At 31.8% G+C, this 57,671-nt stretch carries 53 protein-coding genes (2 of these 53 running past the window's edge); 38 read left to right on the top strand and 15 right to left on the bottom strand.

From position 1 onward, the window contains the following. On the top strand, nucleotides 1–1,985 hold the 3' portion of the coding sequence (gene ppk1 / locus NBRC110019_RS02025; protein WP_281751825.1) for a polyphosphate kinase 1. 37 nt of this gene lie to the left of the window's left edge; only the last 1,985 of its 2,022 coding nucleotides appear in the window; its start codon lies beyond the left edge, outside the window; its stop codon occupies nucleotides 1,983–1,985. Between the two features lie 2 nt (nucleotides 1,986–1,987). Here ppk1 and NBRC110019_RS02020 read toward each other — a convergent pair whose 3' ends face one another. Together NBRC110019_RS02020 and NBRC110019_RS02015 are read right to left on the bottom strand one after the other, a co-directional pair. Further along, nucleotides 1,988–2,335, bottom strand: a complete 348-nt coding sequence (locus NBRC110019_RS02020) for a DUF4870 domain-containing protein (protein ID WP_281751823.1) — start codon at nucleotides 2,333–2,335, stop codon at nucleotides 1,988–1,990. An 89-nt stretch (nucleotides 2,336–2,424) separates the two neighbouring features. Next, on the bottom strand, nucleotides 2,425–3,327 hold the full coding sequence (locus tag NBRC110019_RS02015) for a mechanosensitive ion channel family protein (RefSeq protein ID WP_281751821.1): 903 nt from the start codon (nucleotides 3,325–3,327) through the stop codon (nucleotides 2,425–2,427). A gap of 451 nt (nucleotides 3,328–3,778) precedes the next feature. Between NBRC110019_RS02015 and mnmE the strand changes: the two genes are divergently transcribed. From mnmE to NBRC110019_RS01965, 10 genes are all read left to right on the top strand, one after another. Next, the gene (mnmE, locus tag NBRC110019_RS02010; protein ID WP_281751819.1) at nucleotides 3,779–5,167 is read left to right on the top strand and encodes a tRNA uridine-5-carboxymethylaminomethyl(34) synthesis GTPase MnmE; all 1,389 of its coding nucleotides are present in this window, start codon (nucleotides 3,779–3,781) and stop codon (nucleotides 5,165–5,167) included. Between the two features lie 255 nt (nucleotides 5,168–5,422). Then, entirely contained in the window at nucleotides 5,423–5,782 is a 360-nt protein-coding gene (locus NBRC110019_RS02005; protein ID WP_281751816.1) for a helix-turn-helix transcriptional regulator, read from the top strand. Next, complete coding sequence (locus NBRC110019_RS02000; protein WP_281751814.1) at nucleotides 5,775–5,969, top strand: helix-turn-helix transcriptional regulator; 195 nt, start codon at nucleotides 5,775–5,777, stop codon at nucleotides 5,967–5,969. Before NBRC110019_RS02005 ends, NBRC110019_RS02000 begins: the two co-directional genes overlap by 8 nt. Nucleotides 5,970–5,999: 30 nt before the next feature. After that, nucleotides 6,000–7,136, top strand: a complete 1,137-nt coding sequence (locus tag NBRC110019_RS01995) for a tyrosine-type recombinase/integrase (protein WP_281751812.1) — start codon at nucleotides 6,000–6,002, stop codon at nucleotides 7,134–7,136. A gap of 323 nt (nucleotides 7,137–7,459) precedes the next feature. Next, entirely contained in the window at nucleotides 7,460–7,747 is a 288-nt protein-coding gene (locus NBRC110019_RS01990; RefSeq protein WP_281751810.1) for a helix-turn-helix domain-containing protein, read from the top strand. Nucleotides 7,748–7,777: 30 nt separating this feature from the next. Next, a complete protein-coding gene (locus tag NBRC110019_RS01985) occupies nucleotides 7,778–8,986 on the top strand; it encodes a primase-helicase family protein (RefSeq protein ID WP_281751808.1) in 1,209 nt (402 codons plus the stop codon). Between the two features lie 206 nt (nucleotides 8,987–9,192). After that, a complete protein-coding gene (locus NBRC110019_RS01980) occupies nucleotides 9,193–10,053 on the top strand; it encodes a DUF8464 domain-containing protein (protein WP_281751806.1) in 861 nt (286 codons plus the stop codon). Continuing rightward, on the top strand, nucleotides 10,031–10,546 hold the full coding sequence (gene mbpA / locus NBRC110019_RS01975) for a mobilization protein MbpA (RefSeq protein ID WP_281751804.1): 516 nt from the start codon (nucleotides 10,031–10,033) through the stop codon (nucleotides 10,544–10,546). Before NBRC110019_RS01980 ends, mbpA begins: the two co-directional genes overlap by 23 nt. Further along, on the top strand, nucleotides 10,543–11,406 hold the full coding sequence (locus NBRC110019_RS01970) for a relaxase/mobilization nuclease domain-containing protein (RefSeq protein ID WP_281751802.1): 864 nt from the start codon (nucleotides 10,543–10,545) through the stop codon (nucleotides 11,404–11,406). The genes mbpA and NBRC110019_RS01970 overlap by 4 nt, the downstream gene beginning before the upstream one ends. A gap of 16 nt (nucleotides 11,407–11,422) precedes the next feature. Further along, entirely contained in the window at nucleotides 11,423–11,737 is a 315-nt protein-coding gene (locus tag NBRC110019_RS01965; RefSeq protein WP_281751800.1) for a DUF6730 family protein, read from the top strand. Nucleotides 11,738–11,743: 6 nt separating this feature from the next. On the opposite strand, the gene NBRC110019_RS01960 is transcribed toward NBRC110019_RS01965, so the two are convergent. Genes NBRC110019_RS01960 through NBRC110019_RS01950 form a run of 3 tightly spaced genes read right to left on the bottom strand, consistent with a single transcriptional unit; the run spans nucleotide 11,744 to nucleotide 13,584 of the window. Beyond that, nucleotides 11,744–12,064: a hypothetical protein gene (locus NBRC110019_RS01960; RefSeq protein ID WP_281751798.1), complete on the bottom strand. Its 321-nt coding sequence runs from the start codon at nucleotides 12,062–12,064 to the stop codon at nucleotides 11,744–11,746. Nucleotides 12,065–12,076: 12 nt separating this feature from the next. Beyond that, nucleotides 12,077–12,421: a hypothetical protein gene (locus tag NBRC110019_RS01955; protein WP_281751796.1), complete on the bottom strand. Its 345-nt coding sequence runs from the start codon at nucleotides 12,419–12,421 to the stop codon at nucleotides 12,077–12,079. Beyond that, complete coding sequence (locus NBRC110019_RS01950; protein ID WP_281751794.1) at nucleotides 12,418–13,584, bottom strand: HEPN domain-containing protein; 1,167 nt, start codon at nucleotides 13,582–13,584, stop codon at nucleotides 12,418–12,420. Before NBRC110019_RS01950 ends, NBRC110019_RS01955 begins: the two co-directional genes overlap by 4 nt. A 189-nt stretch (nucleotides 13,585–13,773) precedes the next feature. Here NBRC110019_RS01950 and NBRC110019_RS01945 point away from each other — a divergent pair, with 189 nt between their 5' ends. From NBRC110019_RS01945 to NBRC110019_RS01890, 12 genes are all read left to right on the top strand, one after another. Then, nucleotides 13,774–13,992 (top strand): helix-turn-helix domain-containing protein, encoded by a 219-nt coding sequence (locus NBRC110019_RS01945; protein WP_281751792.1) that lies wholly within the window; start codon nucleotides 13,774–13,776, stop codon nucleotides 13,990–13,992. A 54-nt stretch (nucleotides 13,993–14,046) separates the two neighbouring features. Then, a complete protein-coding gene (locus NBRC110019_RS01940) occupies nucleotides 14,047–17,115 on the top strand; it encodes a type I restriction endonuclease subunit R (RefSeq protein ID WP_281751790.1) in 3,069 nt (1,022 codons plus the stop codon). 53 nt (nucleotides 17,116–17,168) lie between these two features. Beyond that, the gene (locus tag NBRC110019_RS01935) at nucleotides 17,169–18,158 is read left to right on the top strand and encodes a virulence RhuM family protein/type II toxin-antitoxin system death-on-curing family toxin (RefSeq protein WP_281751788.1); all 990 of its coding nucleotides are present in this window, start codon (nucleotides 17,169–17,171) and stop codon (nucleotides 18,156–18,158) included. 19 nt (nucleotides 18,159–18,177) lie between these two features. Next, the gene (locus NBRC110019_RS01930; protein WP_281751786.1) at nucleotides 18,178–19,803 is read left to right on the top strand and encodes an HsdM family class I SAM-dependent methyltransferase; all 1,626 of its coding nucleotides are present in this window, start codon (nucleotides 18,178–18,180) and stop codon (nucleotides 19,801–19,803) included. Then, nucleotides 19,796–21,073: a restriction endonuclease subunit S gene (locus NBRC110019_RS01925; protein ID WP_281751784.1), complete on the top strand. Its 1,278-nt coding sequence runs from the start codon at nucleotides 19,796–19,798 to the stop codon at nucleotides 21,071–21,073. The genes NBRC110019_RS01930 and NBRC110019_RS01925 overlap by 8 nt, the downstream gene beginning before the upstream one ends. Nucleotides 21,074–21,095: 22 nt before the next feature. Further along, nucleotides 21,096–23,084, top strand: a complete 1,989-nt coding sequence (locus NBRC110019_RS01920) for an ATP-binding protein (RefSeq protein ID WP_281751783.1) — start codon at nucleotides 21,096–21,098, stop codon at nucleotides 23,082–23,084. After that, entirely contained in the window at nucleotides 23,085–24,080 is a 996-nt protein-coding gene (locus tag NBRC110019_RS01915) for a hypothetical protein (protein ID WP_281751781.1), read from the top strand. A gap of 95 nt (nucleotides 24,081–24,175) precedes the next feature. Further along, a complete protein-coding gene (locus tag NBRC110019_RS01910) occupies nucleotides 24,176–24,349 on the top strand; it encodes a hypothetical protein (RefSeq protein WP_281751779.1) in 174 nt (57 codons plus the stop codon). Between the two features lie 3 nt (nucleotides 24,350–24,352). Then, a complete protein-coding gene (locus NBRC110019_RS01905; protein ID WP_281751777.1) occupies nucleotides 24,353–24,727 on the top strand; it encodes a DUF6979 family protein in 375 nt (124 codons plus the stop codon). 24 nt (nucleotides 24,728–24,751) lie between these two features. Then, nucleotides 24,752–24,991 carry a hypothetical protein gene (locus NBRC110019_RS01900; RefSeq protein ID WP_281751775.1) on the top strand — a complete coding sequence of 80 codons (240 nt, stop codon included), beginning with the start codon at nucleotides 24,752–24,754 and terminating at the stop codon, nucleotides 24,989–24,991. A gap of 531 nt (nucleotides 24,992–25,522) precedes the next feature. Next, the gene (locus NBRC110019_RS01895; RefSeq protein WP_281751773.1) at nucleotides 25,523–25,750 is read left to right on the top strand and encodes a PD-(D/E)XK nuclease family protein; all 228 of its coding nucleotides are present in this window, start codon (nucleotides 25,523–25,525) and stop codon (nucleotides 25,748–25,750) included. A gap of 10 nt (nucleotides 25,751–25,760) precedes the next feature. Beyond that, nucleotides 25,761–26,084 carry a hypothetical protein gene (locus NBRC110019_RS01890; protein ID WP_281751771.1) on the top strand — a complete coding sequence of 108 codons (324 nt, stop codon included), beginning with the start codon at nucleotides 25,761–25,763 and terminating at the stop codon, nucleotides 26,082–26,084. Nucleotides 26,085–26,378: 294 nt separating this feature from the next. Here NBRC110019_RS01890 and NBRC110019_RS01885 read toward each other — a convergent pair whose 3' ends face one another. Beyond that, on the bottom strand, nucleotides 26,379–26,729 hold the full coding sequence (locus NBRC110019_RS01885) for a DUF2200 domain-containing protein (RefSeq protein WP_281751769.1): 351 nt from the start codon (nucleotides 26,727–26,729) through the stop codon (nucleotides 26,379–26,381). Nucleotides 26,730–26,876: 147 nt separating this feature from the next. Further along, nucleotides 26,877–28,610 (bottom strand): T9SS type A sorting domain-containing protein, encoded by a 1,734-nt coding sequence (locus NBRC110019_RS01880; protein WP_281751767.1) that lies wholly within the window; start codon nucleotides 28,608–28,610, stop codon nucleotides 26,877–26,879. Nucleotides 28,611–29,083: 473 nt separating this feature from the next. Between NBRC110019_RS01880 and NBRC110019_RS01875 the strand changes: the two genes are divergently transcribed. The 14 genes from NBRC110019_RS01875 (at nucleotide 29,084) to NBRC110019_RS01810 (ending at nucleotide 46,862) form a co-directional block, all read left to right on the top strand. Continuing rightward, a complete protein-coding gene (locus tag NBRC110019_RS01875) occupies nucleotides 29,084–29,455 on the top strand; it encodes a response regulator transcription factor (RefSeq protein WP_281751765.1) in 372 nt (123 codons plus the stop codon). Nucleotides 29,456–29,471: 16 nt separating this feature from the next. Beyond that, nucleotides 29,472–30,674, top strand: coding sequence for a sugar transferase (locus tag NBRC110019_RS01870; protein ID WP_281751763.1), 1,203 nt, complete (start codon nucleotides 29,472–29,474; stop codon nucleotides 30,672–30,674). Next, complete coding sequence (locus NBRC110019_RS01865; protein WP_281751761.1) at nucleotides 30,671–31,462, top strand: TolC family protein; 792 nt, start codon at nucleotides 30,671–30,673, stop codon at nucleotides 31,460–31,462. The genes NBRC110019_RS01870 and NBRC110019_RS01865 overlap by 4 nt, the downstream gene beginning before the upstream one ends. A 71-nt stretch (nucleotides 31,463–31,533) precedes the next feature. Continuing rightward, nucleotides 31,534–33,705, top strand: a complete 2,172-nt coding sequence (locus NBRC110019_RS01860; RefSeq protein WP_281751759.1) for a GumC family protein — start codon at nucleotides 31,534–31,536, stop codon at nucleotides 33,703–33,705. Beyond that, on the top strand, nucleotides 33,705–35,051 hold the full coding sequence (locus tag NBRC110019_RS01855) for an oligosaccharide flippase family protein (protein WP_281751757.1): 1,347 nt from the start codon (nucleotides 33,705–33,707) through the stop codon (nucleotides 35,049–35,051). Before NBRC110019_RS01860 ends, NBRC110019_RS01855 begins: the two co-directional genes overlap by 1 nt. After that, nucleotides 35,048–36,526 (top strand): O-antigen ligase family protein, encoded by a 1,479-nt coding sequence (locus NBRC110019_RS01850; RefSeq protein ID WP_281751755.1) that lies wholly within the window; start codon nucleotides 35,048–35,050, stop codon nucleotides 36,524–36,526. Before NBRC110019_RS01855 ends, NBRC110019_RS01850 begins: the two co-directional genes overlap by 4 nt. Nucleotides 36,527–36,531: 5 nt before the next feature. Then, nucleotides 36,532–37,434, top strand: coding sequence for a glycosyltransferase family 2 protein (locus tag NBRC110019_RS01845; RefSeq protein ID WP_281751753.1), 903 nt, complete (start codon nucleotides 36,532–36,534; stop codon nucleotides 37,432–37,434). A 22-nt stretch (nucleotides 37,435–37,456) separates the two neighbouring features. Next, nucleotides 37,457–39,409, top strand: coding sequence for an LruC domain-containing protein (locus NBRC110019_RS01840; protein ID WP_281751751.1), 1,953 nt, complete (start codon nucleotides 37,457–37,459; stop codon nucleotides 39,407–39,409). A gap of 64 nt (nucleotides 39,410–39,473) precedes the next feature. Continuing rightward, nucleotides 39,474–41,435, top strand: coding sequence for an LruC domain-containing protein (locus NBRC110019_RS01835; protein ID WP_281751749.1), 1,962 nt, complete (start codon nucleotides 39,474–39,476; stop codon nucleotides 41,433–41,435). Between the two features lie 35 nt (nucleotides 41,436–41,470). Then, the gene (locus tag NBRC110019_RS01830; RefSeq protein ID WP_281751746.1) at nucleotides 41,471–42,676 is read left to right on the top strand and encodes a glycosyltransferase family 2 protein; all 1,206 of its coding nucleotides are present in this window, start codon (nucleotides 41,471–41,473) and stop codon (nucleotides 42,674–42,676) included. A 30-nt stretch (nucleotides 42,677–42,706) separates the two neighbouring features. Beyond that, nucleotides 42,707–43,867 (top strand): glycosyltransferase family 4 protein, encoded by a 1,161-nt coding sequence (locus NBRC110019_RS01825; RefSeq protein WP_281751744.1) that lies wholly within the window; start codon nucleotides 42,707–42,709, stop codon nucleotides 43,865–43,867. 1 nt (nucleotide 43,868) lies between these two features. Then, nucleotides 43,869–45,062: a glycosyltransferase gene (locus NBRC110019_RS01820; protein ID WP_281751743.1), complete on the top strand. Its 1,194-nt coding sequence runs from the start codon at nucleotides 43,869–43,871 to the stop codon at nucleotides 45,060–45,062. After that, nucleotides 45,049–45,663, top strand: coding sequence for an acyltransferase (locus NBRC110019_RS01815; RefSeq protein WP_281751740.1), 615 nt, complete (start codon nucleotides 45,049–45,051; stop codon nucleotides 45,661–45,663). The genes NBRC110019_RS01820 and NBRC110019_RS01815 overlap by 14 nt, the downstream gene beginning before the upstream one ends. Nucleotides 45,664–45,674: 11 nt before the next feature. Continuing rightward, the gene (locus tag NBRC110019_RS01810) at nucleotides 45,675–46,862 is read left to right on the top strand and encodes a glycosyltransferase family 2 protein (protein ID WP_281751738.1); all 1,188 of its coding nucleotides are present in this window, start codon (nucleotides 45,675–45,677) and stop codon (nucleotides 46,860–46,862) included. Nucleotides 46,863–46,900: 38 nt separating this feature from the next. On the opposite strand, the gene NBRC110019_RS01805 is transcribed toward NBRC110019_RS01810, so the two are convergent. From NBRC110019_RS01805 to NBRC110019_RS01780, 6 genes are all read right to left on the bottom strand, one after another. Next, nucleotides 46,901–48,028 (bottom strand): hybrid sensor histidine kinase/response regulator, encoded by a 1,128-nt coding sequence (locus NBRC110019_RS01805; RefSeq protein ID WP_281751736.1) that lies wholly within the window; start codon nucleotides 48,026–48,028, stop codon nucleotides 46,901–46,903. Between the two features lie 407 nt (nucleotides 48,029–48,435). Next, nucleotides 48,436–50,211, bottom strand: coding sequence for an aromatic amino acid hydroxylase (locus NBRC110019_RS01800; RefSeq protein ID WP_281751734.1), 1,776 nt, complete (start codon nucleotides 50,209–50,211; stop codon nucleotides 48,436–48,438). A gap of 30 nt (nucleotides 50,212–50,241) precedes the next feature. Next, nucleotides 50,242–51,132 carry a flavin reductase family protein gene (locus tag NBRC110019_RS01795; protein ID WP_281751732.1) on the bottom strand — a complete coding sequence of 297 codons (891 nt, stop codon included), beginning with the start codon at nucleotides 51,130–51,132 and terminating at the stop codon, nucleotides 50,242–50,244. A gap of 21 nt (nucleotides 51,133–51,153) precedes the next feature. Beyond that, entirely contained in the window at nucleotides 51,154–52,413 is a 1,260-nt protein-coding gene (gene fahA / locus NBRC110019_RS01790) for a fumarylacetoacetase (RefSeq protein ID WP_281751730.1), read from the bottom strand. 11 nt (nucleotides 52,414–52,424) lie between these two features. Continuing rightward, nucleotides 52,425–53,582 (bottom strand): 4-hydroxyphenylpyruvate dioxygenase, encoded by a 1,158-nt coding sequence (hppD, locus tag NBRC110019_RS01785; protein WP_373876988.1) that lies wholly within the window; start codon nucleotides 53,580–53,582, stop codon nucleotides 52,425–52,427. A gap of 47 nt (nucleotides 53,583–53,629) precedes the next feature. Next, nucleotides 53,630–54,787 carry a homogentisate 1,2-dioxygenase gene (locus tag NBRC110019_RS01780; protein WP_281751727.1) on the bottom strand — a complete coding sequence of 386 codons (1,158 nt, stop codon included), beginning with the start codon at nucleotides 54,785–54,787 and terminating at the stop codon, nucleotides 53,630–53,632. 315 nt (nucleotides 54,788–55,102) lie between these two features. Between NBRC110019_RS01780 and NBRC110019_RS01775 the strand changes: the two genes are divergently transcribed. Then, on the top strand, nucleotides 55,103–55,564 hold the full coding sequence (locus tag NBRC110019_RS01775) for an Lrp/AsnC family transcriptional regulator (RefSeq protein WP_281751725.1): 462 nt from the start codon (nucleotides 55,103–55,105) through the stop codon (nucleotides 55,562–55,564). A 143-nt stretch (nucleotides 55,565–55,707) separates the two neighbouring features. On the opposite strand, the gene NBRC110019_RS01770 is transcribed toward NBRC110019_RS01775, so the two are convergent. Both NBRC110019_RS01770 and NBRC110019_RS01765 read right to left on the bottom strand, forming a co-directional pair. Next, nucleotides 55,708–56,739, bottom strand: a complete 1,032-nt coding sequence (locus NBRC110019_RS01770; RefSeq protein WP_281751723.1) for an alkaline phosphatase family protein — start codon at nucleotides 56,737–56,739, stop codon at nucleotides 55,708–55,710. Between the two features lie 12 nt (nucleotides 56,740–56,751). After that, on the bottom strand, nucleotides 56,752–57,671 hold the 3' portion of the coding sequence (locus NBRC110019_RS01765) for a purple acid phosphatase family protein (protein ID WP_281751721.1). The gene runs 646 nt beyond the window's last position; 920 of the gene's 1,566 nt are visible here — the last part of the coding sequence; its start codon lies off the right edge, out of view; the stop codon is at nucleotides 56,752–56,754.

Genomic DNA, 57,671 nt, shown 5'->3' with positions numbered 1-57,671 from the left:
GTGATGTTAATTGGTTGTATTTTAACGCTAGAGTATTACAAGAAGCAAAAGATGTAAAAAACCCGCTTTTCGAGCGAATAAAATTTCTTGCTATCTTTTCTTCTAACCTAGATGAATACTTTAAAGTACGTGTTTCTAATTTACGCCAAATCAAGAAAATTGATCGTTTCACAAGAAAAAAACTTCATTTAAGACCAAATAAAACTTTAAAACAGGTTCTTAAAATTGTAAACGAGCAACAACAAGAGTTTGGCAAAATATATAAAGAAACTATTCTGCCTGAGTTAGCTAGCAACTCCATTTATTTTAAAAGCTCGAACGAATACACTGAAAACCAAAAGGATTTTATTGAAAATTATTTTGAAGAGCATTATAAGAAAATCAATATACTTACTACTAATGAAAGTAAGCTACATCTTGGAGACGGGGAATTATACTACTCTATTTTAACTACAAATAACGAATTAAAATTTGTTGAGATTCCATCGAAAGATAGATTCATTCAATTACCTTCTGAATCAAATACCTATATCTTTACTTTAATAGATGATGTTATTAAGTATAAAATAAACGCCACGTATAAAGATAAGATTCATGAAATTGGAGAAATAAAATTATCAAGGGATGCTGAATTGTATTTAGACGATGATTTTAATGGCGAGCTTGCAGAGCAAATATATGAAGCACTTTCACAAAGAGAAATTGGTCAACCTACTCGATTACTTTATGATTCCTCAATCTCAAAAGAGCATAGAAAACTTTTAAAAGAAAATTTAGGCTTAGGTAAAGTAGATCTAATGCCAGGAGGAAGTTATCATAATTTCAGTGATTTTATGAAATTCAAGAATCCGTCTCACAATAAAAATCTTGAATACATAGCCCAACCACCTTTAGATCATCCGGTTTTATCAAAATCGAATGACCTATTTAACACCATTTCCCAAAAAGACCAGATAGTTCATTTTCCTTATCAAAAATTCGATTATGTTTCCTTGTTTTTACAGCAGGCAGCTGAAGACCCTGATGTAACACATATCAAAATTTCACTTTATAGAATTGCCAAAACATCCGCTTTAAATAATGCTCTAATAAAAGCTACCGAATTAGGTAAAAATGTAACCATTTTTGTAGAAGCTCAGGCTAGATTTGATGAAGCAAACAACATTGAATGGGGCAAGACATTTAGTGACAAAGGCGCAAAAGTTATCTATAGTATACCAAACATAAAGGTACATAGTAAAATATTCTATATTAAACGTAAAGAGCGCACCAAAACAAAAGGATATGCGTTTATTAGTACTGGTAACTTTAATGCAAATACGGCTAAATTATATATAGATCATGGCTTATTTACAGCGAATGAAAATATAACTTCTGATATTGAAAGCGTATTTGAAGTATTAGAACATAATCTGATTATTCCAAAAACTAAGCACTTATTAGTATCTCCTTTTAATACTAGAGTACAATTTTACACCTTAATAGATAACGAAATACAAAATGCAAGAGAGGGTAAAAAAGCTAAAATAACGGCTAAAATGAATAGTCTTCACGACAAGCGTATGATTCATAAGCTATATGAAGCTTCTATGGCCGGGGTTGAAATACGTTTATTAATAAGAGGATTTTGTTGTCTTGAACCTGAAGTTGAAGGGTTAAGTGATAACATATATATAACCAGCATAGTAGATAGATACTTAGAACACGGAAGAGTCTATTGTTTTGAAAATGGAGGTGATGAAATTATGTTTATTGGATCTGCAGATTGGATGACTCGTAATTTAGATTATAGAATAGAAGTTCTGACTCCTATTTACGATAAAGACATTTATAAAGAGTTAAAGTGTATACTTAATCTGCAACTTAACGACAATGTAAAGGCCCGAGTTTTAGATCATAATTTCAGTAATAGTTACGTAACTAATAATAAATCAAAACTCAGGTCTCAATATGAAATTTATAATTTTTTAAAAGCTAAAGTGTAAACTTACTTTATAAGTGTAATAGATAACGGATAATTCGGTTCTTCACCTTTATTAACTTTAATAGCATTAATAATAGGTAAAACAAATGAAATAATCCCTATTATAATCAAAAGAAAAACACCTATTACAATAAAACATAATGGTACACAAATTAAAGCATAAATAAACATGCTTATTTGAAAATTAAGTATCATTTTACCCTGTCTATCCATATCGTAAACAGTGTCTTTTTGTGTAAGCCATATAATTAAAGGAACTATAAAACCACCCATACCAGTAACTAAATTAATTAATTGACTCACATGGATTAATACTAATAATTGATTATCTTCTTTCATCGCATACTTCATAAGTAACTCATTTTTAATTGATTTCAACTTATTAGTCGAATATAATCAAAAACGTTACAAAATCCTATTTAGGAATTGTTACTGACAAATTAATCTTTCTTTTCTAAAGACATCGGATTACTAAAATTAATAGTTCTAATTGGGAATGGAATATTGATATTATGTTCATCAAAGGCTGCTTTTATAAGTACGATAGCCTTCCCTTTTGCTATATTAAGAGTCATTTGGTCTCTAGACCGAATCCAAAATCGTACTTCAAAATTAATAGAGCTATCTCCAAATTCAGTATAATAAAACTGAACTTCGGTATTAATATCTTTAAAGTTTTCTTTAATCGTATTTACCGTAATCTCTTCGACTAGTTTAAGGTCAGACTCATACCCTACTCCACAACTAAGAATTACTCTTGCTATAGGTCTTGAAGAATAATTTTTAAGATTTCCTTCTACTACTAATTTATTAGGGATAAACACCAAATTATTATCTCCTTGTTCAATAGTAGTATTACGTAAATTAATTTCTACTACCTCACCCGAATATCCGTTAGTATCTATCCAGTCACCAATCTTAATATAATCAACAATAGATAACATAATACCTGAAAACGTATTAGATAATGTACCTTGAAGTGCCAAACCTACCGCCAAACCAGCAACACCGGCACCCGCTAACATGGTAGTTAAAACCTTATTCAGGTTCATAATACCCAACGCTAAAACAAGTCCTACAATAATTACTACAATAGAAACAATTTTGGCAATCATAACTTTTATAGATCGTTGCATTTTTGTGCGCTGAAGTACTTTTAATATGAACTTATTTATATAGTTAGATAAGAAAAATGATACCCCAAAAATAAGTATCGCTAATAGAAAATTAGGAAGATTAACAATTATTGAGTCAACCCAACCACCTAATTTTTTTTCTAGTTTTTCCCAGGCAGTCTCTAATTGTTCTCCCATTTCTATTTCTTGAGCAAATAATGGTATCATCTAATAGTATTATTGATTATAAAGAGTTAAAAATACTGTTTTAATTTTACATTTCTTCAAACTTCTCATGAAGTTAAAAAAATGTGCCCAGAAGTATTCTGATAAGAATTTCTTATTTTTTTGATAATAGACATGATAGTTTGTCAATAGTAATCAAATTCAAAAATGGTTTTGGATATTTTCTCTTTATCTAAATTAAAATAGCTCATACTTTTTTATTTATACTAAAATCACAACAATTACAAGCGTTTTTAAATCTCTTTAAAATGCTTAATACTCGTTAACAGTAGATTAATACGTAATCCTCAACATTTTAAAAAGTATTATTAAAATAGTATTTTTGTAGCATAAACTGTCATGATACGCTCATGACATGTTTATAAAAAAGTATTAATTTCGAGACAAACTTCGAAGTATTAAATCTCGATTATCGAGTAATATGTAACTATTTATGGTATTAAATGACACAATAATCGCATTAGCTACACCTTCAGGTGCAGGTGCTATTGCAGTCATTAGAGTCTCAGGGCCTGATGCAATCTCATTGGTTAATTCTTTTTTTAATTCGATAAAGGATGGTAAAGAACTAACTGAGCAAAAAAGTCATACCATACACTTAGGACATATTGTAGAAGATAAACGTACTATAGATCAGGTATTAGTTTCCATTTTTAAAGGACCTAATTCCTATACTGGTGAAAATATTGTGGAAATTTCTTGTCATGGTTCTACTTACATACAACAAGAAATTATACAACTTTTTCTAAGAAATGGTTGCAGAATGGCCGAAGCTGGTGAATTTACCTTACGAGCTTTCTTAAACGGTAAAATAGACCTAAGTCAGGCTGAAGCAGTAGCCGACCTTATTGCCAGTGATAATGCAGCATCGCATCAAGTAGCGATGCAACAAATGCGAGGTGGTTTTAGTAATGAAATAAAACTTTTAAGAGAAGAACTCCTAAACTTTGCCTCTTTAATTGAGTTAGAACTAGACTTTGCCGAAGAAGATGTAGAATTTGCAGATAGAACACAATTTGAAAATTTACTGAACCGTATACAAACGGTTTTAAAACGACTTATAGATTCTTTTGCTGTTGGCAACGTTATTAAAAACGGTATCCCTGTTGCTATTGTAGGAGCACCAAACGTTGGTAAGTCTACCCTATTGAATGCGCTATTAAATGAAGAACGCGCTATTGTTAGTGATATAGCTGGTACTACTCGTGATACCATAGAAGATGAGTTGGTGATACAAGGAATCGGTTTTAGATTTATTGATACCGCAGGTATTAGAGAAACCGAAGATGTGGTAGAAAGTATTGGTATTAAAAAGACCTTTGAAAAAATAGTACAAGCACAAGTGGTTATTTATTTGTTTGATGCGAGTCATTATGCAGAAAATAGTAAGTTAATTACTGTTGAAATTGAAAAAATAAAAAATCAGTTCCCTCAAAAACCATTGATTATTATTGCGAACAAAGTAGATACTACGGATGCATCTCTTATAAAGAGTGAGCTTCATTATGAGCATTTACTTTTATTATCGGCTAAAGAAAAAACAGGAATCGATGAGCTAAAAAATACTTTATTGCAATTTATTAATACGGGGCAGTTACGCAACAATGAAACTATTGTAACCAATGGTAGACACTACGATGCCTTACTTAAAGCGTTAGAAGAAATAGAAAAAGTGCAATTAGGCTTAAATGATGGTTTATCTGGTGACTTATTGGCTATAGATATACGACAAGCGTTATACTATTTTGGGGAAATTACGGGAGAGGTAACCTCTGATGATTTGTTGGGTAATATTTTTGCTAATTTTTGTATAGGGAAATAAATAAGTATTTTTTTTGATGTCATTTGATTTGTTTTGGTCTTAAAACTCTAAAAATCAGTATTATAAAATTAATTTTATTTTCTTACTCTTTCCTTTGTAGGTTAATAATTTCAATATTTTTACACCATTTTTACACCTTTTTTTATTAAATTTGAAAAAGGTGTAAAAATTTACACCTCGTTTGGGAATTGTGTCCCTTAATGACACTTAATTAACTAATATCATCTAATAAGATACTTATAGCTATTTCTTTGAATGAGTTCAAATATTGAAATAATCCGTATTTGTGAATATTGCCATAATGAGTTTATAGCTAAAACGACTGTAACCAGATACTGCTGTCATAAGTGTAACAGTAGAGCTTATAAAGAGAGGGTTAAGTCTAAAAAGATTAAGAGGTCAAATGAGGAAACATTTGATACGAAAACCCAAGTTATTAAACTTATAAAAACTAAAGAGTTTTTAACTGTAAAGGATATTACAATATTAATGAACTGTTCTAGACAGACTATTTATAAAATTATTCACTCAGGAAAGCTGAAACCAATCGATTTGAAAATAAAAAAGATAATTGTTAAACGATCAGAACTTGATAAATTATTTAGAAATGAATAAAATAGATCTAAAAATTTTAAGCGAAAAAGAGATTCTTACAGTAAAAGAAACAGCAGTTCTTTTAAATTGTTCAATAAAAACAGTATACCGTAATATTAAGGATGGTAATATAAAAGCGATTAACTTTGGTGAAAGGGTTCTTAGAATTAAACGTTCCGACATTGATAATCTCTTCAAGAAGCATTAATTAAGTTTAACAATTAGTAAGCTATAGGTTATGAAAATAAGTTTAAAAAAAAAGAAACTCACTTCTGGGCGGATTAGTTTGTATTTAGAATATTACAAAGGATATTCCATAGATGAGAATGGAAAACAAACTCACAACAGAAGTTTTGAATATTTAAAGCTATATCTTCATGGTAATCCAATCACGATATCTGAAAAGAATGAGAATAAAGAAATCTGGCAACTGGCTGAAAATATATTAACACTTAAAAAAGCAGAGTTAATAAAAGGCAAATTCAATATTGAAGATAACAATAAAGGGAAAGTTTTGTTCTTGGATTATTATAATAAACTTAAGGAAGATAGATATGATAATAAAGGGAACTATGATAATTGGGAAGCTGCTTTTAAGCATTTAGAACGCTATTGTTCATCAAATCTAACTATTAAGGATGTAGATGAGAATTTTTTAAAAGGGTTTAAGAAATATCTTAATACAGAGGCTAAAACTAATGGCGGTACGTTATTATCTCAAAATACAAAATATACCTACTTCAATAAATTACGTGCTGTGCTCAGAGAAGCTTATACAGAAGGGTATTTGAATATAGATGTGGTTAAATCTGTTAAAGGGTTTAGTCAAGGTGAATCTAAAAGAGAATATCTAACACATTCAGAGCTGCAAGCATTAAGTGAAACGCCTTGTAAACATACTGTTTTAAAAAGAGCTTTTATATTTAGTTGTCTTACAGGACTTCGCTGGAGTGATATTAATAAATTAAAATGGGCTGAAGTAAGAGAAGAGGAAGAAGATTATCGAATTATTTTCAGACAGAAGAAAACCGAAGGTCTCGAATATCTTTATATTTCACAACAAGCTAGGGAGTTGTTAAGAGAACGAGGTAATAGAGAAGATAAAGTATTTAAAGGCCTTAAGTATGGTGCTCATTTTAATGCTGAGATTTTAAAGTGGTGCATGCGTGCTGGAATTTCAAAGCATATTACTTTTCACAGTGCTAGACATACAAATGCTGTATTGTTATTAGAAAATGGTGCAGATATTTATACGGTTTCAAAACGACTTGGACATAAAGAGATAAGAACGACCCAGATTTATGCTAAAATAATTGATGTCAAAATGAAAGAAGCAGCTAACAGTATTCCGGTCTTAAAAATTTCTAAAGATTAGGATATCTGCGTTTTTATATACTCAAATTTCCTAAAACTCCTGATTTTCATTGTTAATAACTCAAAATAGGTCTTAAAACGGCATTAATATTCAATTTTAAATGGATTAATTTGATATCATAAAATGTTAAAAAAAAATATGCTTTAACATTTGAATTAATTTTGAATTGTTTTAGTTTAATTTGTTGTTTGTCAAATACTTGTGGATAACTAATTGAATTTTATTCTTCTTTCAATAGCCACATTTTATATTTTTATTTCTATCATCCCATAAGGGAAAGCAAAAGCGCTTTTGTTCATTTTATAAATCTAAAAACAATAAAAATGGACACTTTATTAATACTAGAACGATTGGATCGTTTAGAAAAACTACTCATAGGAAGCAAAGAAGTTTTAACCTTTGACGAAGCCTGTGATTACACTGGTATATCCAGAAGCTATCTTTATAAACTAACAGCTTCAGGTAGAATACCACACTCCAAACCCAACGGAAAAATGCTCTTTTTTGATAAAGCCAAACTCGTTGAATGGTTACTACAAAATAGAAGGAAATCCAAACACGATATAGAAGCGGAAGCTTTAGCATATACCATGCGTCATAAAGTCCAATAGGGAACAATCATCATTGAAAAAATAATTCTCATGAAACAGATACCTTATATACGTGTAGGTACATCCTATTATAAACGCGTCAAAGCTCCAACCATAGCAGGTCATTTTAATGACATCCTAGTGCATTGGAACATGGAAACCATTAAACAAGACCATGGTAAAGATCTTTTAAGTAAGATTCCTAAATTTGATGGTTTTACTTGTATTCCAAACCATCTAAACTTTAAACAAGAATATCTAGGGTTTTATAATATTTATTCGCCTTTAGGGAAGCAGCCTAAAGAAGGAGATATTTCCAAATCTTTAGAATTTGTAAAGCATATTTACGGGAAGCATTCTGAATTGGGTTTAGATTATCTCCAGTTATTATATTTAAAACCCATCCAAGTATTACCTATTCTATGCTTGGTTTCTAAAGAACGCTCTACAGGAAAAAGTACCTTTTTAAAATGGCTTAAGGAAATCTTTGACAATAACTTGACCTATTTAACTAATGATAGTTTTAGCAGTCAATTCAATGCAGATTGGGCAAACAAACTTTTAATATGTATTGATGAAGTGTTGTTTAATAAAGAAGAGCTTACAGAACGTATCAAATATTTAAGTACCACTAATATTAATAAGTTAGAAGCCAAAGGGAAGGATAAACGAGAAGTGGAATTTTTTGGAAAGTTTATACTATGTAGTAATAATGAAGAAAACTTTATTAAGATAGATGCTAATGAAACGCGTTTCTGGGTGATAAAAATCCCAACTATTAAAAAAGAACAAACTCATTTTCTTGAAAGCCTAATTAAGGAAATTCCGGCGTTTATGTATTTTTTACAGCATAGAGAGTTAAGCTCAAAACATGTAACGAGGATGTGGTTCACTGCTCAACAGATAAAAACGCGTGCACTGATTAAATTGGTTCAAAATAATCGTAATCGGGTTGAAAAAGAGTTGGCTAGTATCTTATTGAGCGTAATAGAAAAGTTTGATTTAAAAACAATAGATCTCTGTCCTATGGATGCTTTATTGGCTCTCAACAAGACCCGAGTAAAAACAGACTTGACACAATTACGGAAACTACTAAAAATAGATTGGAAATTAAGCAACCAGGAGAACTCAAACAAATATCAAAAATTTATGATATGGACGGACGGTGATATGACTTTAGCAGATGCAAAAGGTAGATATTTTACGGTGGAAAAGGATTTCTTGACCAAAAATTTTGATGATATGATGACGGAATTGTAGAATCCTAATCTTTACAAGGGCTAAGGCTGTCATCAAACTGTCATCATTTTGTCATCAAAAAAAATAATGATGACAGAAAAGAAGTATAATAAAGGATAAACGATGATGTGATGACGAAATGATGACATTGGGAACCCAATGATAATAAGGTGTTAAAGGGTGCTGTCATCATATCATCAAAGAATCACCTAAAAACACATTGGCTTATGAAAAGAAAAATAAATTGTGAAACAGCCCGTAATTTTCCAGTGGAAAAAGCACTGGAAAAATTAGGACACTTTCCCAAAAAGACAACGGAAAAAGAAGCTTGGTTTCTGAGTCCTTTCAGGTCAGAAACCCAAGCCTCTTTTAAAGTATCTAAAACAAAAAATCGATGGTATGACCACGGTGAAGGTATTGGCGGAAATGTGATCGATTTAGTCTGTCAGATTTTAAAGTGTTCTATAAAAGATACTCTAGAATTTTTAAATGATGGCATTGTAAATAACTCATCTAAAAAACAATGGACTTCTAATAAGAATGCAGGCGTTATTAAGATTATTAAAGTTCTAGATATTACACATCCTGCTTTAATTCAATATTTAAATTCTAGAGGTATTCCATTAAATATAGCAAACACCTATTGTAAAGAAGTTTGGTACCAGTATAAGGCAACTGAATTTTTCGCCATAGGACTAAAAAACAATAAAGATGGTTGGGAATTACGCAACAAGATTTTTAAAAACAGTAGTAGCCCGAAATCTTATACCTATATCCAAAATAATAGCAAACAATTAATCATTCTAGAAGGGATGTTTGATTTGTTATCACTTGCAATATTAGATGATAAGGTATTAAAAACTTCAGATGTCCTTGTATTAAACTCTATTGCATTTATAAAGCTTATTGAAATCCATTTAGATAATTACGAATGGGTACAGCTCTACTTGGATAATGACAAGGCAGGGCAGCTAGCTACAATGCGCTTGATTGATAAACACACTCATGTCATAGACCAAAGACATATTTATAAAAACTATAAAGATTTAAACGATTTGATAAGCCATGACAAAAACAAACAAATTTGATTTTAAATCCATAGAAGATCAGGAGCAGACTCTAAAGATTCCTACTGATGTACTTAATAGTTCAGATAGTATTGTATTGGATTTAGAACGGCATGTATCGGAAACGGAAATGGTCTTAGGTAGGAATTCAAGATGTGTGTCTGTGGACACATTCTTGTTTGCTCCCCATGGTCGCAAAGGAAAAAGAGTGTTTAAGGGGAAGGGTGATCTCGTTAAGTTTCGATGTTCTATTTATGAAAAGAAGCTTTTGAATATTAAAGCAAAAAGCAGCGGATTGAGTTTAAGTGAATATATACGACGTTGTCTATTTGACAAAGAAATCACAGAACGTTTTACAGATGAACATATAGCGATTTATAAAATGCTTATTAAATATCATAACAATTTTAAGTCCATTGGAAACATGTACAAAAAACGAAATCCAAAACTAACCCAAGAAGTCTATGACTTAGCAAACGAAATAAAAATACATCTTAAAAAGTTTCAAAAATGATAGGTAAAGGAAAAAGCATATCACATACTAGAGCCTCTATGGCTTATGGATGGAATCAGGAAAAAGATGCAGACATCGTATTAAAGGAATTTCTGCATGGAGATTCTCCAAAAGAAATTACTCAAGAATTTAAAATGCTCCAGGACCAAAATTACCATTGTAAAAAGAATACCTTATCATTTGTGATTAGTCCAACCATAGAAGATGGTAAAAGTCTAAATAAAAAGGAATTAGAAGTCATAACAAGACAATTTATAAAAGAGATGCAACTAAGAGAACGACAAGCAATAGCCTTTGTGCACCAAGACAAAGAACATAAACACATCCATTTATATGTCAATCGTATCGATTTTAAAGGCGTTGCTTATAACGATAGTTTTATTGGGAAACGAAGTCAGCTTGCAGCAGAAAAAGTCGCTGAAAGTATGGGACTGACCACCGTTAAGCAAATCCAATTTGAAAAGGAATTTAATCTAAAAGAAATACGAACTGAGATCAAACGCAGGCATGACCTAACTATGAAACAATTCAAACCCAAATCTTTTGATGATTATATAAAATCCATGCAAGCCAATGGGGTAAAAGTCATACCAACAATAAATAATCAAAACAAACTACAGGGCTTTCGGTTTGAGTTTGATGGTCACAATCTTAAAGGTAGCGAGGTACATCGCAATATGTCTCTTGGGAATATTGGAAAACAAATGTCAGGAATAAATGGAGCAAGCATATTAAAAGAAAACCATGTAAGTATCAAACTTGCTGGTAAAGTAATTGACCTGACACCAAACTTAGCTTTAAAAATCACCAAATTCATTATTAAAAGAGCCATTGATAAAGGGGTGGGCATAGGATATTAAATTAAACAGAGTAATTATGACAAAACTTGAAGAACTAACAGCCTTATTGGTTAATGAAATCAATGACTTTAATAATGGTATTGAGAAACTAGAAAAAATTAATGAACAGTTAAAAGAAACTAAAATTAAAATGGAGATATCCGAATACAAATCTATAATTGAATCACATCAACAACAGATGGAGTTTCATAAAAAAACATTAGAAGGTTTTGAAAAACGTTTTAGCAATAAAATAAACCAAGCTAAAATATATCCTGCTTGGGCGGTGGTGGTGTTTATTATTTGTGTGGTTACTTCTGTCGGTCTTGTTTCCTATATGTTTCTGAAATAAATTTGATTAAGGTCGCTTCATTAAAGCAGATACATCATCCAAAAATTCACCTTCTTCAAAGGGTAGAAGTTTTTGTGCCAATTCTAGGGTTTTACGAATGTCTTTACCATGATCCTTTATATGCGGAGGACAATAAGTATCTCCTTGAGTAGCCAAAATACTGACATTCATTAAAGCTTCAATAGTGGTGAATAAATCTAAATAGCCTTCAAATTGTAAGTAAGTAGCCTTAAATTTACCTTTTTGAATATCTGATGGCTCTAATGTATCTAATTTATACTTAGCTGATTTTATTAATTTTTCAAGTGCCTTCTTTTTTGATTTCATATCCTATTTTATTTAAGGTGCTTTCTTTTTGAGTTCCTGTGATGAAAGGATTTCGGTGATTTTGTCCAAACAAAACATTTGGTCATGAGGTAATAGGTCAATAACCATTTCTAGTACTTTGGTCACGCTAGTTATTGGCGCTTTATTGCTATGTTTGGGATAAACAAAAACACCATTGCCATCTAGTGCATAATAACAGACTTCTAATAGCGCAGAAATACTACTAGTAATATCCTCATGGTCTGACACCTCAAAACCTATGGTCTTTCTTGTCCTGTTGCCATGAGATTCCATGCGGACTCCAGAGAAGTTTTTAATATGCTTCTGTATTGTCTTTAATTTCTTTTTTTCTTTCATCGGCTGTTGATTTCTGGTTCTAAGGCTAAATCTCGAATAACATCCAAAAGCTCCATTTCATTATGCGGAATCATATCCAAGACATACCCTAACACTTCTTTGATGTTATGTTCTGGGTCAGATATAGAACGTGTTGAGCAGTAATCGGCTTCCATGGCTAATATGCAGACCTTTAACAGATTCGAAATCATGAACGAAGTCTCTAAATAGCCTTCAGTAACTAATCCAATGGTATAATGTCCTTCTTTAAAAGGATAAGGAGACAAAGAAGAAAAATCCTTTTTGGATAAGGATTTAATGAAATTGGATAACTCCATGTCATTTGGTTCTGAGCTTTGTTGTTGAGTAACTTTGATATCTTTAGTATTTGATACTTCAACAATACAGGTATTCAGTTTGTTTATGAATAGTGACGTAGCCAATGCTTCCATTTTATGGGCTTTCTCTAATATTTTATGGATTTGCTCCAAGTTGATATGGTAATTGTTTTCATAGCGTGTTGTTATATAAGCATCATCTAATAATTTTAAAAGGTTTTGCTCCTCTTCTATTTGTGTATTAAAAAGTTTTCCTAGTTCAGGTGAAAATGCTTTTATATAGGTTTGAAGCTCTTTAATACTATGGCTTTTGCGTTCCTTGCCCATTATAAAAAGAGCCGCAAAGCGAAACCATAATTCTATATGTTGGTGTAGCATATAGGTGGCATGAGAAAGATTCTTGTTTTCTATAAAAAAGATCGCGCCCTCCAAAAACACAGTCATTTTATGACATTCTTTTTCGAAAGTCAATTGCATGTTGTTTAGTGTTTTTTCTGGTATATGGTGTTCATGAAAGCTGTCTAATTCATCATCAGGATTATGAAATACTAGTTTATTCCAAGTACAGCCATGAACAAAGAATAGGTTTTCTTCTTTTAGTTGTTGCTTAGCATATTCAAATGAAAATATTCGATATAAAAAATCTGTTTCTTCTTGAAATATTTTAGCAACCATTGCCGATAATTCTTGGGTTAATGAACTGCTTTTTCCTTTCAGTATTACAATAAATATAGGCTTGATGGAGTCTTCTTTTTCTATTCTTGTCTCGTAGATATATTTAATTTCCAAAAGAGATTTTAGTTTATTCAGAATATGGTCTTGTTGAGTTCGAATTTCATTTTTCATAATACTTTCTAGTTATTTCAAGTGAACTTATATTGAATACGCAAAACACATGTATCTATTTGTTATACAATTGTGTAAAAAATCGATACTAATGTATTTAAAATATATCCAAATTCAAAATAAAAGTGTAATTATTTCATACAAAAGTGTATACTTTCTATATTTATGTATTCAAAAGAGATATTTATTATGACTAATCTAGGATTATATTTAACTAAAAAATCTATAAATAAAGCAGAGGTTGGTAGAAGAACTGGAATAAGTAAATCTCGCTTGAGTCAATTGAGTGGAAATAAATCTACTAAATTACGAGCTGATGAACTTTATTTAATTGCTTTGGCTATTGATGTTGATCCTGGTGATTTATTAAAAGAAGTCTGTAAAGACCTTAAACTGGTCAAAGAGTAGTTTGTATAGATTTATATATCACATTATTTTCTTACATTAGTTTTTTATTAAAATATGATATTCAACGAAGACTCAAGAGTTAAGATTCCTTCAATTCTGCATCTAATTCAATTGGGGTATAAGTATCTGTCATTGAAAAACAATGTATGGGATGAAAACACCAATATTTTTACTTCAATTTTTAATAAGCAAATTCAACAAATAAACCCTACTATGTCCGATAAGGATATTCAAAAGGTTTATGATGATATTTCAATTTCATTAGAAAATGAAGATTTAGGACGTGCTTTTTACAATAAATTAATAGATCAATCTGGAGTTAAACTTATTGACTTTGAGAATTTTGATAATAACTCATTTTATGTCGTTACAGAATTATCATATACTAAAGATGATGAGTCATTTAGACCTGATATCATTCTTTTAATTAATGGTATGCCTTTAGTTTTTATTGAGGTGAAAAAGCCAAATAATAGAAATGGCGTTCAAGAGGAGCATAGACGTATGCAAAGGCGTTTTCAGAATAAAAAGTTCCGAAAGTTTATTAACTTGACACAACTCATGGTATTTTCAAATAACATGGCTTATAGTGAAGAGGATACACAAATGCTTGAAGGTGCTTTTTATAGTACAACAAATTATAAAAAACCAATCTTCAATTATTTCAGAGAAGAAGAAACTTTTGATTTAGCATCGTTACTACAACCACTTTCAGAGGAAGAAGAAAACTTTGTTTTAAAGGATACTAATCTACTTAGTATAAAAAGTAATAAAGAATATCAATCTAATAAAAATCTACATACAGCAACCAATTCTATTGCAACGTCTTTATTTCAACGGGAGCGTTTAAAATTCATTTTGCGTTATGCTTTTGCTTATGTAGAAGAAGAAAAAGGCTTAGAGAAACACATTATGCGTTATCCACAGCTATTTGCTACTAAAGCAATAGAAAACAAGTTGGAAAACGGTATTAAAAAAGGCATCATTTGGCACACGCAAGGTTCAGGGAAAACAGCTTTAGCGTATTTTAATGTAAAGTACCTCACGCATTATTTTCAGAAGAATAATATCATTCCTAAGTTTTACTTTATTGTAGATCGTTTAGATTTATTAACCCAAGCAGCAAAAGAATTTACTGCTCGTGGTTTGGTTGTACATAAAGTAGATTCTAGAGAGGCGTTTAGTCGAGATATAAAATCGACAAGCGTTTTACATAACAGTTCTGGAAAGGCTGAAATTACAGTTGTTAATATTCAGAAGTTTAAAGATGATCCTGATGTAATAAAAAATAACGATTACAATTTAAAAGTTCAGCGTGTGTTCTTTTTAGATGAAGTGCATCGCAGTTATAATCCGAAAGGTAGCTTTTTAGCGAATTTAGAATTAGCAGATAAACATTCCATAAAAATAGGATTAACAGGAACACCATTACTAGGTTCAGAATATAATTCCAAAACCTTATTTGGCGATTATATTCATAAATACTATTATAATCTTTCTATAAAAGATGGTTATACCTTGCGATTAATTCGTGAGGAAATTGAGACCAATTACAAGCTTGTATTACAAGAAGCCCTAGAAAACATTAAAGTATTACAAGGTAATATTGATAAAAAGAAACTCTATGCAGACCATCGATTTGTAGAACCAATGCTTGACTATATTGTTAAAGATATGGAACAAGCTAGGATATCTATGAATGATAATAGTATTGGTGGTATGGTAGTTTGCGATTCTTCCGATCAAGCTAAAATGATGCAAGAGATTTTTCAAAATAAATACGCTGAAAAATCAGAATCTCATTTACTTCAAGTAGCAGAAGAGCCTGCTAGTTATGGCAACAAGAAAAAAGAAGAAAGTAAAGTAAACAAAGCACAGGTTATTTTACATGATATTGGCACCAAACAAGATCGTAGAGATTGGGTGTCTGATTTTAAGGTTGGTAAGCTCGATTTACTTTTTGTATATAATATGTTATTGACTGGTTTTGATGCAAAACGCTTAAAGAAATTATATATAGGGAGAAAGATAAAATCGCATAACCTATTGCAAACACTTACGCGTGTAAATAGAACCTATAAAACCCATAAATATGGTTATGTTGTTGATTTTGCAGATATACAGAAAGAGTTCGATAAAACCAATCAAGATTACTTTAACGAGTTACAAAGCGAGTTAGGCGATGAGATGCAGCATTATTCTAATCTGTTTAAAAAACCTGAAGAGATAAAAGAAGAGATTGAGGAAATTAAAGACGTTCTTTTTAAATTTAATACAGAAAATGCAACTGTTTTTGGCGAGCAAATTTCAGAAATAAATGAGCGTTCGGAAATTCGTCAAATTGCCAAGGTTTTAAACAATTCAAAAGAATTATATAACCTCATTCGTTTGTCTGGTAATTTTGAATTACTCGAAAAATTAGACTTTAGAAAACTATCTGTGTTAGCACGATTAACTAACGAGAGATTAGCATTAATAAACACAAGAATTGCATTAGAAAACAATGTAGATACCGATAATATTTTAAATACTGCTTTAGAAGATGTTATTTTTGCTTTTACCAAAGTGAAAGAGGAAGAAATGATATTGGCAGACGAACTAAAAAACACCTTAGGTAAAACAAGAGAAATGTTAGCAGGGAACTTTGACCAGAAAGACCCTATCTTTATTTCTTTACGTGAGGAATTAGAGCGTTTGTTTAAAAAGAAGAATTTAAGTGAAGTCACTAAGGAGGAAATGGAAGCGAACATAAAAGCTTTAAACGAAATCTATGACAAAGCAAAAAAGCTAGAGCGTGAAAATCAATTGCTGAAAGCAAAATACGATTATGATGCTAAATATGCGCGTATTCATAAACGTTTAATGGAAAAAGACCCATTAACGGATAGTGAACGTAAATTGTTTGAAGCCTTAAAAGGCTTAAAAACAGCAGTAGATAAAGAGATTTTGCAAAACTCTAAGTTATTAGAAAACGAGAGTTATGTAGAAAAAATGATGATGCGTTTAGTAGTTAGCCAATTTAAAAAAGAACAAAAGATTGACATTAATACAACCGATGTAAGACGCATAAATAGTCTTATCGTAAAAGAATACATGAACGAATACAACGGTTATGTTGCTTAATGGAAGTTTAAAAATTAACTATCGCAAAATGTGCGACAGTTTAAAAAAAAGAAATGAGTAAGAATAGTCAAATAGTAATCTATCAAGATAAAGATTCTGGTATTACAATAGATGTAAGACTAGAAGGAGAAACTATTTGGTTAGACCAATATCAACTTGAAGCGCTGTTTGATACAGACAGAACTTCTATTAGTCGTCATCTAAAAAACATTTATAATTCTAATGAATTAGATAAAGAGGCAACTAGTGCAAAAATTGCACAAGTTCAAAAAGAAGGAGATAGAGAAGTCAAAAGGACAATAAATGTTTATAATCTAGATGCAATTCTTTCTGTAGGTTATAGGGTGAATTCTAAAAAAGGAACTGCATTTAGAAAATGGGCAAATGCTATTTTGAAAGACTATCTAGTTAAAGGCTACGCGCTTAATGAAAAACGTTTAGAGCAAAAAGAACAAGAAGTAAAGTTACTAAAAGACGGAATTCATATTTTAACTAGAACGGTAAGCAAAGCTATTGAAGAAAAGGTTTCAGACAATATAATTTTAGAAACCTTTGCTAAAGGTTTAAGCTTGTTAGATGATTATGATCATGAAGAGTTAGATGCTAAAGGTTTAACTACAAAAGAAGCCAATTACCCGAGTTTAGACGATTATCAGAAGATAATTAATGAAATGCTAACCGAATTTGATTCCGATGTCTTTGGAAAAGAAAAAGATAAAAGTTTCCAGAGTTCTGTTGCGCAAATAGCAAAGGGATTTGGAGACGACGATTTTTACCCAAGCATAGAAGAAAAGGCGACCATGCTTTTGTATTTTATAGTGAAGAACCACTCGTTTGTAGATGGTAACAAACGTATTGCAGCAGCTTGTTTTTTAAAGTTTTTACAGCAAAACAACATGCTTTTTAATAACCAACAACAACCAGTTATTAATAACGATACTTTAGCGAGTTTAACACTTTTTATAGCGTCTAGTAAACCAGACGAAATGCAAACCGTAACACGTTTAGTAATTAGCGTATTAAATAGGAATAACAGCAATTAAAAAAGAGAGATTAAATATAATGACGAGCACAGCACAATTTGAAACTCAAACCAAAGCACTTATAGACGACCTTAAAAGCGTCTGTGCTAATTATGGTTTAGGGAATGACGGAAACGAATTTAAAATAATTACCCAGGTGTTTCTATATAAATTTTTAAACGATAAATACGTTTACGAGTTAAAACAACTAGAACCCGATTTAGCTAAAGCTGACGACTTTGATGAAGCCCTTAAAACCTTCTCTGATGATGATTTAGAAATGCTGACCATGCAAATAAGCGAAAATACTGCTCGCATTGCACCAAAAAACTTATTGTCGCGTTTGTTCGAACAACAAAATAAAGATCAATTTGCAGATATTTTTGATGAAACCTTAGTAAGTGTAGCCAAAGATAATATCGATATTTTCTCGGTACTCACACAAGGTGGCGAAAAAGTAGTGTTGTTTGAAAACCTGAGTAAATATGTAACTGATAATAAAGATGCCTTCTGCAAAGCATTAGTGAATAAACTAGTTGGTTTTAGTTTTGAGCATATATTTACGCAGAAATTTGACTTTTTCGCCACTATTTTCGAGTATTTAATAAAAGATTACAATACCAATTCTGGTGGTAAATATGCCGAGTATTTTACACCACACGCTGTAGCCAAAATTATGGCAGCCTGTTTGGTTACAGATACTAATGTAAACAACGTAACCTGTTACGACCCAAGTGCAGGATCGGGAACGCTTTTAATGAATCTAGCGCACGCCATTGGTGAAGATAAATGTACCATTTACTCGCAAGACATCTCGCAAAAGTCGTCTGCCTTATTACGTTTAAACCTTATTTTAAACAATCTAGTACACTCTATACAAAATATCATACAAGGCAATACTATTTTAAGTCCGTATCATAAACAAGAAAACGGACAGTTAGAGCAGTTCGATTATATAGTTTCCAACCCACCATTTAAACTAGATTTTTCTGATTATAGCGCAGATTTAGAAAGTAAATCCAACAAAGAACGCTTTTTTGCAGGCATACCCAATATACCTAAAACCAAAAAAGACTCTATGGCTATTTACTTGCTGTTTATACAACACATTATGCATAGCTTAACAGCGACAGGTAAAGCTGCTATTGTGGTGCCCACAGGTTTTATAACCGCACAATCTGGTATAGATAAAAAAATCAGGCAAAAACTAGTAGAGAGTAAAATGCTTGCAGGCGTAGTATCTATGCCTTCTAATATTTTTGCAACTACAGGAACCAACGTAAGTATTTTGTTTTTAGATAAAACCAATACCAAAGAAGTGGTGTTGGTAGATGCCTCTAATTTAGGAACCAAAGTAAAAGATGGTAAAAACCAAAAAACGGTTTTAAGCGAAGTAGAAGAGCAACAAATTATAGATGTTTTTAATGCGAAAGAAGCTAAGGACGATTTATCTGTTGTGGTGTCTTATGAAGATATAAAAGCTAAAAAATACAGCCTAAGTGCAGGGCAGTATTTTGAAGTTAAAATTGAATATATAGATATTACTGAGGAAGAATTTACTGCAAAAATGAATGGGTTTGAAAGTAATTTGGAAATCCTTTTTGCTGAATCTAAAAGTTTGGAAAAGGAGATTAAAGATAATTTGAAAAGTTTGAAGTATGACTAATCCACTAAAAATAGTTGCTGATTACTCTAAATCTAGAATTTCTTTAGAAGATATTGATGTTGGTACATATGTAACAACAGATAATTTACTTCAAAATAAACAGGGTAAGGTTAATGCAGAAAAAATGCCGAAACAATCATCAAATAATGTAACGAGATTTGATGAAGGAGATATTTTAGTGGCAAATATCCGTCCTTACTTAAAAAAAATATGGCTAGCTAAATACACAGGAGGTAGTTCAAGTGATGTTTTAACATTTAAAGTAAGAAAGAATTTTGACTCAACATTTGTGTATTATTCCCTTTTTAGAGATGATTTCTTTGAACATATGATGAATGGTTCTAAGGGAACTAAAATGCCTCGTGGAGATAAAAATCAAATATTAGATTTTCCTAATCCAGATTTTAAATTTGAAACCCAAAAGCAAATAGCCAAAGTTCTTTCAGATTTAGACGCCAAAATAGAAGTCAATAACAAAATAAACCAAGAATTAGAAGCGATGGCAAAAACGCTTTACGATTATTGGTTTGTACAGTTCGATTTTCCAGATGTGAATGGAAAACCTTATAAATATTCTGGTGGAAAAATGGTTTTTAATGAGGCATTGAAACGTGAGATTCCTGAGGGTTGGGAAGTAGGAACGTTATTAGATATTGCTAATTTCCAAAATGGTTTGGCTTGTCAAAAATTTAGACCTGTTGATGAAAATTATCTTCCAGTAATAAAGATTAAGGAAATGCGTGATGGCTTTACAGGAAAAACAGAAAAGGTCAAAAAAGATGTTCCAGATAGAATTAAAATTTATGATGGGGATATTTTGTTTTCTTGGTCAGCTTCTTTAGAAGTTATGATTTGGTCAGGTGGAAATGGAGCATTAAATCAGCATATTTTTAAAGTTACGTCAGGTGATTACCCAAAATCATATTATTATTTCGAGCTTCTTAATTATTTACAACATTTTAAAATGATTGCAGATTTAAGAAAAACAACAATGGGACATATTACTCAAGATCATTTAAAGCAAAGTAGAATTGTAATTCCACCAATAACTCTTTGTGAAGAAATAGAAAAAAAAATAAGTCCAATTTTAAAATCAGTTGTTTCAAATCAACAACAAAATCAAAAACTCTCAGAACTTAGAGATTGGTTGTTACCTATGTTAATGAATGGGCAGGTGCGCGTTTCGGATTCCCGAGATGGAAGTCTTGGAAAGGTAGAGCAGGAGTTGGGTATGGTTGCAGAGAGTAATGTTGAATATTGGAAGAGTTAAAGTTAATTAAGAATTTAGAGGCATGTTAAAAAACTTTCAAATAATAGGAATAAGACCTTTAGAAGGCTGCCACGAAGATTTTAAAAAGATTCTTAAAATTGACCAGTTATATCTTTTTGACGAGAGATATACGATTGCTTATAATGATAAAAATGAAATTGTCCAGATTGCTTTTAATGTCGAAAAAGACAGCATTCCAAGAAATTTTTATTCTAAAGATTTAAATATTCAAATTAATGCTGTTATTGGTGGTAATGGTAGTGGAAAGAGTGCTTTAGCAGAACTGTTCTTGTATTTCATGTTTTATTATGGGATACAAAAAGATCACATTTCAAAACACCAACAATCGTCAGATCCTGATAATGATGGATTTGGTGCATTTCGGCAAATTAAATACGCTAAGGAGATTAACATGATGAATGAGTATCTTAATGTAGAGCTTGTATACATTTATGATGACATACTTTATCAGATAATTTTAAGAAGAAATAATTTTGAAATTAAAACTTTTAAGCAAAATGAAAGTACATATTCATTAGTAAAAGAGGTTCCTTTTAATGATTTTATTTTTCCTTTCTATTCAATGTATGTAAATTATTCTCATCATGGATTGAACACTAATGTTGAGGGAGAATGGTTAAGAACATTATTTCATAAAAATGATGGTTATCAATTACCAGTGGTTATTAATCCGTATCGCGTTAAAGGTAATATCGATATAAATGTAGAAAATTACTTGTCTAGAGATAGGGTTTTTACCAATGTCATTGACACCGCAGATGAATCTTTAATTCTACAAAATATTGAAATTGAGTATATTGAAATATCAAGAGATTCTTCTAAAAAAATAGCAGAAACAGCTCCTTATGAAAAGAGGTCTGAGGATCTAGATTTTAAAATTAGAACTCTATACCAGACGTTTTTTAAAGATGAAGATTATCCTGTAACTATTACTTTTTATAGGGGTGAGGTAGAAAAATACCTCTTTCGTAAAATAAGGACAATAACAGAAAGATACCTTGACTATAAAGAATACAATTTTATTGTTAATCAAAGTGCTCCATATTCAGATATTCAGAAAAATGAATTGAAATCATTTTTCAAAAAACTATATCAAGACCGAAGTCATGTAACCTTAAAAATTAGACAATCGCTAAATTTCTTGCATAATGATCTTTATCAAATTGATCATGAAGAAGGGACAAAACACTTTGAGCTTGATGAAATAATTGAAAGTATTGCTGAATTAAGAGATAATCAATTCTTCACAGAAACAATTGATTATTTACCACCACCAATATTTATGACAAGGTTTCACTTCAAAGATAAGTCACATTTTGATCAATTAAGCTCAGGTGAGAAACAGCAAATCTATTCAATACATTCAATAGTTTATCACCTGAAAAATATAGATTCTGTACATAGTAGTATAGGAGATAAACTTAAATATAATTCAGTATTCTTAATTTTAGATGAAATAGAATTGTATTACCATCCTCAGGCACAGAAAAGTACGATATCTAGATTGCTCTATGTTCTGGAAAAATCGAAATTAAACTATGTGAAGTATTTGAACATCATGTTTTTAACGCACTCGCCTTTTATCTTATCTGATATTCCATCAGAGTTTACTTTAAAATTAAAAGAAGGTAAAATATTTACAAATCAAAATAAGCACAAAACATTTGCAGCTAATATAACAGACTTACTTACCGATTCATTCTTTTTGGAAAATGGATTAATGGGAGATTTTGCAAAAGAAAAAATACAGGAGACTATAAATTGGCTCAATTCATTTATTATAGAAAGGATGGTGAATCCAGAAGTGTCAGAAGACATAATAAACCAGCATGAAGCCCTAATAAAAATAATAGATGAACCTTTATTGAATTATAAATTAACGGAGATGTTTCAAACTGTTTTTACAGATAGAATAGATAAAATTCAAACTGAGAAACAAATCAAAGATTTGGCTCAAAAAGCAGGGATTAATTTAAAAGATTTGATTTAGATGATTTATTTAGGGGAGCAATTAGAAGCATTAGATAAGTTTTATTCAGTCGTTACTTGTTGGGTTAAAAGCAAACATCTTGGAAGAAAAAAAGCTAGTAACCTAGATGGCTACAAATGTAATGATTTAAACTGTTCAGTTTGTACAAGGGGTTTACAAAAAATAGAAGGTTATAATCGTTTTTTTGAATTTATTATTCCAAAGCTAGAGGAAATAATAAAAGCAAAACCTGATAAAATGTTACAACTTGAATTAAAGTTAAGAGCAGATTGGTGGAGTAATGTAAGTCATGATCTAAACGAGTTTAACGATGCTTGTTCAGAGATATTATCTAATAAAGGTTATAAAGGATGGTTTACTGGTACAAAAGGCCTCAATTATGATTTAGCAGAATGGTTAGATCAGCACACTTGTACGTTTTGTAATCGACAATATATTTTTACCGCTAGAAAAAATGCTGAAGAAAAAGGAATGACTTGTCAATTTGATCACTGGTTTGACAAAGGTTCTAGACCGTTATTTGCACTTTCTTTCTATAATTTAATTCCTTCATGTTCAGTATGTAATTCTTCTGTGAAATCTGTAACTCATTTTAATACGGATGAATATTTACATCCATATCTCGATAAAGATATATCTTCAAGATTTAAATTCTCATCTATACCAAATACAGCAACTCAATACGATATCACCTTTTTGAATGAAGACAAAATGGATGCTAAGACAAAAAGAACATTAGATGGACTGGGAACTAAATTAGTCTACAGTAAACATAGTGAAAAGGAGCTTCAAGATCTAATTGATTTGAGGATGAAGTATTCTAAAAATTACTTAAAAAACTTGTTGGAAAATACATTTGATGATAAATTGAATATGGCAGAAGAAGAAAAATATAGATTAATTTTTGGAATAGAATTATCAGAGGATAATATGCATAAGCGTCCGTTCAGTAAGTTTAAAAAAGACATTATTGAGGAATTATTAAAGATTAAATAATTTAAATATATAAACAATTTCATGCTAAATTATACACGATATAGACAAGGAATCTAAATTGTCTAACTAAGGATTGTAGAAAAATTGTATTTAAAATGACTAAACCACAAACCATAGAAATATTTTTACCAGACCGTTCGCCAACTAGTATTCGTGAAGCAGAAATAAACAATATTGCAGCCGCTACCATTTTAGGAAGTTCTGCAAGTGGTTCGACATCATGGAGATATAAAAACAGAAAAACTTTTGATGAATTAAAAAGAAATTAACTTATGCCTAATTATAATGAATATGGAGAAGTAGCTATAAATGTGGCTAAAACAAAAGGAAATCCAGAGGAAAACTGGAAGGCAGAAGTAAAAAAGGACTTTTTTGATTCCATAAGTTCTCAGAAAAAAAATTGCCCGAAAAGTGCCTTTTTAGGTTTGTGCGAAAAAGGTTTAGTAAAAGGAATACCTGAAGGGAAATATACTAGGTCAATTGACAATAAAGCTTATGCTGTAAAAGCTATTGATATCTTAAAAAGTAACACAAAAACTACTTATACTCCAAAGGAACTTTGGGAGGAGTTAAACCTTGGAGATAAAAGGCCTAATTCACAAATGGATGTTGTTTTAGCGCTTTGGGAGAATGGACTTATAAAGTAAATATTATTTGAAGTTATAAATACTATGGAAATCATTGAAAACTTAAAACAAAAAGCAACGATTCTTAATCGTTTAAGTAACAGTGAAGAAACACTTTTTGATCACATAAATTCTAACCACGATAATTTAGATGAAGTTATACAACAGTATAAATCAGAGCAAGAATTTAAACCAGTAAATACGTTACGTTTTTTAGTAGCAAATGAACTTAATCGCAAAAGTAAAAGAGTCTTTAAGTATTGTTTGATAATACAGAATAATTAATCAAGAGTATTTTTTAAATCACAAATATTATAAAACAATAATTTAGTAAGATAGATACTATAGTAATATTAAAAGAAAACATAGTATTACACCATATTTACACCTTGAAGGCTTTAAAGTACTGTGCTTAAAGGATAGTTACATATTGTATTGGGGAAGTAAAATAAAAGTATAAATAAGAAATAGTGCATATGGCAAAGCATAAAAATAACTTCAAAGTTTAGATGGTCAGAGCAGGAAGTGGAAGTTATCTAATAGAAAGAATTTATACTTATAAACAGTTAGGTTTTCATGGGGAACTTACACTACTAAACATCCTTCTTTTTTGCCATACTCGAATTCTCTATATTTTATAAATAACCACTAAGGTATGATTATTTAATTTTTTTGGGGAGCGTATTAAGCTAAAGTACGGAATAATTTTATATTTTTATGCTATAAAAGATACCTCTTTTATAGTTACTTAATTACACTATAAAGAAGGCTAACGTACCATTACATTCTATATAATCTAAATAAACACCAATAAACATGTATAATCTACTCGAAGATGAGAAGGTAAATGCTATTATTAATGAATTGGATACTAATGCCTTGAAATTAGATAAAATAGGTTTCAATATTTTTTCCATTTCAAGATATGGTAGCCATTTAGAAAATTTTCACAGCGATATACTTGCAAAATTATTAGACACAAAAGCCGAACACGAAGAAGGAGACTTATTTTTAAAGACCTTTTACCACGACTTACAGATATAAGCCTTTCTATATGACTTATGAAAAATTTGTAGAAAACGATAATAGCTTTAAGATAGATATTTATTATGAAAATGGTGATGCCCATATTCATTTTTGGAATCCTGGAAAAGAATCTGTTAAGGAATTACCTGAAGAAGAATATTTTAAAACTATTAAAGATAAAATTCAGGAAATAGAATATGATAGTAAGCTATTCTCTGCAAAGGAAAATTGGATGGGCTATTACAAAAGGTTTTATTTTTCGGAATATGAAAGTATGACAAAACAGGATGAAGCCCTTTATATTTTTGTTAGCGACTTTATGAAAGCATTGAATGCTAAATTGGAGAAATAAAATTCATTTTTAGAAAACCATTAATTTGAATATATTATGACATTTAAAACCTGTAAGGAAGGAAGGAAGGAAGGAAGAAATAAAAGAAGGAGCTAAAAAATGTAATCATTGTAACTCTTATCAAGATTACAGGCGTTCTTTAAATATAAGTACTACAGTTCTCTCACTTTTGGTTACCTTAATAACCGTTATTTCCTTTGGAATTCCATATGGAATGAAATTTTTAGTAGATCTAAATATTTAGTAGAGTCATTAATGACAACTCTAATGTAAAGCATTTTTTATAAGACGTATTTACTTTCTTAATATTTTTTCCATAGCCTTACCCCTGGCAAGTTCATCAATCAATTTATCTAGATATCGTATTTTTTGCATTAGCGGATCCTCTATCTCCTCTACTCTATACCCACATATTAATCCAGTAATTTTAGTGACATTAGGGTGTAATTGAGGAGCTTCCTCAAAAAAGGTTTCAAAATCTGTTCTATTGGTAATATGAGTATGTAAAGCCTCTAAATCATACCCTGTTAACCAACATATAATAGTATCTACATCTTCCCTTGTTCTGCCCTTTTTTTCCGCCTTGGTAATATAATGAGGATATACACTACCTAAGGCCATAGTAAATATTCTATTTTTTTTCATGAAGTTTATCTAATTAGCCTAATCAAACTAAAAATAGTAAAAATTTTATAATTTGTTTATCTCGTTATTTTTAATGGCTATAAAAAAAGGCGATATCATTAAGATACCGCCACCCTCCAACATAGTAATTATTATTATTACTAAAAACTATAACTTCACTAATTGCAACGTTTGTACTCCTTCTGTTGAAATTACATTCACAAAATAATTTCCTTTTCTAAAGTTTGAAATATCAATATGTTCTCCATCATAATCTTTACCATTGTATAATAATTGTCCGGCACTTGTATATATATAAACTTCAGATCCTCTTACCGAGTTACCACTAATGGCAAAGCTGTTTTGAGCCGGATTTGGATATACTTTTAATTTTACAGTACTTTCCGCTGTAGGCATGGTAGGAAACTTAGATCCTGAATATGCCAACTCATAGGCTCCAATATCGTAACCACTACCTTGCAGCCTAGCAGTACCATTTATATCATCATATAATCCGAATACTGAAACGTCAGTACCCAAGTCTACAAGAATAGAATTTAAACTTGTTACAGAATAAGCATCTACTGAATCATCATCTAATAAATATAAGCTTGTGGTATCTCGTACGGTAAGATTTGTAAAGGTATAAGGCAACATACCATCACGAGTACTTTTATTATTAAAATCTATATAACTTTCAGAATCTCCTTTCCATGTATTTGTCATAGTAAAATCATTTCCAGGATTTAAGATAAAATTATTTACGAAATAAGATGGTGTGGTATCTTGAGTAGTTCCTATTTTAGTAGCATCATCTGAAACTGTAATAGTGGTATTATAATGTATTCCTGAATTTTCCGGTTCAATTATCGTATTATTAAAAACTTTAAACCCTTCATTAGATGTTTCAAACTCATGTCTTTGGTGAATAAAAATACCGTGAAATTTGGGCGTTACGATAATATTATTGTACAACTTAGTTCCACTATCTACACTGATTAACTGAATTCCTTTCCCATCGTTATCTGTACTATTATACATTCTATTATTATAGACTTCATAAACACCCCCACCAATACTCATAGCAAAATCTTGAAATGACTGACCAGCCAAAGCATAATCTTGCACTACATTATCATGTATAAAACAATTAGCTCGAGCAAGATTTACCTGAATACCATCTAAGTCAGTTCGTTCAATTAAATTATAGGCTATAGTAATATCTTCCAACCAGTGTCCAAATATCAAATCTCCATTACAACTTCTGGTAGATGTTACCTTATAACCTCCAGTAAACCCTAAATAAATACCCTCTCCACCAGTATCATGAATATAATTATGGTGTAAGTTGATATTTTTCATAGTAAACCCGTTTCTTCTCCAACTATTAGAATTGTTACAATAAGGATCAGTTTTCCCCATTATTCCGGCAAATCCTGTATTTTCTACTTCAACATGATCAATTTCAATATCAGTTGAAAAATTTTCCATATAAATTCCTGAAGAATACGAATTGGTGCCAGCAACCTTAATACCATATTCATAATTAGAAGAACCGGTACCGGTTAACCTAACATTACTGCTTCTTTGAAGTGAAATAGCAGAATATGAAGGTGCATCGAAAGTAACTAACCCTCCGCAATTAATAATAATTATAGGATTTTCAGCCGTTCCTACCAGATCATAAAAACGGATGGCTGTATAATTACCAGCAGGTATGCAAATAGTATCTCCTGGTTCTATATTTAAATTGGTGCCCCAAATATTGTTAAGTGTGGTACTGTCTAAATCCTCCTCTTCTAAAGTGTAACTGCAATTACATGTCTGAGCTATAATTGAAGTACTAGCTAAAAAAAATAGAATATATATACAAAAACGTATGTTAGCTAATAAAGTTTGCATAATCAATAAGTAGGTTTAGTTAAAAATGGAGTTAATAACATTATAAAAATACAATTTTATCGATTAAAAGCATTAATTTATCGATGAAATACACAAAACACTTTGTTATTTAATAATTAGAAAGATTAAACGCACTAGTAAACAAAAAAGACTACACTACCAAAACATATTAGCTTACAAATAAGTAATAACATATTTAAAACGAAATATTTAAACAATGTTAAGTTTAGTTTAAAAAAAAAGTAATTTTTTAGAATTACGATTAAATATATTTTTTTACCGACAAAACACTTGTATTTGCTAAAAATTACTTAATTTAATCTTTAAATAGAAAATGTATATCGAAAGGTAAAGACCATTCACCTATACAAAGGTACCATTTAACCCTTTTAACGAGCAAAACATAGCTTTTGCAAATAATTTTATACCACAATTAAAACCCTAAATAAATTTTAACCATTAAAACGATGAATATGAAAATACTTGTAATTGATGATAAAGAGACTTTAAGTGACTTAGTAGCTCAATTTTTAAGTAGCTCCTACGATGTTACCACTAAAAGTAATGGTATTGAAGCCTTGGCTTGGTTACAACAATCAAATGTACCCGATTTAATTATTACAGATTTACAGATGCCCAAAATGGGAGGATTAGAATTTATTGATCAGGTGAAACAGAGTGGTTTCTTTTCTGAAATTCCTGTTATGGTACTAAGCTGCAAAAGTAGTAGTAAAGATCGTATAGAATGCTTAAAAGCCGGTGCAGTAGATTATATGGTAAAACCATTTAATCCTGAAGAATTATTAATTCGTATCGAGAATATTTTAGAAAATACTAACCAGTAAACACTAGGCACTCCCAATGAACACAAAAAATACTTCTAAAATAACTTTACTATATATAGGAGACGATAATCATTTAGTAGAGGGTCTAAAGGCTGTAAATAATACTATTAATTTAAAAGTTTTTAAAAGTGGGTATGACGCTTCATTAGTATTAGATGAGTTACATGAGGTAGATGCTATTATTTGCGAAAATAAATTACCCGGACAAAGCGGTAGTTCTTTCTATAACAATTATTTAAAGATTTACGACAAAGCAAAAACAATTGTATTTATCTTAGTATCTGATGAAATAAATGATAAAATAATTAAACAATCTTTAGAAGACGGTATAGATGATTGTTATCATAAGCCTATAAATATTAATCACATTTTAAAACGAATTGAGTTTTTAAGGTATTTAAAACAAAACTCAACCGAAATAAATACCGAATTAGTTAAAGAGCATACAACCTATAAACCAAAACCTTTTAAAAGATTGTTTGATATTGTAGTTGCTGGCTTTGCATTGCTTTGTGCTACTCCGCTATTACTACTAACTATTATAGCTATAAGATTAGAGTCTAAAGGAAAAGTATATTACATTTCTAAACGTGTGGGAAGCGGATACAAAATTTTTGACTTTTATAAGCTACGATCTATGTACCCCGATGCAGATCAAAGATTGAAAGAGTTTTTACATTTAAATCAATACGTTGGTACAGATAACGTTGAAAATACTGAAGAGGATGAAATTACAACCATTACTTCTAAATCAAAAGAAAACGATGTGATGCTTTTTAGCGATGATGAAGAAATAAGTGAAACAGCATATATTCAATCTAAATTTGAGGAAAATGCTAATGCATTCATCAAGTTTGACAATGACCCTAGAATTACAAAAGTGGGTAAAATTATCAGAAAATTAAGTATTGATGAATTGCCTCAGCTTATCAATGTTTTAAAAGGAGATATGTCTATTGTTGGTAATAGACCATTACCTTTGTACGAAGCAGAATTATTAACTACTGATGAATGGACACAGCGTTTTAACGGTCCTGCAGGGATTACCGGACTATGGCAAGTGGAAGCTAGAGGTAGGAGTTCTAAAATGTCTCCACAAGAACGTAAAGAACTGGATAATAAGTATGTTGAGTATGCTAACCACAAATTTTCATTTTGGAAAGACATGTGGATTATTATTAGAACCTTTAGAGCGGTTTTTCAAAAAGAGAATGTATGATTAAAATTAATACAATAAATAAATTCTTAACACTACTTATTTTTCCATTTGTCCTTTTTTCCTATAAAACTGCTCATAGTCAGGATGTAGAATATTTTATTACCAAAAGTTTAGAAGAAACCGATTTTAGTAAAAAATTACCTCCGTTAGATACGCTAAAGGCATGGACTCGGAAAAATTCTCCTTTATTAAAATATGACCAAGCTAATATTGAATATTATAAAGTAAACGTAAGACTAGCTAGAGCAGAATGGTTAAAATATATCTACTTAGAAGGTGTATATAATTACGGTATGTATGGTTATTTAAGTAGTGAGCAACTTACGGGAGTAGCCCAGGCAAATGAAAGCTTAATTAATACAGAAACCTCTAGATATACTGTTGGTATGTCGCTTAAAATACCTTTGGCAGCCTTTTTTAACCGTAAGAAAAACGTACATGCAGAAAAGACGCTTCAGGAAAGAGCACAATATCAAAAGCAAGTATCGATGATTGAAATTGAGCGAAAACTAATTTTAGATTATAATGATGTTTTACGGGCTCATAGATTAATGCTTGTTTCAAATACCATTATTGATACTTATAAGGTGCAGTCTATGCGTGCTGAGTCTGATTATGAAAACGGATTAATCCCTTTATCTGAATATACCAGATTACAACAGCAAATGAATGATGCCTTTAAAGAATTTGAAAAAAACAGAGCTGAATTTCTACTAGCTTTCATGTATTTAGAAAATACTGTAGGGGTAGAAATCAAATTAAATAATAATTTAATAGAACAAGAATAAATTTAAAGCAAATGGTAAAGTTCAATTTACTTTTTTTTGTACGCATATTATTGAGACATGTTACATTACTAATGGGAATACCTATCCTATTAGTTATTCTTGTTTTCTTCTTAACTAAAGGGCAACCTAAGGTTTATGATTCTAAAACCAGAATTTATACAGGTTTTGCATCGGGTTCTACCATAGAACTTGAAAATACCAGACTTGAAATAAATAAAACAAACATAGCTTATGATAACCTTTTAAATTTAATACGTTCTAGAGCTACTTTAGAAGAAGTTTCTCTAAGATTATTTACACAACACATGCTTTTAGATGGTCCGGATGATCGTATTATTGGTAAAGAAAAGTATGCTGAGCTCATGAAAATTGTTCCAAAGGAAGTAAAGGATCTGGTTGTAAAAGGAGACTATGATACTACCTATGCTAATTTTTTAGAATACAAAAACAAAGATCCATACAACTTTATATATGAGTTAATTAACTTAAATCATCCAGATTATAGCTACGAAAAAATTATGGGTCGTATCTCTGTAAAAAGAGTATTGTCTAGTGATTTTGTCGATATCAGTTTTCAGTCTGACGATCCCGGAGTTTGTCAAAACACACTACTTATTTTAACACATACATTTATAAAACTAAATCAGACCATGAAAGTAAATCAGTCTGATGAAGTTGTAAACTATTTTAAAAAAGAACTTAAGAGTAGTACCGAACGATTAAAGGAATCTGAAGCCGAATTATTAAACTTCAACAAGAATAATAAGTTGATGAACTACTATGAGCAAACCAAACAAATTGCTGCTAGAAAAGAGCTATTTGAGATGGAAGTTCGCCGAGTTACCCAGCTTTATTATGGTTCTCAAGCTGTTTTAGATGAACTTGAACAAAAGCTTAACACCTACGGTAAAAGACATGTAAATAGTAAAAAAGTACTTGAGTTAAGAGATAAAATGAGTAAGCTAAATTTTGATATTGTAATGCTTACTTCTTCTGTTTTAGATTCTCTTCAACGTGAAGAAAATAAAGATGAAGTTCTTAAGTTAAAAAGCGAACTATCTGATGTTAAACTTCAATTAACCAAATCTCTAGATACTGTATTCAATATAGATCATACAACGGAAGGAGTTGGCTCTACCCCTATTCTGGAAGAATGGTTAGATAATACAATTCAGTATGAAAGTTCAAAAGCTGAATTAAAAGTATTAGATGAAAAACGTTTAGAGTTTGATCAGATTTATGCTCAGTTTGCACCACTTGGTGCAACTATGAAACGTCTGGAAAGAAAAATAAACATTGCAGAGCAGGAATATCTCAGCTTATTACACAGCTTAGGATTAGCGAAGTTAAAACAACAAAATGCCGAATTACAAACCAATATTAAAATATCTGAAATACCTAATTTTCCTATTGAGGCAAATCCGAGTAAACGACTCATTTTAGTTGCCGTAGCTGGTATTATGGGATTTGTACTTGTAGCATCTACCATTTTAATTTTAGCATTATTAGATAATAATATTAATACTGCAGAACGTGCTGAAGAGAAAATTGGATTGAAAGTTAGCTCTATATTTCCTGTAATAAACACTAAGTCTAAAAAGATCGATTTTGAATACTTAAAAAATAAAGCTGTTATTGCTATCTCCAGAAATATTATTCTAAATCAATTTAAGCATGAGTCTGGTAAGCCTGTTGTAAACATGCTTTTCTCTACTCAGAATGGTGAAGGAAAAACGTTTATTTGTAAACACCTAATTAGTAAGTTGTGCGAACTTGATTATAAAATTTTACACATTACCGACGATACTAAAGATTTGGGTGTTGAATACACTAAAAAATATAAAAAGCTTACCTATACCATTGGAGATCATCTGTATAAAATTGCCAGTATAGATGAATTTGATCGTGATGGAACTTTAAAATCGTTTGATGATTTTGATTTTATCATTTTAGAACTACCATCAATTATTAAGCATCCATTCCCTGTTAAGTTAGCTACTGTAGTAGACTATACATTTTTAGTAGTAAGAGCCAATCGTTCTTGGTCCGATGCAGATATGAATGCCTTAAAGCTTTTTAATGATGCTACTACGGGTCCAGAGCCAACTATTATTCTTAACGGAGTTAAACCTATTGAAATGGAAGCAGTTTTAGGCGACTTACCTAAAGATCGATCAAGATTTAGAAGAGGGGTAAAACGTCTAATCCAAATGCGTTTTTTTACTAAATCATCTATATTGTAATGCTAAACAAACTGGTTAAAATAAAAAGAGAAAAGAACTTTGCTTCTTTATTTGCCAACATTTCTGTAGCGGCACTAGGGCTTCTATCCTTTATGCTATTAGCCAGACAATTGGATAAAAATTTCTTTGGTGAGTGGATTTTATTCTTAACTCTGGCTTCTTTTGTAGACCTATTACGTTTTGGTATGACAAATACTTCTACGGTACGTTTACTATCGGGTGCTTCATCAGAAAGAGTTAAAACTTTACTAGGTTCTAGTTACAAGATAAATCTTGTGCTTATAGCAATCATCGCTATTGTTTGTTATAGTACTTATGGAATATTACATATTTTTTCAGTAGAAAACACCAACGGGTATGGTCTCTTTTTGATATGGTATCCTATACTTGGACTTTTTAATATGAGCTGGAATAATGCGTGCTCCCTTTTTCAGGCGCAGCAAAATTTTAAACGCATGATGTACGTAAAATTATCAAACATTGGTATTTTCACTGTTTTTCTCGCGTTTAATTATTTCTTTTTTAATCTCGGCTCTAATTATATTATTGGTATGTTTTTAAGTACTAACCTACTCTCTAGTATTTGGTGTATTTCTAAAAAATGGGATGGTTTAAGATACTTAAGACACCAAGATAAAGAAACGGTTTCAGAACTTGTTCATTTCGGTAAATACTCAATGGGTACCCTTATTGGTAGTAGCTTACTAAAGAGTGCAGACACTTTTATTATCGGGTTAAGTCCGGTAATGGGAGCCTCTGCCATAGCCATGTATGCTATCCCCTTAAAACTAACAGACATGTTAGGGATCCCGTTACGCAGTTTAACAATGACTGCATATCCTAAAATGTCTAAAAAAGTGCTTCAAGGTGATATGGACGGAGCAAGAAAAACGTTCTACGCATACTCAGGAGCTATTACGCTAATTTTTATTCCAATCGCCATTGTTTGTTTTATGATGGCTAAGTTCTTAATTATCTTCCTTGGCGGTAAAGGCTATGCAGATCAAATTGATCAACTAATTGTGGTCTTCAGAATTTTTACTGTTTATACAGTTTTACTTCCGGTAGATAGATTCTGTGGTGTATTATTAGATAGCATTAACAAACCTAAACTAAATATGATAAAGGTTATAGTAATGACAATAGCCAATGTTGTTGTAAACTTTATAGCTGTTTTTGCATTCAACTCTCTGGAATTAGTGGCCATCGGAACAGTATTATTTACACTAATAGGTATTTCCATGGGATTCTATTATTTGAAGCACGAAATGCAAATAAAATTCAGGTATATACTTCCTGAAAGTATTCAGTTTTTTAAAAACATTAAATCACACTTTGCTAATTGAACGCATTTGAACGTACATATGGCCCAGATCTTTTAAAGAAACCAATACCTATTACCATCTTGGTAAGTATTGCTGTTTGTATTGGCTTATTAACAGCCAGTAAAGGGCTAATGGTGGCTATGGCTTTTATTATATTACCTCTGGCTATCATTTATTTAGCAGCAGTTTTACTAAATCCAAAGATTGGAATTATCACTATTTTAATATTCAGTTTTTTTGTTATCGGTCTATCCCGTTATTTGACCGCCACATGGGGGCTACTCGTCGATGGTTTACTATTTTTAATGTATTTATCGCTTTTCTTTACATCGTTTAAGAGAAAAATTAACTGGAACGATGCTAAATCACAGTTGACACTTCTGGCAGCAATTTGGATGGGATATGCTTTTTTAGAACTAGTAAATCCCGAAGTTGTAAGTAGAGCAGCTTGGTTTTATGCAATGAGAGGATTTGCGCTATATCAATTATTGTTAATTCCATTAGTTTTTATCTTATTCAACAAACCCAAAGATTTACATTTAGTATTTACTATTTGGGGCGTTCTTTCACTTTTGGGCACATTAAAAGGTATGCAACAGTTGTTTATAGGGGTAGATCCTTTTGAACAACGCTGGTTAGATGCTGGAGCTAATGTAACACATATATTATTTGGAAAACTAAGAATCTTTAGTTTTTATTCAGATGCAGGTCAGTTTGGAGCTTCACAAGGTCATGCTGGGGTTGTATTTGGAGTATTAGCAATTTATACAAAAAATAATTTTAAACGTAAGTTATTTTACATCATTGTTGCTATTACAGGTATTTATGGTATGCTAATTTCAGGAACAAGAGGAGCTATTGCAGTACCGGCTATGGGGGGTATTATGTACTTAATACTTAGAAAAAATATTCCGGTACTAATTGCAGGTGCAATTATGGGAATTGGGGTTTATGTATTTTTTGCGCATACCACCATTATGAATAACAATGCACAAATTAGACGAATGCGAACAGCTTTTGATCCTAATGATGCATCATTACAGGTTCGGTTAGCTAATCAACGGAAACTATCTAATTATTTAGCTTCAAGACCTTTTGGAGGTGGTATTGGTTCTACAGGTAACTGGGGGCAGCGATTTACACCTTATACCTTTTTGGCAAATACGGCAACAGATAGCTGGTACGTATCTATTTGGGCAGATATGGGTATTATAGGTTTATACCTTCATTTGTTTATTTTATTTTTTGTACTGGTTACAGGGGCTTACAATGTCATGTTCAGAATAAGAGACGACTGGATTAAAGGTCAAATTGCAGCACTAACATGTGGTATGGCAGGGATTATGGCCGCATCCTATGGGAATGGAGTTTTCGGACAGTTCCCTACAGGCACATTAATGTACTTAGGTATGGCATTCATTTTTCTGGCTCCGAGATGGGACAAAAAATTACAAGAAGAAAAAGAAAACGAACAAATACTATTAATTGAAAATTAAGTATTATGGGAAAAACTACTCCGTTAGTTTCAATAATTACAATAAACTACAACGATTCTAAAGTTACATTAGAAATGTTAGAGTCGTTGAGAGGATTAACATATCCTAATTTTGAAACTATAGTTGTAGATAATGCATCACCTAGTGACAATCCTAAAATATTAAAAGAAACATACTCTGAAATAACGCTAATTGAAAGCAAAAAAAATTTAGGCTTTGCAGGAGGTAACAATTTAGGTGTAGATGTAGCAAAAGGAGATTACCTTTTATTTATAAATAATGATACTATTGTTCCTGCAGGTTTTATAGAACCTTTAGTTAATACATTAGAACAGGATTCAACCATAGGAATGGTTAGTCCGAAAATAAAATTTCATTGGGATCCATCATTAATACAATATGCAGGATATACACCCATGAATCATTGGACCATTAGAAATAACAGCATTGGTTACAAAACAAAAGATACTGGCAATTATGATACTCCAGGGGAAACAGAATCAATACATGGTGCTGCTATGATGGTACCGAAAAGTATTATTGATACCGTTGGAAAAATGACCGAGGTATATTTTTTATATTATGAAGAGCATGATTGGGCTGCCCATATTAAAAGAGCAGGATATAAAATTTACTATCAACCAAAATCGTACATATTACATAAAGAATCACTATCAACAGGAAAATTTAGTCCACTAAAGACCTATTACTTAACAAGAAACAGGATTGTATATGCTCGAAGAAATTTTAACTCCTTACAATTATTTGTAAGCATGCTATTTCAGTGTTTCGTCTCTATTCCTAAAAACACCATAACGTTTTTAGCTAAAAGACAGTTTAAGCATTTACGTGTATACTGGAATGCTATTTTTTGGAATTTAACCCATTATAATTTATCAAATAAATAATGACCTTGTTTAATTATTAAAAATGAAACTATTTAAAAACTCAAATCTTCTATTATTAATTCTAGCTACTTTAATTAGTTGTGTAGATAACGACCTTGATTCTACTAGCAGTAATTTAGTTACTGATGGTCCTATGGAAGGACTTAATGCAGACGATGATTTTTCATATGAAACTACTAAACAGTTAACGGTAAACTTATCTGTACCTGAGTTTTTAGAACATGCTGTATTTAGTATCTACGGAAAAACAGGTACCAGTGATAGCATAGCAATAGGAAAAGCAAATTTTGATACAAGTGGTAATTTTACAAGAGAACTTACCATTAGTGCTGCAACCGATAGTATTTTAATCTACTCCAATTATATTGGTTTAACTAGAGATATACGTCTTGGTGCTAGCGGTGATGAGGTTAGCTTTGATTATGCTTCATTATTTACAGAAAGTAATGTAAATAAAACCTTAGGTCCTAATTCAAACTCGTTAAATCATAAAGATGTTTTTGACTTCTTTACCTATTTAAGTAATTATAATGCTAACGGCGTACCAACAAATATTACTGTACACGAAGATATCTCTTCTTCATTATTAGATGATATTAATAACTCATTACCCGAAAGCGTTCCTGGTGGTGTACCTGCCAATAATCCTGACTTTTTAGTTGGAAAAGAAACAGAGATAATTTTAACACAAGAAGCTGATGTTTCTATAACTTTTGTTGCCGAAGGAGCAGATTATCGTAACACCCTAGGTTTCTATACGTATACTTTAGGTAACGAGCCAACTTCTGTTAATGATATTACAACTCATTATGTAGTGTTTCCTAATGCATCAATGCATAAATCTGGTGGAAAGCTAGTATCAGGTGATCAAGTTACTCTAGGACACTTTCCTGAAAACACTGTAATTAGCTGGTTTTTAGTTGCAGACGGATGGGACAGAAGCTCAAAAACTGTAAAAGAAAATGCTCAAATATATTACGCTAACCCAGCCTTTAATCCAGAAGCTACTGGGTATAAAGATCATATGGTATTATTAAATGACCCTGCTAGAGATCTTAACATTCTAGGTTTTGAAGATCTATATAGAGGTACGGGTAATTCAGATGACGATTTTAACGATGCCATATATTATGTGAAATCTAACCCAGCATCGGCTATTAAAACAGATGAGGTAGCTGTAATAGACGGAGCGAATGATACAGATGGTGATGGAGTTAACGATACTTTAGATAATTATCCTAATGATAGTACTAAAGCATTTGATAACTATTACCCTGCTGAAAATGTACCAGGTACTGTAGCTTTTGAAGATTTATGGCCAAGTCAGGGAGATTATGATTTTAACGATTTAGTTGCTACGTATCATTATCATTTAGTTGCTAACGGAGCAAATAAAATATCTGAGTTAGCCGCTACTTATACGATACAAAATATTGGAGGATCTTTCCATAACGGATTAGCGTTTGTATTACCTATAGATCCTGCTTTAGTATCTAGTGTTACAGGAAGTGTTTTAAACGGAGGTTATGAAAATACTGCAGCTAATGGAACAGAAACCGGAAACAGTACTGATGAGAGTATTATATACGTATGCGGTAATACCATTAACAAAACAGGTACAACCATAACAATTACTGTAACGTTTGGTTCACCAGTTCATATTAACAATTTAGGTGAAGCACCATTTAATCCATTCTTAATAGTGAATGGAGATAGAACAAGAGAAGTCCATTTACCAGATCATACCCCTACTTCTAGTGCCACTAGTTTAGGCACAGATGATGATGACAGTAATGCTTCAAATGGTAGGTACTATAAAACATCACAAAACCTTCCATGGGGATTAAACATTTATAATGTATTCAATCATCCATCAGAAAAAAAATCTATCATTGTTGCTTATCCTAAGTTTAAAACATGGGCTAATTCAAATGGAAATTCTGATTTAGAATGGTATAACGAACCAGAAAATTAAAAATAAAGCACATTATAATTTTACAAAAACTTAATATCATATTTACCTAATAAAAAAATTTAACATGAAATCATTAATTAAAGTAACAATCTTAGTAGTAGCATTAGCCTTTGCTGGTTGTGCAGAGAAAGAATTGGACACAACAGATAACAATGTGGTTACTGATGGTCCTATGGAAGGATTAAATGTAGAGGATAGCTTTTCTTATGAAACTACCAAGCAAATTAGTGTAAACCTATCAGTTCCAGATTTTTTGAATAATGCTGTTTTTAGTATTTACGGAAAAACAGGAACAAGAGATAGTATTTATATTGGTAGAGCTTCATTTGAAAATGAATCTTTTAATAGGGAGCTAACAGTTAGTGCTGCAACCGATAGTATTCTAATTTATTCAGATTATATTGGATTAACAAAAGATGTTAGAATTGGTTTAACTAGTGATAATATTACTTTTGATTACGCTAATTATTATCAAGACCAAACCTCTGAAAGAGTTATTAATACTGAAACTTATCAACAAAAAGGGTCAATTCCTGAGGGAACGGGAAATGTAGAGGGTACAAATACAGTTGTTTATAACTATTTAAGTAGTTATACCTACAGTGGTAAACCAACTACTATGGCAAGTAACGATGCTTTAGACAACTCACTTTTAGATGATATAAACAGCTCTTTGCCTGAAGGACATAATGGAGGAATCCCAAATACACACCCTGAGTATTTAGCAGGTAAAGAAACCGAAATTATACTTGTAGAAGATGCGGAAGTATGGATTACCTTTGTTTCTGAAGGAGCCGGTTATAGAAACTCACTTGGATTTTACACCTATACTTTAGGACAAGAACCTACATCTGCTGATGATATTCAAATGCATAATATTGTTTTTCCTAACTGCTCTATGATAGGTTCTGGAGGTAGTTTAGTGCCTGGTAACCGCGTATATCTAGGATTTTTCCCAGCCAATACTGTCATTAGTTGGTTCTTAGTTACAAATGGCTGGAGTGGTTTTAATGTTAAAAACTATGCTCAGATCTATTATGCAAATCCAGATTTTAACCCTGAAGCAACCGGATACAAAGATCATATTGTATTATTACAAGATCCGGCAAGAGATTTAAATATCTTTGGTTTTGAAGACTTATATAGAGGTACTGGTGGATCTGATGACGATTTTAATGATGCTGTTTTTTATGTTAAATCTAATCCGGTTACCGCAATTTCCAATGAAAACGTAGCAGTATTAACTGCCGCAAATGATACCGATGGTGACGGCATTAACGATGCTGTAGACGAATACCCTGATGATATTAATAAAGCTTTTAATAACTATTACCCTGCTAATGATTTACCAGGAACATTAGCTTTTGAAGATTTATGGCCAAGTCAAGGTGACTATGATTTTAACGATGTTGTTACAAGTTATCATTACAATTTAATTACTAACGGAAGTAATAAAGTAACAGAAATGACTGCTAGCTATACTATTGAACACATTGGAGCATCATTCCATAACGGCTTAGCCTTTGTTTTACCAATAGACCCTTCATTAGTAGCCAGTGTTACAGGATCTGAATTAACTGGGGGATATGAAACAACAGCTTCCAATGGAACCGAATCTGGTACGGCTGCTAACGAAACTGTAATCTATGTTTCTGGTAATGTTTTAAATAAAACCGGTGATACTATAACTGTAACAGTTAATTTTAATACTCCAATTACAATTAGTAACTTAGGGGTGGCACCATACAATACATTTTTAATTGTTAACGGAGACCGTACAAGAGAAGTGCATCTTCCAGATCTTGAGCCTACAAGTAAAGCTCAGAGCTTAGGAACAAGTGACGATGATAGTGATGCCTCTACAGGTAGATATTATAAAACAACACAAAATTTACCTTGGGCATTAAACATATTTGATGTATTTACACCTTCTGCAGAGAAGACACCAATTACTGAAACATATCCATCATTTAAAACATGGGTTAATTCAAGTGGTACCTCAGAATTGGAATGGTATAAAAACTAAAAAATGAACTAAAACCAACTAAAAAAATAGAACCCATGCTTGTACTTGAATTTATCTTACATTTAATTGAATATATAGTATTTATATATTTTGGATTTGCAAGCATTTATATTTTTATATTCGCTTTTGCTGGACTGTTTAAACAGAAAAAAAGAAAAATAAAAGAACAAAAAAAACGAAAGTATGCTGTTCTTATTCCAGGATATAAAGAAGATAGTGTTATTGTTGAAGTGGCTGAAAAGGCACTTCAACAATCCTATTTTAAGGAGTTTTATGATGTAGTAGTTATAGCAGATTCGTTTCAGCCAGAAACATTAGACACCTTAAGACAACTCCCTATTAAACTAGTTGAAGTATCTTTTGAAAAAAGTACTAAATCTAAGGCTTTAAATAAAGCCATGGAAACTATTGGTGATGCTTATGATGTTGCCCTTATTTTAGATGCAGACAACATAATGGAGCCTGATTTCATTGAGAAAGTGAATGATGCTTTTGATCAAGGTTATATAGTAGTACAGGGACATAGAGCTGCTAAAAACTTAAATACTTCTTTTGCTATATTAGATGCAATTAGCGAAGAGGTTAATAATCAAATATTTAGAAAAGGTCATAGAAATTTAGGGCTCTCCTCTGCCCTAATTGGTTCAGGAATGGCGTTTAATTATCATTTCTTTAAATCAACCATGAACAAAGTAAATGCTGTTGGTGGTTTTGATAAAGAGTTAGAACTTAAATTACTTAAAGACGGTAAAAAAATAGAATACCTTCACGATGCCGTTGTATTGGATGAAAAAGTACAAAAAGCAGATGTTTTTGGTAATCAACGTAAGCGTTGGCTTTCTGCTCAGTTCATCTATTTTAAAAGATATGTATGGAGTGGTATTAAGGAATTATTAGTTAAAGGTAATATTGACTTTTTCGATAAGGTATACCAAATGGTATCTCCACCAAGAATATTATTATTAGGTATCGTTACTTTTATTACAGTATTTTATTTATTAATTGGTGTTTTTCATTTAAATAAACCTTTCACCATTTTACCCGATTATTGGTATATAGTTTTTTGTATTACTGTTTTAGCTTTTATAATGGCTGTACCTAAGAAATTTTATAACCCAAAAACATTAAAGGCTGTTAGTAGCTTACCAAAAGCTTTTTTTACGATGCTCTTATCCTTATTTAAACTTAAAGGAGCCAATAAAAAGTTTATACATACTCAACACGGAAAAATTGGAAACTAGTATCTAAACATCAAAACTTAACCAACTCATATGATGACAATAGGAATAGAAGGACAACGCTTATATCGTAAGAAAAAACATGGGATGGATATGGTTGCTCTTGAGCTTATCAAAAATCTACAGAAAATAGATAAGGAAAATGACTATGTAATTTTTGTAAAGCCAGATGAAGATAACACCTGTATTCCTGCCGCTGCTAACTTTCGTATTGTTGAATTAACTTCGAAATTTGGGTATCCTGGCTGGGAACAAATAGCACTACCAAAAGCTGCAAAAAAAGAAGGTTGCGATATTTTACATTGTACCAGTAATACCGGACCACTTTTTAGCAAAGTTCCTTTAATTATAACTTTACACGACATTATTTATATGGAGAGTGTAAGTATTTTGAAAAAGGATGGTACTTGGTACCAGAAATTAGGGAATATGTACCGTAGATATTTTGTGCCTCCGGTAATTAAAAAGAGTGAAAAAATAATTACGGTTTCTGAATATGAACGTAAACGTATAAAACACTTTTTTGGGTTAAATGATGAACAATTGGTAGCTATCTACAATGGTGTAGGAGAACATTTTAAAAAAGTTACAGATAAAGAAATTCTTAAATCAATCAGAAATACGTATAAGTTACCTGATAACTTCTTTTTCTTTTTAGGAAATACAGACCCTAAAAAAAATACAAAAGGTGTTTTAAAAGCCTTTTCCGATTTTAATAAACTGTATCCTAATAAGTATAAATTAGTAATGCTCGATTTCGAAGAAAGTCAATTACAGCGTATGTTATCTGAAGTTGGAGCTACTGATATTAGAAATTTAATTCACTTAACGGGCTACGTAAAAAATACCGATTTACCTGCTATTATTAGTCAATGTAAAATATTTTTATACCCTTCATTACGTGAAAGTTTTGGTATTCCTATATTAGAAGGTATGGCTTGCGGGGCTCCTGTAATTACTTCTAATACTGCTTCAATGCCAGAAGTAGCGGGTGATAATAATGCGGCTTTAATTATTGATCCTTTTAAACCGGAAGAAATAACTGCTGCCATGAAAACAATTATTGAAGATAAAGAGTTGGTAGCAACTTTAGTAGATAAAGGAACACTTAGAGCAAAAGACTTTTCTTGGAAAAACATGGCTCTTAATGTTTTAAATATTTACAGTGAAGTTTATAATAATATAAGCAAGTAAAATGAGTCAACAACAAGACATAGTTTGTATAGCTAATACGACTTGGTTTGGTGAATACACCAAATCTACCGTTCAGATTATGGCTCGTTTAGCTAAAAATCATAGAGTCCTTTTTATAGAATATCCTTTTACTATAAAGGATATGATAAATAGTATTCGCAAAAAACAGCATGCACCAGTAAAACGAATGCTTAATATAGAACCTGCATTAACACAAATAACTACAGATCAAAATACTAATATTTACCATTTAGTAGCACCACCGGTATTACCTGTAGATTTTATAAAAAATAATACTATATTTAAATTCTTCTTCAATTTAAATATCTCAATTTATAAGAAAAGAGTAAAAAAAGTTTTTAAACAATTAAATATTGTAGACCCTATTGTGGTTACTGCGTATAATCCTTTTTATGGACTATCTTTAATTGGTAAGCTTAACGAAAAACTGAATGTTTATTATTGTTATGATGGTATAGGAACCAGAAGACACGGGCCTCGAATTTATGGCATCGATGAACAGTTTTCTCGTGGTGTAGATGGTATTATCACCACTTCAGATTTTTTAAATGAAGATAAAAAGAAGTTTAATGCCAATAGTTTTGTGGTTAAAAACGGGGTTAACTTTGAAACCTTTGTAAAATCTGCTAAAACAAACGTACATAATAGAGATAAAAAAATTGTTGGTTATATAGGGAGCTTAGACCATCGTTTTGATATTGATACCATAGAAAACGTAATTGAGCAGTTACCTGAATATGAGTTTCATTTTACAGGGAATCTAAGAAATGACAACATCAAAGAACGTCTAAATAGATTTGATAATGTAACCTTTTTTGGAGCTATTTCTCCAAACGAAGTGCCTGAGCTATTAAGCTCTTATGATGTTGGTATTATCCCCTATTTAGTAAATGATATTAACAGAAATATCTACCCACTAAAAATAAATGAGTACATGGCTGTTGGAGTTCCTATTGTAATGACACCGTTTGCCAATTTGGCCGATTTTAAGAATATAGTAAGTGTTACAGGAACAGCAGAAGATTTCAAAAATGCACTGATTACTGAAGTTAAAAATGATTCATCTACAAAAATATCCGAAAGAATAGCCTTTGCTAAAGCAAATTCTTGGGATAGTAAAGCAAATGAATTCGACATAATTATTCAAAATCTTTTAGAATATGGGAATAGTTAGTAAAATAAAATCCAATCCTAAAACTAAAGAATTTGCTCTTTGGTTAATTGCACCAAAACGTAATCCCAGACCTAGATTATGGGTTCGATGGTTTCTAAATCCATTAAAACATAAAAAGGGAAAAGGTGCCACCATTAGACGAAATAGTAGAATAGACGTTTTTCCATGGAAAAGATTTGAAGTGGGAGAATTAACAACTATTGAATCGTTCTGCACTGTAAATAATGGTTCAGGAGATGTTATTTTAGGAAATAGAGTTCGTGTTGGTATTGGTAGCGTTGTTATTGGTCCTGTAACTATGGGAAGTGGTTCAGGTTTGGGACAACATGTATTTGTATCTGGTTTTAATCATGGATATGCAAACGGAAATAAAAACTCAAGTCAACAACCTTTAGATATACGACCAACCGTTATTGAGGAAGAAGCGCATATTGGGGCTAACTCTGTTGTTTTGGCCGGGGTTACTATAGGTAAACGTTGTCAAGTTGGTGCTGGAAGTGTGGTTACTAAAGACATCCCTCCTTTTTCGATTGCCGTTGGAAACCCTGCAAAAGTAATTAAACAATACAATCACGAAACCAGTAAATGGGAACGTGTTTAACTAAAGCATTTATGGATATAATTAAAATACTATTCTGGCTTTCGCTCTTTATAATTTTCTATTCGTATTTAGGATACGGTATTGTGCTTTTCATTATTATAAAAATAAAGCGATTATTTGGACATTCTAAAACAGCAAACCAAGACACTGACTATGAACCTGAAGTAACACTTTTTGTAAGTGCCTATAATGAGAAGGATTATGTAGATGATAAAATTGCCAACTCTAAAAGTTTACATTATAACCACAACAAGGTTAAACACATCTGGGTAACAGATGGCTCTAATGATGGTACCCCAGATATTTTAAATCAACATGATGGTGTTACCGTTTATCACGAAGATGCTAGAAATGGTAAAATTGCAGCTATGAATCGTGGAATGAAGTTTGTTGAAACTCCTATTGTAATATTTTCGGATGCGAACACCAATCTAGGAAAAGAATCCATTAAAGAAATAGTAAAACTATTTAGTGATTCTAAAGTTGGGTGTGTTTCTGGAGAAAAACGTATTTACGCTAAAGAAACAGATAGCGCTGCAGGTGCTGGAGAAGGCATGTATTGGAAATATGAATCTCAATTAAAAAAATGGGATGCTGAACTATACTCAGTGGTTGGTGCAGCCGGAGAATTATTTGCCATAAGAACAGATTTGTGGCAAGAGGTTGAAAAAGATACCTTATTAGATGATTTTGTAATCTCATTACGAGTAGCCATGAAAGGGTTCACTATACAATACAATCCAGATGCGTATGCTATCGAAAGTGCTTCTGCTAACGTAAGAGAAGAATTAAAACGAAAAATCCGTATTTCAGCCGGAGGTATTCAGTCAATAGTACGCTTAAGTCCGTTGTTGAATATTTTTAAGTATGGTACATTAACATTTCAGTATATATCACATCGTGTTTTAAGATGGACATTAACACCACTATTGCTAAGTGTTATAATTCCTCTGAATATTATTATTTCTTTACGAGAAGGATTGTTTACGCTAAACATCTACTCTTTGCTACTATTAGGACAAGTACTTTTTTACGCAGCTGCCTTATTAGGTTGGTTTTTAGAATACCGACAAATACGTCTTAAAGTACTGTTTATACCCTACTACTTTTTTATCATGAATTTGTGCGTTTATCTAGGCTTTGGTAGGTACCTTAAAGGAAATCAATCTGTAAACTGGGAACGTGCTAAACGAGGATAATCTTACTTAACTAATAGTTCGTATATTATTACTATCTACTAAGAAACAAATTTTGGTAAAACAAATGAGAAAGTGCTTCCTACATCTACAGTACTTTCTATATGTAACTTACTATCGTTCTTGATTAAAAAGTCCTGACATAAGATAAGACCTAAACCTGTACCGGATTCATTTTCGGTACCGGTTTGAGAAAAATGTTTTTTAGGATCTAATATTTCATTTAATTGATTAGGAGATATACCAACCCCAGTATCCGATATTTCTGTTTTCCATCCATCGTTTATATCATAAACTTTTATGCTTATAGTTCCTCCCCTTGGGGTAAACTTAATAGCATTACTAATTAAATTTACAATTACGGTTTTAGTTGTATTGAAGTCTGCAAAAACTACAGCATCTTTAGATACATCCACATTTAAAGTAATTTGCTTATTCTCTAAAGCCATTTTTTGCAAGCGCGCAGTCTGTTCTATAATATCTATTAAAGGTAAATCCTCTTTAATTACATATAAAACACCCGTCTCAGATTTTGCCCAACCCAATAAATTATCTAATAAATTAAAGGCTTCATCCGCAGTTGAAGATAAATTCACAACAGTTTTCTGCATAAAGAACTCAGATTTAGGATCTATCATCCCTCTTAAAACAAAGTCCAATTGCATTTTTATCGCACTTAAAGGCGAGCGCAAATCATGCCCTATAATAGAAAACATCCTATTAAGTAGTATGTTATCTTGCGTTAGTTTTGCTGCCTGCTTCTCAATCTGTACCTTAGCCAATGCTAAATCTAAATGGGTTTTAATACGTGCATTTAACTCATGCTCATTAAAAGGTTTCGTTACATAATCTACCCCACCTAGTTGTAACCCTCTAATTTTATCTTCAATAGAATTTCTTCCAGTTACAAAAATTATTGGAATCTCTTTTAACTCGTCAACATCTTTAATTTCTTCACATATCTGAAAACCATCCATTTCATCCATTAAAATGTCTAATAGAATTAAGTCTGGTTTAAGTTCCGAAATTCTAGTTACTGCTTGTGTACTATCTTGAATTCCAATAAATCGATAATCAATTTTTCTCATAATAAATGATAAAAGAGCCAAATTAATCTTTTCATCATCTACCCCAATAATTAAAGGTCTGTTATCTATAGGAGTTGACATAATATGCTAATTTTAAATAAACTACTTCAAGGCAAGACTACAAAGTAGCTCTCTCCATTATCGAGTAAAATTTTGGGGTTATTAAAATTAGCAAAAAAAAAGATCTTATTAAAACAATATTTATAGATATTCAGTAACATAACCAATAAAAAGGGAGAAAAACTATTCTGTGTGTATTTTGACAACTAATTCGTGCTTGGTATTATCAAAGCACTTCGTTATTTCAAAAGCTACTGTTTTTGTTTCTCTAGAGCTTTTAGAAAGACTTTTTCAAATCATCTTAACTCTTTTACAAGTCGTTACAAAATCCAATTTTCAGAAATAGTAATAAATACATGTTTGTATATAAATTAAAAAACCCACATTCAGTAGGTAAATGTGGGTTGCAATTCATCAAAGGTTTATTCTCAATGATGAGATAATAAATTTTTATCAGAGACCAATTCCATGCCCTCTCTTATGAGCTGTCTAATCTTAGGATATGTATCCATCAAATCATTTAAGTGTATATATATTTCATCAAATAAGAAATCATCGCTAGCTATTTCATAAATTTCAAGACATAACAACCATTCGGTAGGATATACTTCTTTCACCTTAGCAAACAATGCTCCTAAAATATCTTGATCAACATAGAACTCCTCTCTCAATTCTCGAACGGTACTATAGAACTTCTCTAACCTCTTTGATTCTTCCGACTTTATGGGTTTAATAGTTAATATTTCAGAAGGTTCATACAAATAAGGAAATGAAGTATTATCTGCAGCTCCTGCATAAGCAGATACAATGTTGGTACCCACGACCATATCAAATACACCATACTCCGGTAAAAACAAAACTTCATCACCATAGGTGACTGTACAATTCTCAAGCTGAACAATCATAAGTTTTCCTTTAATATTGCGTATATCTGTAATATAAGTTCCTGATACTTTTATACCGCTTTCAAATTCTAAAGTAAGTTCATTTCCATTTGTAAGATAACGTACTTTAAAATCGTATGGACTCATATCTTCTAAAGAGATTTTACTATCCTTCAACATTCCTAGTGGAGAGCTAAAACCATCTGCATGTGCATTAATACCATGGCCAATTAATTCTTTATCTCTATAGGATAATGACGTTCCTCCATTAGTTTTAAAGAAAATTATATCGTTATTTTGATCGACTAACATTTTAGAAAATAACCCAGAAATCTGTAATCCTGTACCTAATTCAATAGTTCCTACCATCCCCGACTCAATAAGCTTTTGAATCCCTTCGGTCCCTCCTTTTCTTAAACTTAAGGTATTAGCAAAATCCTCTAAAATTTCTGTTAAATAGGCAAAATCAGGAGCTACATATAGTTGAGGTTGCGGTTTTGTAATGTCAAACTTCTGCATAGCGGCATCTAGCGAGTACGGTATTTTTTTTACTTCATCTCGCATACACCATTTACTCTCACCTATAGAAGATAATAATCCTGCTCCATAAATTTTTGGATTGTCAATATCGCCTACTAAACCATACTCTACAGTCCACCACTGTAGATTTCTAATTTCTGCCATTTCAGAAAGTGTCACTTCCATTTGCTGTAATTGCTCCACCTCCTGCTCAGCTTTGTCTATTTCTTCCTGTGGAATCCCCAAAGCTTCTTTTAATATCGATAGTTTCCTTACGGCTTCATACAAATCCATATCATATTTAGAGACAATCGCTTTGGCTCCAATAGCACCTAACCTTCTCAAATATTCAGCATAATCAGGGTTTGCAATAATAGGTGCATGTCCGGCAGACTCATGAATAATATCAGGTGAAGGTGTATACTCCATATGCTCTAATTGTCTGATGTCTGAAGCGATTACCAGTACTTTATACGCCTGAAACTCCATAAATGCATTAGGTGGTATAAAACCATCTACAGCTACAGCTGCCCAACCTATTTCTTTAAGAATCCTGTTCATTCCATACAGGTTTGGGATTCTATCAATTTCTACACCGGTTTTTACTAATCCTTCGATATATGAACAATGCGCAACTTTTGCCAAATACACAGCATTTTTTCGCATCACATATCTCCATACTGCCTGGTTAATAGGTGTATAGTCATCATAATTTTGGGGTTTCACAAATTGCTTCAGATGTTTTGGCAATCTTTCTATTAGCTCATTAGTTTCTATTTGATCTTTATTTATAACTTCCATAATGCTTACTAATTTTGTTAATGGTTAAAATCAGTTTTGTAATAAGGCCATCCATGCTTCCCTTATATCCATAGTGGCTAATAACCTTTTAGCCAAATGCTGAAATGCCTCATTTCTTAAAGCTCTATCATGATATAATTTTTCATGAATTTTAGCTACTTCTGGATGCTTGGAATAAGCTGTTATTTCTTCCTGTTCAGGTAACTTTTCTATATTTCCCAACCTACCCAAATCATTACCTGTTAAGATCTTACTATTTCTAAAAACTTCTGGAATGGCATCTACTCCTATTCCTTTATTTACTAATGGTTTGGGAATTTCGAATCGTACATCTTTAATTGTACGACAGTACCAACTTCCTCCCATTCTTGCAACTAAGTCTAACTTTTCAAGGTCAATGCGGGTATCTTCTGCTATAATATTCTCATTCAGATGAATGTAGACTACTTCTGCTATCACTAAGTTTCCGGCACCTCCATCCTGACCTAATTCAATAATATCGTTTACTTTACACTCAAAAGCCACAGGAGACTCTTTAACATATGGTGGTTGAACCACTTTAGATATGCCTTCCGTAAACCCCGATTTTACAAACTCATTTACTCCAGCATCATATTCAGTACTTGATAACGACATTTGCTCTACCATAGCAAAATCTACCATGTTAATCACCACTTCTTTTACTTCCTTTACATTTTCCAGCGTATGTTTTGTGGTATTATCACGTACCCTTCTAGAGGGCGAAAATACCAAAATTGGTGGATTAGCACTAAAACAATTAAAATAACTAAACGGACTTAAATTTATTTCTCCGTTCGCACTTATGGTACTTGCCAAAGCAATGGGTCTAGGAGCCACAGCATTTTGCAAGTAATATTGCATCTGCTGATTACTAATATCTTTAGGATCTATACTTATCACTGTATTTCTGATTTTAGTTCATTAAACTGAAGGGAAAACTTCTGTAGAAACTTCCCCAAATCCTACCCGAATATCATTTATTTTCGCATGACCTTTCATTATTACAGTATCACCATCATTGATGAATTTTCGGGTACTACCATCGGGCATGTTAATTGGTTTTGTACCCTTCCATGTAATTTCTAGCATTGAACCATAAGAATCCGGTGTTGGACCACTTATAGTACCAGATCCATAAATATCACCTACCATCACATTACACCCATTTACCGTATGATGTGCCAATTGTTGGCACATATTCCAATACATATACTTAAAATTAGATTTACATATCTGTTTCTCAGTACCTGTTGCTGTCTGTAAGCATACTGTTAACTGTATATCATAATTTTTATTACCCAAATATTCAAGATATGGTAATACTTTCGGATCTTGTTTAGGGCCAGCTATTTTAAAGGGTTCTAAAGCTTCCAATGTTACCACCCATGGTGATATGGAGGATGCAAAATTTTTAGCTAAAAACGGCCCTAAGGGCACATACTCCCATTTCTGAATATCTCTGGCAGACCAGTCATTAAATAACAACATTCCAAAAATATGATCTTCTGCTTCTTCTACCGATATGGAAGTCCCTAAGGTATTTCCTTTGCAGGTTACAAACGCCATTTCCAACTCAAAATCCAAAAGTTTACAAGGTCCAAAAACGGGTTGAGTTTCCCCATTAGGTAAGGTTTGTCCTTTTGGTCTGTGAATTGGCGTACCTGAAAGAATAATAGATGATGCTCTCCCGTGATACCCTACTGGAATGTGTTTCCAGTTAGGTAATAAAGCATTATCAGGATCTCTAAACATAGTTCCTACATTGGTCGCATGTTCCTTAGAAGAATAGAAATCTGTATAATTTTTCACTTCTATTGGAAGTAACATGGTCACTTCCTCTTTTAAAAAAAAAGCATTTTCTCTATCTTGAATATGCCCTTTTAATTCATTGTTATCATCAGATAGCAATTCCATTAAACGAAGCCGTACTGCTTTAGTAATCGATTTTCCTAAAGCCATGAAATCATTTAAATAACTACTTTTTAAAACATTTTTAGGCTCTCCTTCAAGCATGGGTAAATATCCCTTATCTGCCAAATAAGCTATATCTAAAACAGAATCACCTATGGCCGTACATACCCGAGGAGTAATCCCTTCAGCAGTAAAAATTCCAAAGGGAATATTGTATATGGTAAAATCAGAATCAACAGGTATATTTACCCACGATTTTAATACATTCATTTTCTATTCTTTTATAAAGTTCCTCTTTTTTCCTGTTCTCTTTCAATAGATTCAAATAATGCTTTAAAATTTCCGGCTCCAAAACCTTTAGCCCCCATACGTTGAATAATTTCAAAGAATAATGTTGGTCTGTCTACTACAGGCTTTGTGAAAATTTGTAGCAAATAGCCTTCCTCATCTGCGTCTACCAAAATAGCCAAATCTTGCAAATCACTAATATTTTCTTTCATGATTTCCATATGCGCTCCCAATCTATTTGGGATATCCTCGTAATAAGTAGTTGGAGGTGCTGAAAGGAATTCTACTCCCCTTGCTCTTAATTCTTTTACCGTAGTAATAATATCATCTGTAGCTACTGCAATGTGCTGTACGCCCGGACCTTCATAAAAATCAAGGTACTCTTCAATTTGAGATCGCTTGTTTCCTTCTGCAGGTTCATTAATCGGAAACTTAATACGTCCGTTTCCGTTACTCATTACTTTACTCATAAGAGCAGAATACTCCGTATGTATTTGTTTATCATCAAACGAAAGGAAATTTACAAATCCCATTACCTCTTCATACCAGTTCACCCATTGGTTCATTTCACCCCAGCCTACATTACCTACCATATGGTCTACAAACTTAAACCCAACAGGGGTCGGATTGTATTCAGATTCCCACTTCTCATATCCCGGTAAAAAATGTCCGTTGTAGTTTTTGCGTTCTACAAACATGTGTACCACATCTCCATATGTATGAATTCCTGATCGAATTACCTCTCCAAATTCATCTTTCTCTACAATTGGTTCCATAAAAGATTTAGCGCCCCTTTTGGTGGTTTCCTCCCAAGATTTAGTAGCATCTTCAACCCATAATGCTACCACCTTAACTCCATCACCATGCTTCACCAAATGATGATTTATAGGAGAATTTGAATTTAAAGGAGTAGTGAGTACCAATCGTATTTTGTCTTGTACTAATACGTATGAAGTATATTCTTTACTTCCTGTTTCTAAGCCCTTATAGGCATACGATTGAAACCCAAAGGCAGTTTTATAATAATGCGCAGATTGCTTGGCATTGCCTACATAAAACTCTATGTAGTCTGTTCCTAATAAAGGAAGAAAATCTTGTGCTCCTTCAAATATTTTTTCCAATCCGTATTCTACATTCTTTATTACACTCATTATGCTTATTTTAAATTATATGGTTTTATTTTTAAAAATGTTTTGCATTACTCTAACCAAGACTGGTAGTAATTTCCATCGTCTATACGCATCCCTTCTTCCGTAACCATTAAAGGAGCAAATGTATCTACCATTACGGCTAACTCTTTGGTCTCGGTTTTACCAATGCTTCGCTCCATGGCTCCAGGATGTGGCCCATGCGGTATACCAGCCGGGTGCAACGTAATTTGTCCTTTCTTAATGTTGTTTCTACTCATAAAGTCACCATCTACATAATACAATACTTCATCAGAATCTATATTACTATGGTTATATGGCGCAGGTACCGATAACGGATGATAGTCGTACATTCTAGGAACAAATGAACAAATTACAAATGCAGATGTCTCAAATGTCTGATGAATTGGAGGTGGCATGTGTAAACGCCCTGTAATAGGTTCAAAATCATGAATAGAAAATTTGTAGGGATAGTTATATCCATCCCAACCAACTACACTAAACGGATGACAGGCATAGATATATTCATGAATCATATCCTGCTTTTTTACCTTTATTAAAAAATCGCCCCTTTCATCATAAGTTTCTAATTTATAAGGCGGGTGCATATCTCTTTCGCAATACGGAGAATCTTCTAAATGCTGTCCAAACCAGTTTCTATACCGCTTAGGGGTGTATACCGGATTTTTAGACTCTACAATAAAGAGACGATTATCAGGAGTATCAAAATTAATTTGATAAATCATTCCTCTAGGAATCACTAAATAATCTCCATACTCAAAATCAATAGTGCCCAGTAATGTTCTTAATTTACCGGAACCTTCATGAATGAATACTACTTCATCTGAATCGGTATTCTTATAAAAATAATCGGTCATTGATTTTCTTGGGCTTGCCAATACAATATGACAGTCTTTATTAAACAACATTGTCTTTCTACTTTCTAAAAAATCATTTTCAGAAGGAACTTCATAACCTTTTAAAGAAAGAGATTTCATGTTTTTTTCAATAGCTACTTTAGGAGCCACTGCATACGATTTTATAACTTCCCTTACTTGAGTAGGTCTATTAGTATGATACAATAGTGAAGACATTCCATCAAAACCAATGGTACCAAACAGCTCTTCATAATAAAAAGAACCATCTGGTTTTTTAAAAATAGTATGTCGCTTCTTCGGTATATCTCCGAGGGTATGATATCTGGGCATAGTATGTAATTATTAAAATTCTAATTATTTGTTTTGGTACTAACACTAATCGCTGATGAACTATAACGTTTTCGTTTTTAAGGTGTATTAGTCCATTTATCAGTAAGATTCCATAGACCATAAAACATATATTACAGCTTACAATAACACCAATTTTCGTGCAAACTAAATATAGCTGCAAAAAAATACTTATCATTTAAATTATATTAATTTAACAATTATAATATAGTAAAATTCTATTTATTATAAAATATATAGAATAAAATTCTTTTTTTATTATTTTTAATTCTAAATTCAGAGTTTAAATCTATCAAGATGAAATTGGACACCACAGATATTCGAATCCTAAATTTACTTCAGGAAAATAGTCGTATCACAACCAAGGAAATGGCTAAAAAATTATCATTAACCACAACTCCGGTATTTGAGCGTGTTAAAAAATTAGAACGTGAAGGTATTATAGAAAAATATGTAGCCATTATAAATCAAAAAAAAATGGGTATCATACTCTCTGCATTTCTATTTATTTCATTAAAAGAACATACCCGCAGACATATTGATAAATTTCAAAAAGATGTAGATAGTTTTGATGAAGTAACCGAATCATTTCATATTACAGGTGAAAATGATTTTCTATTGAAGGTTGAAGTAAAAGATATGGAAGCTTACCAAAAATTTGTATTCACCAAGCTTTCTGTGCTAACTCAGTTAGGTAGTGTGAAAACGCAATTTATTTTAGCACAAACCAAGCAATCGTTTCCAAACATAGAATTATAAGTATATGTTATTCAATACGTACCTAAAAAATACCCGAACCGCACCAAAAAGGTAATCAGCTCGGGCTTTAGTTAAGGTAGGCTCAGATTATTATCTGTAAATTATTTTAATGTTGAGATACGTATTTCAACATTTAATTACGATTATCTTATAAAATAAGACTTTACTTTTGGTGCTATCATTGTAGTATATAGTTGCTCTTCAGTTTTTACCTCTCCTTTAGTATCTATTCCACTGCCAAACATAATTAACCAAGTATTTCCAGACCCTTTAATTTTATCTCCATGATGTTTCCATGTATCTAGTGGATCAGCACCTCTACCATGATCTGTAGTAATGATAAATACTGTTTGCCCCTTATAAAACGGATCATTTTGGGTATAATTCCATAACTCTTTAATAAAGGCATCGGTTCTGTGCGCCGATTTTAAATATGAATCATATTCACCATCATGCGCAAAATCATCAGTCTCTCCATAAGAAATATAGGTTAGTACAGGATGATTTTTTTGTAGATATTCTTTTGCAAAATGATGTGTAAAAGCATCTAAACGCACGCTACCCCAAGGTCCGGGAATTTCATCTTGCAATTCATTAAGAAAAACTTCTCTTTCGGTTAAATTTTCGCTTTCTGCTTTCATAAATCCTGCATTTACAGGAATACCACTTCTTTTCTGGTTTATAATAAACGGAAATACATCCCAACTACCAAAAGCCGCTACTTTACCTTTAAATGACTTTATGTTATTAACCTCTTCCAATACCGTAACATTAGGATTGTAAATCTTATCGTTACTATGTATGTTTTTATCATCTGCTTTTCCCGTTAAAATTTCATTGTAACCTGGATACGAAAACCACATAGTATTAGTAAGGTTCATTTTACTTCCATAAGCTCTATTTCCATGAATCTGACCAAAAGTGGCTACTTCTTTCCAGATAAAAGGAAATAACGTTTCTCTACGCTCTAAAGCAGTTGGTCTCCAAAATAATTCTTTTAATTCATCAGGATGTTCTACAAATTCTTTATTTCCAACTAATAGTGAATCGGCTCCTGTAAACAGTTCTTGCCAACGCAAACCATCAAGTGTAATTAAAATTACTTTTGTTTGCTCTTTCTGTGCTTGTACCATGGTAACAACCATTAGTAACAAAACGGTAACTAATTTTTTCATTTGTTATGATAATTATTTTTCGGTCGAAATTTTAATTACCTCCGACCATTCACTCCATTGTAAAAATTGATCTCTATAACGTACTCGCCAATAATACGTTTTACCCGGCTTTAAATTTAGGGCTATCTCATCCTTTAAATCATCGCCCTTTTGTAAGTTCTGATCGTAATACCAATCTTCAAATTGTTTCCAACTATTAAAAATAGTTTTCTCAAAATCATCTGATTCTGATACCTGCCATTGACTTGCAGCATGAAAAGCCTGATCATTATCACTTTTAAATACTGAAGCCGTTAGCAATGGTTTAAGTGTATCTACCTTTCCCTTAGGGCTAACCGCCATCGGTTTCTCAGGGTTTATGGCATTTTTATAGATTGTAATACTATCTGTTATTACATTATTTTCAGGATTAAGTTCATTTCCTCTACTCACTCTTTTTACCGTGAACTTAGGATTCCCATCATTAGGGTCTACAGCTACCATCACAAAACCATATTTAGCTTGTGTTACGGTAAATTCATCATAGTTTTTTTGGGCATAAGCTCCCCATTCGTCAATACGTCCTCCTGCGGTAGCAACGTTAATCCATAAGTGCTTATGGTTTTGAGACTGACCTCTGCTATAACCATGTGTGTGACCAAAAAAATGAATACTAGGCTTTCCTGTTTTATTGGTAAAATTTTCTAAGCGCTTTACAACTTCACCTGTATAATCTTCTTCCCCACGTAACCACAATTCTGATTTATGTGGATGGTGTAATTGGGCAAAAACGAAATCGATATCATCATTTTCGGCAGTTCTTACTAATAAAGAATCCAACCATCGTAATTGGTCTTTAATTCGATACCCCTCATTAGAATTTAAACCAATGATTCTTGTATTTCCATAATCTTTATAATACCAATGCTCGGCAAAGGCAGGAGTACCGTTTT

Source organism: Neptunitalea chrysea, assembly GCF_027924145.1.
GTDB lineage: Bacteria > Bacteroidota > Bacteroidia > Flavobacteriales > Flavobacteriaceae > Neptunitalea > Neptunitalea chrysea.
Note: the sequence above shows the minus strand (reverse complement) of the source record. Positions and strands in the feature narration are given on the sequence as shown.

Bases quoted from the DNA above. Each gene is read 5' to 3' on its own strand.
- NBRC110019_RS01885 (WP_281751769.1), bottom strand. From the start codon at position 26,729: ATGAAAAAAAATAGAATATTTACTATGGCCTTAGGTAGTGTATATCCT.
- NBRC110019_RS01865 (WP_281751761.1), top strand. From the start codon at position 30,671: ATGATTAAAATTAATACAATAAATAAATTCTTAACACTACTTATTTTT.
- NBRC110019_RS01800 (WP_281751734.1), bottom strand. From the start codon at position 50,211: ATGGAAGTTATAAATAAAGATCAAATAGAAACTAATGAGCTAATAGAA.
- NBRC110019_RS02005 (WP_281751816.1), top strand. From the start codon at position 5,423: ATGAGTTCAAATATTGAAATAATCCGTATTTGTGAATATTGCCATAAT.
- NBRC110019_RS01895 (WP_281751773.1), top strand. From the start codon at position 25,523: ATGTATAATCTACTCGAAGATGAGAAGGTAAATGCTATTATTAATGAA.
- NBRC110019_RS01965 (WP_281751800.1), top strand. From the start codon at position 11,423: ATGACAAAACTTGAAGAACTAACAGCCTTATTGGTTAATGAAATCAAT.
- NBRC110019_RS01880 (WP_281751767.1), bottom strand. From the start codon at position 28,610: ATGCAAACTTTATTAGCTAACATACGTTTTTGTATATATATTCTATTT.
- hppD (WP_373876988.1), bottom strand. From the start codon at position 53,582: ATGAGTGTAATAAAGAATGTAGAATACGGATTGGAAAAAATATTTGAA.
- NBRC110019_RS01920 (WP_281751783.1), top strand. From the start codon at position 21,096: ATGTTAAAAAACTTTCAAATAATAGGAATAAGACCTTTAGAAGGCTGC.
- NBRC110019_RS01770 (WP_281751723.1), bottom strand. From the start codon at position 56,739: ATGAAAAAATTAGTTACCGTTTTGTTACTAATGGTTGTTACCATGGTA.
- NBRC110019_RS01775 (WP_281751725.1), top strand. From the start codon at position 55,103: ATGAAATTGGACACCACAGATATTCGAATCCTAAATTTACTTCAGGAA.
- NBRC110019_RS01870 (WP_281751763.1), top strand. From the start codon at position 29,472: ATGAACACAAAAAATACTTCTAAAATAACTTTACTATATATAGGAGAC.
- NBRC110019_RS01855 (WP_281751757.1), top strand. From the start codon at position 33,705: ATGCTAAACAAACTGGTTAAAATAAAAAGAGAAAAGAACTTTGCTTCT.
- NBRC110019_RS02000 (WP_281751814.1), top strand. From the start codon at position 5,775: ATGAATAAAATAGATCTAAAAATTTTAAGCGAAAAAGAGATTCTTACA.
- NBRC110019_RS01910 (WP_281751779.1), top strand. From the start codon at position 24,176: ATGACTAAACCACAAACCATAGAAATATTTTTACCAGACCGTTCGCCA.
- NBRC110019_RS01805 (WP_281751736.1), bottom strand. From the start codon at position 48,028: ATGTCAACTCCTATAGATAACAGACCTTTAATTATTGGGGTAGATGAT.
- mbpA (WP_281751804.1), top strand. From the start codon at position 10,031: ATGACAAAAACAAACAAATTTGATTTTAAATCCATAGAAGATCAGGAG.
- NBRC110019_RS01960 (WP_281751798.1), bottom strand. From the start codon at position 12,064: ATGAAATCAAAAAAGAAGGCACTTGAAAAATTAATAAAATCAGCTAAG.
- NBRC110019_RS01955 (WP_281751796.1), bottom strand. From the start codon at position 12,421: ATGAAAGAAAAAAAGAAATTAAAGACAATACAGAAGCATATTAAAAAC.
- NBRC110019_RS01820 (WP_281751743.1), top strand. From the start codon at position 43,869: ATGAGTCAACAACAAGACATAGTTTGTATAGCTAATACGACTTGGTTT.
- NBRC110019_RS01950 (WP_281751794.1), bottom strand. From the start codon at position 13,584: ATGAAAAATGAAATTCGAACTCAACAAGACCATATTCTGAATAAACTA.
- NBRC110019_RS01915 (WP_281751781.1), top strand. From the start codon at position 23,085: ATGATTTATTTAGGGGAGCAATTAGAAGCATTAGATAAGTTTTATTCA.
- NBRC110019_RS01845 (WP_281751753.1), top strand. From the start codon at position 36,532: ATGGGAAAAACTACTCCGTTAGTTTCAATAATTACAATAAACTACAAC.
- NBRC110019_RS01995 (WP_281751812.1), top strand. From the start codon at position 6,000: ATGAAAATAAGTTTAAAAAAAAAGAAACTCACTTCTGGGCGGATTAGT.
- NBRC110019_RS01970 (WP_281751802.1), top strand. From the start codon at position 10,543: ATGATAGGTAAAGGAAAAAGCATATCACATACTAGAGCCTCTATGGCT.
- NBRC110019_RS01840 (WP_281751751.1), top strand. From the start codon at position 37,457: ATGAAACTATTTAAAAACTCAAATCTTCTATTATTAATTCTAGCTACT.
- NBRC110019_RS01925 (WP_281751784.1), top strand. From the start codon at position 19,796: ATGACTAATCCACTAAAAATAGTTGCTGATTACTCTAAATCTAGAATT.
- NBRC110019_RS01900 (WP_281751775.1), top strand. From the start codon at position 24,752: ATGGAAATCATTGAAAACTTAAAACAAAAAGCAACGATTCTTAATCGT.
- NBRC110019_RS01905 (WP_281751777.1), top strand. From the start codon at position 24,353: ATGCCTAATTATAATGAATATGGAGAAGTAGCTATAAATGTGGCTAAA.
- NBRC110019_RS01815 (WP_281751740.1), top strand. From the start codon at position 45,049: ATGGGAATAGTTAGTAAAATAAAATCCAATCCTAAAACTAAAGAATTT.
- NBRC110019_RS01830 (WP_281751746.1), top strand. From the start codon at position 41,471: ATGCTTGTACTTGAATTTATCTTACATTTAATTGAATATATAGTATTT.
- fahA (WP_281751730.1), bottom strand. From the start codon at position 52,413: ATGAATGTATTAAAATCGTGGGTAAATATACCTGTTGATTCTGATTTT.
- mnmE (WP_281751819.1), top strand. From the start codon at position 3,779: ATGGTATTAAATGACACAATAATCGCATTAGCTACACCTTCAGGTGCA.
- NBRC110019_RS01810 (WP_281751738.1), top strand. From the start codon at position 45,675: ATGGATATAATTAAAATACTATTCTGGCTTTCGCTCTTTATAATTTTC.
- NBRC110019_RS02015 (WP_281751821.1), bottom strand. From the start codon at position 3,327: ATGATACCATTATTTGCTCAAGAAATAGAAATGGGAGAACAATTAGAG.
- NBRC110019_RS01935 (WP_281751788.1), top strand. From the start codon at position 17,169: ATGAGTAAGAATAGTCAAATAGTAATCTATCAAGATAAAGATTCTGGT.
- NBRC110019_RS02020 (WP_281751823.1), bottom strand. From the start codon at position 2,335: ATGAAGTATGCGATGAAAGAAGATAATCAATTATTAGTATTAATCCAT.
- NBRC110019_RS01860 (WP_281751759.1), top strand. From the start codon at position 31,534: ATGGGAATACCTATCCTATTAGTTATTCTTGTTTTCTTCTTAACTAAA.
- NBRC110019_RS01835 (WP_281751749.1), top strand. From the start codon at position 39,474: ATGAAATCATTAATTAAAGTAACAATCTTAGTAGTAGCATTAGCCTTT.
- NBRC110019_RS01985 (WP_281751808.1), top strand. From the start codon at position 7,778: ATGAAACAGATACCTTATATACGTGTAGGTACATCCTATTATAAACGC.
- NBRC110019_RS01780 (WP_281751727.1), bottom strand. From the start codon at position 54,787: ATGCCCAGATATCATACCCTCGGAGATATACCGAAGAAGCGACATACT.
- NBRC110019_RS01990 (WP_281751810.1), top strand. From the start codon at position 7,460: ATGGACACTTTATTAATACTAGAACGATTGGATCGTTTAGAAAAACTA.
- NBRC110019_RS01875 (WP_281751765.1), top strand. From the start codon at position 29,084: ATGAAAATACTTGTAATTGATGATAAAGAGACTTTAAGTGACTTAGTA.
- NBRC110019_RS01930 (WP_281751786.1), top strand. From the start codon at position 18,178: ATGACGAGCACAGCACAATTTGAAACTCAAACCAAAGCACTTATAGAC.
- NBRC110019_RS01890 (WP_281751771.1), top strand. From the start codon at position 25,761: ATGACTTATGAAAAATTTGTAGAAAACGATAATAGCTTTAAGATAGAT.
- NBRC110019_RS01940 (WP_281751790.1), top strand. From the start codon at position 14,047: ATGATATTCAACGAAGACTCAAGAGTTAAGATTCCTTCAATTCTGCAT.
- NBRC110019_RS01945 (WP_281751792.1), top strand. From the start codon at position 13,774: ATGACTAATCTAGGATTATATTTAACTAAAAAATCTATAAATAAAGCA.
- NBRC110019_RS01980 (WP_281751806.1), top strand. From the start codon at position 9,193: ATGAAAAGAAAAATAAATTGTGAAACAGCCCGTAATTTTCCAGTGGAA.
- NBRC110019_RS01825 (WP_281751744.1), top strand. From the start codon at position 42,707: ATGATGACAATAGGAATAGAAGGACAACGCTTATATCGTAAGAAAAAA.